At 61.9% G+C, this 55,779-nt stretch carries 55 protein-coding genes, 5 pseudogenes and 1 other annotated feature (2 of these 61 running past the window's edge); of the genes and pseudogenes, 21 read left to right on the top strand and 39 right to left on the bottom strand.

What is annotated here, in order from left to right; translation table 11 throughout:
- Window positions 1-1,244, bottom strand: partial view of an aminotransferase class I/II-fold pyridoxal phosphate-dependent enzyme gene (locus ACQE2J_RS04355; RefSeq protein ID WP_426937151.1) — the 5' portion only. 337 nt of this gene lie to the left of the window's left edge; 1,244 of the gene's 1,581 nt are visible here — the first part of the coding sequence; it begins with the start codon at window positions 1,242-1,244; its stop codon lies beyond the left edge, outside the window.
- Between the two features lie 104 nt (window positions 1,245-1,348).
- On the opposite strand from ACQE2J_RS04355, the gene ACQE2J_RS04350 reads away from it, so the two are divergent.
- The 3 genes from ACQE2J_RS04350 (at window position 1,349) to ACQE2J_RS04340 (ending at window position 3,504) form a co-directional block, all read left to right on the top strand.
- On the top strand, window positions 1,349-2,269 hold the full coding sequence (locus ACQE2J_RS04350; protein ID WP_426937150.1) for a LysR family transcriptional regulator: 921 nt from the start codon (window positions 1,349-1,351) through the stop codon (window positions 2,267-2,269).
- 126 nt (window positions 2,270-2,395) lie between these two features.
- Window positions 2,396-3,058 carry an NAD(P)-dependent oxidoreductase gene (locus ACQE2J_RS04345; RefSeq protein WP_426937149.1) on the top strand — a complete coding sequence of 221 codons (663 nt, stop codon included), beginning with the start codon at window positions 2,396-2,398 and terminating at the stop codon, window positions 3,056-3,058.
- 32 nt (window positions 3,059-3,090) lie between these two features.
- A complete protein-coding gene (locus ACQE2J_RS04340; protein WP_426937148.1) occupies window positions 3,091-3,504 on the top strand; it encodes a MarR family transcriptional regulator in 414 nt (137 codons plus the stop codon).
- A 16-nt stretch (window positions 3,505-3,520) separates the two neighbouring features.
- Here the strand turns inward: ACQE2J_RS04340 and ACQE2J_RS04335 are convergent, their stop codons facing one another.
- The 4 genes and pseudogenes from ACQE2J_RS04335 to ACQE2J_RS04320 form a co-directional block, all read right to left on the bottom strand.
- On the bottom strand, window positions 3,521-3,676 hold the full coding sequence (locus tag ACQE2J_RS04335) for a hypothetical protein (protein WP_426937147.1): 156 nt from the start codon (window positions 3,674-3,676) through the stop codon (window positions 3,521-3,523).
- Window positions 3,677-3,730: 54 nt separating this feature from the next.
- On the bottom strand, window positions 3,731-5,332 hold the full coding sequence (locus ACQE2J_RS04330) for an AMP-binding protein (RefSeq protein WP_426937146.1): 1,602 nt from the start codon (window positions 5,330-5,332) through the stop codon (window positions 3,731-3,733).
- Between the two features lie 189 nt (window positions 5,333-5,521).
- Window positions 5,522-5,629, bottom strand: a pseudogene (locus tag ACQE2J_RS04325) (excalibur calcium-binding domain-containing protein); the annotation flags it as partial.
- Window positions 5,630-5,812: 183 nt separating this feature from the next.
- Window positions 5,813-5,962: pseudogene (locus tag ACQE2J_RS04320) on the bottom strand (GmrSD restriction endonuclease domain-containing protein); the annotation flags it as partial.
- Window positions 5,963-6,112: 150 nt separating this feature from the next.
- Between ACQE2J_RS04320 and ACQE2J_RS04315 the strand changes: the two are divergent.
- Window positions 6,113-7,402, top strand: a complete 1,290-nt coding sequence (locus ACQE2J_RS04315) for an MFS transporter (protein WP_426937145.1) — start codon at window positions 6,113-6,115, stop codon at window positions 7,400-7,402.
- 536 nt (window positions 7,403-7,938) lie between these two features.
- Window positions 7,939-8,379, top strand: a complete 441-nt coding sequence (locus tag ACQE2J_RS04310) for a hypothetical protein (RefSeq protein ID WP_145998005.1) — start codon at window positions 7,939-7,941, stop codon at window positions 8,377-8,379.
- Window positions 8,380-8,383: 4 nt separating this feature from the next.
- Here the strand turns inward: ACQE2J_RS04310 and ACQE2J_RS04305 are convergent, their stop codons facing one another.
- From ACQE2J_RS04305 to ACQE2J_RS04240, 14 genes are all read right to left on the bottom strand, one after another.
- Window positions 8,384-8,527 (bottom strand): hypothetical protein, encoded by a 144-nt coding sequence (locus tag ACQE2J_RS04305; protein WP_170286978.1) that lies wholly within the window; start codon window positions 8,525-8,527, stop codon window positions 8,384-8,386.
- Between the two features lie 66 nt (window positions 8,528-8,593).
- The gene (locus tag ACQE2J_RS04300; RefSeq protein WP_101556170.1) at window positions 8,594-8,917 is read right to left on the bottom strand and encodes a glycoside hydrolase domain-containing protein; all 324 of its coding nucleotides are present in this window, start codon (window positions 8,915-8,917) and stop codon (window positions 8,594-8,596) included.
- Window positions 8,918-8,937: 20 nt separating this feature from the next.
- Window positions 8,938-9,735: a hypothetical protein gene (locus ACQE2J_RS04295; RefSeq protein WP_426937144.1), complete on the bottom strand. Its 798-nt coding sequence runs from the start codon at window positions 9,733-9,735 to the stop codon at window positions 8,938-8,940.
- A gap of 698 nt (window positions 9,736-10,433) precedes the next feature.
- Window positions 10,434-11,063, bottom strand: coding sequence for an ABC transporter ATP-binding protein (locus ACQE2J_RS04290; protein WP_101556166.1), 630 nt, complete (start codon window positions 11,061-11,063; stop codon window positions 10,434-10,436).
- A 120-nt stretch (window positions 11,064-11,183) separates the two neighbouring features.
- Window positions 11,184-11,777 carry a CypD family RiPP peptide-cysteine decarboxylase gene (locus tag ACQE2J_RS04285; RefSeq protein WP_101596871.1) on the bottom strand — a complete coding sequence of 198 codons (594 nt, stop codon included), beginning with the start codon at window positions 11,775-11,777 and terminating at the stop codon, window positions 11,184-11,186.
- On the bottom strand, window positions 11,774-12,199 hold the full coding sequence (locus ACQE2J_RS04280) for a hypothetical protein (protein ID WP_205751081.1): 426 nt from the start codon (window positions 12,197-12,199) through the stop codon (window positions 11,774-11,776). The genes ACQE2J_RS04285 and ACQE2J_RS04280 overlap by 4 nt, the downstream gene beginning before the upstream one ends.
- Window positions 12,200-12,664: 465 nt before the next feature.
- Window positions 12,665-13,390: a response regulator transcription factor gene (locus ACQE2J_RS04275; RefSeq protein WP_101596873.1), complete on the bottom strand. Its 726-nt coding sequence runs from the start codon at window positions 13,388-13,390 to the stop codon at window positions 12,665-12,667.
- Window positions 13,387-14,613 (bottom strand): sensor histidine kinase, encoded by a 1,227-nt coding sequence (locus tag ACQE2J_RS04270; RefSeq protein ID WP_426937143.1) that lies wholly within the window; start codon window positions 14,611-14,613, stop codon window positions 13,387-13,389. The genes ACQE2J_RS04275 and ACQE2J_RS04270 overlap by 4 nt, the downstream gene beginning before the upstream one ends.
- Window positions 14,614-14,691: 78 nt before the next feature.
- The gene (locus ACQE2J_RS04265; protein WP_193078507.1) at window positions 14,692-15,495 is read right to left on the bottom strand and encodes an ABC transporter permease subunit; all 804 of its coding nucleotides are present in this window, start codon (window positions 15,493-15,495) and stop codon (window positions 14,692-14,694) included.
- A gap of 38 nt (window positions 15,496-15,533) precedes the next feature.
- On the bottom strand, window positions 15,534-16,436 hold the full coding sequence (locus ACQE2J_RS04260; RefSeq protein WP_193078508.1) for an ABC transporter ATP-binding protein: 903 nt from the start codon (window positions 16,434-16,436) through the stop codon (window positions 15,534-15,536).
- A 115-nt stretch (window positions 16,437-16,551) separates the two neighbouring features.
- Window positions 16,552-17,940 (bottom strand): FtsX-like permease family protein, encoded by a 1,389-nt coding sequence (locus tag ACQE2J_RS04255; RefSeq protein WP_193078509.1) that lies wholly within the window; start codon window positions 17,938-17,940, stop codon window positions 16,552-16,554.
- A complete protein-coding gene (locus tag ACQE2J_RS04250) occupies window positions 17,937-18,695 on the bottom strand; it encodes an ABC transporter ATP-binding protein (protein WP_426937491.1) in 759 nt (252 codons plus the stop codon). Before ACQE2J_RS04250 ends, ACQE2J_RS04255 begins: the two co-directional genes overlap by 4 nt.
- 309 nt (window positions 18,696-19,004) lie before the next feature.
- Window positions 19,005-19,382 carry an ATP-binding cassette domain-containing protein gene (locus ACQE2J_RS04245; protein WP_101573661.1) on the bottom strand — a complete coding sequence of 126 codons (378 nt, stop codon included), beginning with the start codon at window positions 19,380-19,382 and terminating at the stop codon, window positions 19,005-19,007.
- A 36-nt stretch (window positions 19,383-19,418) separates the two neighbouring features.
- A complete protein-coding gene (locus tag ACQE2J_RS04240) occupies window positions 19,419-20,267 on the bottom strand; it encodes an IS5 family transposase (protein ID WP_426937142.1) in 849 nt (282 codons plus the stop codon).
- 163 nt (window positions 20,268-20,430) lie between these two features.
- On the opposite strand from ACQE2J_RS04240, the pseudogene ACQE2J_RS04235 reads away from it, so the two are divergent.
- From ACQE2J_RS04235 to ACQE2J_RS04215, 5 genes and pseudogenes are all read left to right on the top strand, one after another.
- Window positions 20,431-20,616 (top strand): annotated as a pseudogene (locus ACQE2J_RS04235) (transposase); the annotation flags it as partial.
- Window positions 20,617-20,737: 121 nt separating this feature from the next.
- Entirely contained in the window at window positions 20,738-22,048 is a 1,311-nt protein-coding gene (locus tag ACQE2J_RS04230; RefSeq protein ID WP_101573657.1) for an ISL3 family transposase, read from the top strand.
- Between the two features lie 5 nt (window positions 22,049-22,053).
- Window positions 22,054-22,444 (top strand): annotated as a pseudogene (locus ACQE2J_RS04225) (transposase); the annotation flags it as partial.
- A 47-nt stretch (window positions 22,445-22,491) separates the two neighbouring features.
- Window positions 22,492-22,797 carry a transposase gene (locus tag ACQE2J_RS04220; RefSeq protein WP_164742795.1) on the top strand — a complete coding sequence of 102 codons (306 nt, stop codon included), beginning with the start codon at window positions 22,492-22,494 and terminating at the stop codon, window positions 22,795-22,797.
- Window positions 22,758-22,886: a sequence feature (AL1L pseudoknot), on the top strand. It overlaps the preceding gene by 40 nt.
- Entirely contained in the window at window positions 22,794-23,588 is a 795-nt protein-coding gene (locus tag ACQE2J_RS04215; protein ID WP_426937141.1) for an IS3 family transposase, read from the top strand. It overlaps the preceding feature by 93 nt. Before ACQE2J_RS04220 ends, ACQE2J_RS04215 begins: the two co-directional genes overlap by 4 nt.
- Here the strand turns inward: ACQE2J_RS04215 and ACQE2J_RS04210 are convergent.
- The 3 genes from ACQE2J_RS04210 to ACQE2J_RS04200 are packed head-to-tail and all read right to left on the bottom strand — an operon-like array spanning window position 23,504 to window position 26,678.
- On the bottom strand, window positions 23,504-24,529 hold the full coding sequence (locus tag ACQE2J_RS04210; protein ID WP_135448633.1) for a tyrosine-type recombinase/integrase: 1,026 nt from the start codon (window positions 24,527-24,529) through the stop codon (window positions 23,504-23,506). The two genes, ACQE2J_RS04215 and ACQE2J_RS04210, sit on opposite strands and share 85 nt — an antisense overlap.
- Window positions 24,526-25,476: a tyrosine-type recombinase/integrase gene (locus ACQE2J_RS04205; RefSeq protein ID WP_135448631.1), complete on the bottom strand. Its 951-nt coding sequence runs from the start codon at window positions 25,474-25,476 to the stop codon at window positions 24,526-24,528. Before ACQE2J_RS04205 ends, ACQE2J_RS04210 begins: the two co-directional genes overlap by 4 nt.
- Window positions 25,473-26,678, bottom strand: a complete 1,206-nt coding sequence (locus ACQE2J_RS04200; protein WP_135448629.1) for a tyrosine-type recombinase/integrase — start codon at window positions 26,676-26,678, stop codon at window positions 25,473-25,475. Before ACQE2J_RS04200 ends, ACQE2J_RS04205 begins: the two co-directional genes overlap by 4 nt.
- Window positions 26,679-26,862: 184 nt before the next feature.
- Here ACQE2J_RS04200 and ACQE2J_RS04195 point away from each other — a divergent pair, with 184 nt between their 5' ends.
- Together ACQE2J_RS04195 and ACQE2J_RS04190 are read left to right on the top strand one after the other, a co-directional pair.
- Window positions 26,863-27,162 (top strand): integrase core domain-containing protein, encoded by a 300-nt coding sequence (locus ACQE2J_RS04195; protein WP_426937140.1) that lies wholly within the window; start codon window positions 26,863-26,865, stop codon window positions 27,160-27,162.
- 43 nt (window positions 27,163-27,205) lie between these two features.
- Window positions 27,206-27,562: pseudogene (locus ACQE2J_RS04190) on the top strand (transposase); the annotation flags it as partial.
- Between the two features lie 7 nt (window positions 27,563-27,569).
- Here the strand turns inward: ACQE2J_RS04190 and ACQE2J_RS04185 are convergent.
- From ACQE2J_RS04185 to ACQE2J_RS04170, 4 genes are all read right to left on the bottom strand, one after another.
- On the bottom strand, window positions 27,570-28,424 hold the full coding sequence (locus ACQE2J_RS04185; protein ID WP_101573655.1) for an alpha/beta hydrolase family protein: 855 nt from the start codon (window positions 28,422-28,424) through the stop codon (window positions 27,570-27,572).
- Between the two features lie 222 nt (window positions 28,425-28,646).
- A complete protein-coding gene (locus ACQE2J_RS04180; protein ID WP_101573653.1) occupies window positions 28,647-29,630 on the bottom strand; it encodes a zinc-dependent alcohol dehydrogenase family protein in 984 nt (327 codons plus the stop codon).
- A gap of 287 nt (window positions 29,631-29,917) precedes the next feature.
- Complete coding sequence (locus ACQE2J_RS04175; protein WP_145997453.1) at window positions 29,918-30,772, bottom strand: hypothetical protein; 855 nt, start codon at window positions 30,770-30,772, stop codon at window positions 29,918-29,920.
- A 277-nt stretch (window positions 30,773-31,049) separates the two neighbouring features.
- Window positions 31,050-31,664, bottom strand: coding sequence for a recombinase family protein (locus tag ACQE2J_RS04170; RefSeq protein WP_426937139.1), 615 nt, complete (start codon window positions 31,662-31,664; stop codon window positions 31,050-31,052).
- Window positions 31,665-31,808: 144 nt separating this feature from the next.
- On the opposite strand from ACQE2J_RS04170, the gene ACQE2J_RS04165 reads away from it, so the two are divergent.
- Window positions 31,809-32,726, top strand: coding sequence for a PHP domain-containing protein (locus tag ACQE2J_RS04165; RefSeq protein WP_426937138.1), 918 nt, complete (start codon window positions 31,809-31,811; stop codon window positions 32,724-32,726).
- A 252-nt stretch (window positions 32,727-32,978) separates the two neighbouring features.
- Window positions 32,979-33,704 carry an alpha/beta fold hydrolase gene (locus ACQE2J_RS04160; RefSeq protein WP_426937137.1) on the top strand — a complete coding sequence of 242 codons (726 nt, stop codon included), beginning with the start codon at window positions 32,979-32,981 and terminating at the stop codon, window positions 33,702-33,704.
- Between the two features lie 259 nt (window positions 33,705-33,963).
- Here ACQE2J_RS04160 and ACQE2J_RS04155 read toward each other — a convergent pair.
- The 6 genes from ACQE2J_RS04155 to ACQE2J_RS04130 form a co-directional block, all read right to left on the bottom strand.
- Window positions 33,964-35,204 (bottom strand): IS3 family transposase gene (locus tag ACQE2J_RS04155; RefSeq protein ID WP_374701033.1). Its coding sequence is split into 2 segments (ribosomal slippage): window positions 33,964-34,877 and window positions 34,877-35,204, totalling 1,242 coding nucleotides; the frame shifts between segments, so codons are not numbered across the junction.
- Window positions 35,205-35,319: 115 nt separating this feature from the next.
- A complete protein-coding gene (locus ACQE2J_RS04150; protein WP_226838548.1) occupies window positions 35,320-35,589 on the bottom strand; it encodes a hypothetical protein in 270 nt (89 codons plus the stop codon).
- Between the two features lie 97 nt (window positions 35,590-35,686).
- Window positions 35,687-37,237, bottom strand: coding sequence for a hypothetical protein (locus tag ACQE2J_RS04145; RefSeq protein WP_145998947.1), 1,551 nt, complete (start codon window positions 37,235-37,237; stop codon window positions 35,687-35,689).
- 955 nt (window positions 37,238-38,192) lie between these two features.
- Window positions 38,193-38,543, bottom strand: coding sequence for a helix-turn-helix domain-containing protein (locus ACQE2J_RS04140; protein ID WP_101556009.1), 351 nt, complete (start codon window positions 38,541-38,543; stop codon window positions 38,193-38,195).
- Window positions 38,540-39,670: a tyrosine-type recombinase/integrase gene (locus ACQE2J_RS04135; RefSeq protein ID WP_426937136.1), complete on the bottom strand. Its 1,131-nt coding sequence runs from the start codon at window positions 39,668-39,670 to the stop codon at window positions 38,540-38,542. The genes ACQE2J_RS04140 and ACQE2J_RS04135 overlap by 4 nt, the downstream gene beginning before the upstream one ends.
- Window positions 39,671-39,765: 95 nt before the next feature.
- Window positions 39,766-40,533: a GmrSD restriction endonuclease domain-containing protein gene (locus ACQE2J_RS04130; protein ID WP_426937135.1), complete on the bottom strand. Its 768-nt coding sequence runs from the start codon at window positions 40,531-40,533 to the stop codon at window positions 39,766-39,768.
- 266 nt (window positions 40,534-40,799) lie between these two features.
- Here ACQE2J_RS04130 and ACQE2J_RS04125 point away from each other — a divergent pair, with 266 nt between their 5' ends.
- A complete protein-coding gene (locus tag ACQE2J_RS04125) occupies window positions 40,800-41,471 on the top strand; it encodes a hypothetical protein (protein ID WP_426937134.1) in 672 nt (223 codons plus the stop codon).
- Window positions 41,472-41,662: 191 nt separating this feature from the next.
- On the opposite strand, the gene ACQE2J_RS04120 is transcribed toward ACQE2J_RS04125, so the two are convergent.
- Both ACQE2J_RS04120 and ACQE2J_RS04115 read right to left on the bottom strand, forming a co-directional pair.
- Window positions 41,663-42,454: a sulfite exporter TauE/SafE family protein gene (locus tag ACQE2J_RS04120; RefSeq protein WP_426937133.1), complete on the bottom strand. Its 792-nt coding sequence runs from the start codon at window positions 42,452-42,454 to the stop codon at window positions 41,663-41,665.
- Between the two features lie 15 nt (window positions 42,455-42,469).
- Window positions 42,470-43,276 carry a thioesterase family protein gene (locus tag ACQE2J_RS04115; protein ID WP_426937132.1) on the bottom strand — a complete coding sequence of 269 codons (807 nt, stop codon included), beginning with the start codon at window positions 43,274-43,276 and terminating at the stop codon, window positions 42,470-42,472.
- Window positions 43,277-43,532: 256 nt separating this feature from the next.
- Between ACQE2J_RS04115 and ACQE2J_RS04110 the strand changes: the two genes are divergently transcribed.
- From ACQE2J_RS04110 to ACQE2J_RS04095, 4 genes are all read left to right on the top strand, one after another.
- A complete protein-coding gene (locus ACQE2J_RS04110; protein ID WP_426937131.1) occupies window positions 43,533-44,864 on the top strand; it encodes an MFS transporter in 1,332 nt (443 codons plus the stop codon).
- Window positions 44,861-45,535 (top strand): GntR family transcriptional regulator, encoded by a 675-nt coding sequence (locus ACQE2J_RS04105; protein WP_426937130.1) that lies wholly within the window; start codon window positions 44,861-44,863, stop codon window positions 45,533-45,535. The genes ACQE2J_RS04110 and ACQE2J_RS04105 overlap by 4 nt, the downstream gene beginning before the upstream one ends.
- A 114-nt stretch (window positions 45,536-45,649) precedes the next feature.
- Window positions 45,650-46,876: an MFS transporter gene (locus tag ACQE2J_RS04100; protein ID WP_426937129.1), complete on the top strand. Its 1,227-nt coding sequence runs from the start codon at window positions 45,650-45,652 to the stop codon at window positions 46,874-46,876.
- A 143-nt stretch (window positions 46,877-47,019) separates the two neighbouring features.
- Window positions 47,020-48,027 (top strand): aldo/keto reductase family protein, encoded by a 1,008-nt coding sequence (locus tag ACQE2J_RS04095; RefSeq protein WP_426937128.1) that lies wholly within the window; start codon window positions 47,020-47,022, stop codon window positions 48,025-48,027.
- Here ACQE2J_RS04095 and ACQE2J_RS04090 read toward each other — a convergent pair.
- The 4 genes from ACQE2J_RS04090 to ACQE2J_RS04075 all read right to left on the bottom strand — a co-directional run bounded on the left by ACQE2J_RS04090 (window position 48,004) and on the right by ACQE2J_RS04075 (window position 52,854).
- Window positions 48,004-48,369: a hypothetical protein gene (locus ACQE2J_RS04090; RefSeq protein ID WP_426937127.1), complete on the bottom strand. Its 366-nt coding sequence runs from the start codon at window positions 48,367-48,369 to the stop codon at window positions 48,004-48,006. The two genes, ACQE2J_RS04095 and ACQE2J_RS04090, sit on opposite strands and share 24 nt — an antisense overlap.
- Window positions 48,370-48,776: 407 nt before the next feature.
- Window positions 48,777-49,751: a LacI family DNA-binding transcriptional regulator gene (locus ACQE2J_RS04085; RefSeq protein WP_426937126.1), complete on the bottom strand. Its 975-nt coding sequence runs from the start codon at window positions 49,749-49,751 to the stop codon at window positions 48,777-48,779.
- A 120-nt stretch (window positions 49,752-49,871) separates the two neighbouring features.
- On the bottom strand, window positions 49,872-51,524 hold the full coding sequence (locus tag ACQE2J_RS04080; protein WP_426937125.1) for a TIGR03767 family metallophosphoesterase: 1,653 nt from the start codon (window positions 51,522-51,524) through the stop codon (window positions 49,872-49,874).
- Entirely contained in the window at window positions 51,517-52,854 is a 1,338-nt protein-coding gene (locus ACQE2J_RS04075; protein ID WP_426937124.1) for an MFS transporter, read from the bottom strand. Before ACQE2J_RS04075 ends, ACQE2J_RS04080 begins: the two co-directional genes overlap by 8 nt.
- Window positions 52,855-53,085: 231 nt before the next feature.
- Between ACQE2J_RS04075 and ACQE2J_RS04070 the strand changes: the two genes are divergently transcribed.
- Both ACQE2J_RS04070 and ACQE2J_RS04065 read left to right on the top strand, forming a co-directional pair.
- Complete coding sequence (locus ACQE2J_RS04070; RefSeq protein WP_426937123.1) at window positions 53,086-53,706, top strand: histidine phosphatase family protein; 621 nt, start codon at window positions 53,086-53,088, stop codon at window positions 53,704-53,706.
- Between the two features lie 172 nt (window positions 53,707-53,878).
- Complete coding sequence (locus ACQE2J_RS04065; protein ID WP_426937122.1) at window positions 53,879-55,330, top strand: MDR family MFS transporter; 1,452 nt, start codon at window positions 53,879-53,881, stop codon at window positions 55,328-55,330.
- A gap of 2 nt (window positions 55,331-55,332) precedes the next feature.
- Here the strand turns inward: ACQE2J_RS04065 and ACQE2J_RS04060 are convergent, their stop codons facing one another.
- A protein-coding gene (locus ACQE2J_RS04060) for a TetR/AcrR family transcriptional regulator (RefSeq protein ID WP_426937121.1) crosses the window boundary here: on the bottom strand, window positions 55,333-55,779 show its 3' portion. The gene runs 165 nt beyond the window's last position; only the last 447 of its 612 coding nucleotides appear in the window; its start codon lies beyond the right edge, outside the window — the gene reads right to left on this strand; its stop codon occupies window positions 55,333-55,335.

Raw genomic sequence — 55,779 nt, 5'->3', positions numbered from 1 at the left:
CGACCCTCAGGCGATGCAATGACTTGGACAAGGGTGGCGAAGACGGCGTCGACGTCGGGCGTCTTGCCGGCGCCGATGACGGCGACGAGCGTGGTGTCGGTCGACATCTCGAAGTACATATCGTGCTCGGTCATCAGCCTGTTGCGGACCCAATGGGCGCTGATGCCGGTGCCGGAGAGGTCGATGGGTACACGGAGGAGATCGGTCTCGGCGATGTCGGGGAAGTCGCCGAAGCCCTCGCCGACGTCGGCGAGGCGCTCATCGGTCTCGATCAGCTCGCGGAAGCGGATCGCCGTGTCGATCGACCGGCCGATCCTGTCTTCACCCGTGGCCAGGGCGCGCCGAGCGACGTCGAGCGAGCCCATGAGCAGCGCCGAGGAGGAGGTCGAGGCCGTCATCGTCAGCGCGCGGGCGATGAGAGGTTCGAGCACCTCGGCGAAGGGTCCTTCGCCGAGGTGGAGCATCGCCGATTGAGTGAGCGACCCGGCGAGCTTGTGGGTGCTTGAGACGACGAGGTCGGCGCCGAGGCGGGCCGGGGATTCGGGCAGGCTCGGGTGGAATCCGAAGTGCGGGCCCCAGGCGCCGTCGACGATGAGCGGCGCCCCGTGAGCGTGGGCGACCTCGGACAAACCGTGGACATCGGCGACAGAGCCGAAGTAGCTCGGGGAGACGATGTAGGCCGCCGAGGCGGGACGGCCTTCACACTCGGCCAGACTCATGGCAGCGTCAAGGGAGGCAGCAGAGACACCGTGGGCGATCCCATTGGAGGAGTCGACGGAGGGCAGGACATAGCTGGAGTGGAGGCCGGCGAGCACGACGCCGTCGCTGAAACTCGAATGCGCACTGCGCTGGGCGATGACGTTCTCGCCGAGGCCGGCGATGGCGAGCGCGACGGTGCGGTTGGCCTGGGAGGCGCCGTTGGTGAGGAACCAGGTGCGGCGGGCTCCCCAGGCATCGGCGGCCAGTGCCAGCGAGTCGGCAAAGGGAGAGTCGTCCTCGAGGTCGATGCCCTCGAGCAGCATGGGCACGTCGAGGCTCACGGCCTTCTCGCCGATGAAGTCGGTCAGCAGGTCGCTGGTGCCGGCGTCGGTGCCGCCGTGACCGGGCACCATGAGTTTGATCGAATCGCGTGAGGCCAGCGCTCTCAGGGCATCCGAGTACGGAGCCTGATCCTGGTCGAGACGGTAGCGGTGATCCCCGAGGCGGTGCTGCGGGCGTGAGGTATCCGTGAGCGATTCCAACATAGGGCTATCGTCACGCATCAGATCCGTGGGAGGAATCCCCCAGATCTCTGGCTCGCTCCATATACCGTATGGAGCCAAGAGCTCGAACCGCGTAGTATCGGGGCATGCTCGATCTTCGTCAGATGAAGGCCCTGACCGCGGTGGCTCAGAAGGGCTCGGTCGCCCGCGCGGCCAAGCAGCTGGGCTGGAGTCAGCCTTCGGTCGACTACCATCTGCGCAACCTCGACCGACTCTGCGGCACCCCTTTGGTCGAGCGCTCGACGCAGGGATCGACGCTGACGACGGCCGGGGAGATCATGCTCGACAGGGCACAGCGGATCCTCACCCTGTCGCAACGGGCCCTGCACGATGTCCGCGCACATGCGCAGAGCGGTCTGACGCGGGTGAAGTTCGGCACCTTCCCCACGGCCGCCTCGGCTCTGCTGCCCTCGATCGCCAAGAAGTCGAAGCTCGCCGGTCTGCACATCGACAGCACACTCGAGGAGATCTACCAGCTCGTCGCCCATGTCAATCAGCACGAGTACGATGCTGTGCTGCTCTATTCGGTACCCGGCTATGATCTGCCCTTCACCGAGACGGTGAGGACGACCGAGGTGTTCCGCGAGCCGATGCGGCTGGCGCTGCCGGTCTCGCATCCTCTGGCGGGTCGGGAATCGATCGACGTAGAGACCCTGGTCGGACTGCAGGATGAGAACTGGCTGCTCGGCGCGACCCGGGACGATCCGATCGACACCGTCGTCGTCGACGCTTTCAAGGCCGCCGGCCATCAGCTGGAGGTCGAGTTCCGCACCGACGACTACTCGGTGATGCTCGGCATGATCGCCGCAGAGATGGTCGTCGGCCTCGTCCCACTGCTCGCCTCGATGGGCCCCCATCCGGGAGTGGCCCTGCTGCCGATCGAAGACCCTGCTTTCTCCCGCTCGCTCCTGCTGGCCACTCCGCAGAGTCCGGCCGGCTCCGAGCTCGCGGCGAACACCCGCCGGCTCTCGAGCATCATCACCGAGTGCCTGAGCCTGCTCAGCTAGGGAGCCGGGGCGCGTTCGGCGATCCTGCCACAGTATCCACCGCAGCAGAGTACTATGTTTTTCATACTAAATATAGTATGTTTTCCGTACTATATAGTTCGCCAGCTGAGCTGCCAGGAGGTTCAGATGCACATCAGCGTATTCGGCGCAGCCGGCCCAACAGGCCTCTGGGTATGCAGAGAAGCCAGGAAAGCCGGCCACACAGTCACCGCCGTCAGCCGGCGCACCGACCCGCTCCCGCTGCCTGACGACCCCAGCCTGAATACCGTTTGCGCCGATGCCGTCACCGGCACAGGTGTGGCTGAAGCGGTCGCGGGCTCTGACGCCGTCATCTCCTCACTCGGGTCTGCCTACAGCCGCCGACCGATCAGCGTCTATTCCGAAGGAACCCGACACATCGTCGACGCCATGCGGAGCAGCGGGCGCAGCAGCCGGCTCATCGTTGTCAGTGCCGGACTGACGTATCCGCCTCCGCCCATGAACTGGTTCGCAGATCATCTGGTCTTCCCTCTTCTACGCGGAGTCATCGGGAGAACTCTCTACGCCGACATGCGGGCGATGGAGGAGTATCTCCAGACGGTCCGCGACATCGATTGGACCGTGGTCCGACCCGGAAGACTGATCAACGATGATGCCGTCTCCGACTTTCGTCTCGAGCCCGGCAACCCCACACGCGGATTCACCTCTCGACCCGATCTGGCCGCCGCCATGGTCAGTCTGCTGCCCGGCAATGAATATTCGCGTTCGGTCGTTGCTCCGACAACCGACGTCAGAAGGCGGAAGCGTTGAGCGACGCGGACAGTCTCCGAGAAGCCGTTCGAATGCTGCGCATCGAGCTGCGCATCGTCAACGACAGAGTGGCGATGGCCGCCGGACTCAACCCCCGCGACCTCGATATTCTCGACATTATCGACCGGGATGGTCCGTGCACGCCCTCGTACCTGTCCGACCGGACCGGCTATCACCGCGCCACCCTGACAGGGATCCTGTCGCGGCTGGTCAAAGACGGATGGCTCATTCGCGACAGCCACCCCGAAGACGGGCGCTCGGCTCGGCTTACTCCCTCGACCCGCTTCGCTGAGCTGCGCGAACTCTATGCCCCCGTCGACGAAGCGTCGACCGACCTGATGAAGAGGCTCTCTTCCCACGACCGAAAGAGACTTGCCGAGGTGCTCCACGAGGTCGCCGCCGTCACGCGACAGGCTTCGTCCGACATCACGCCGCCGCTTCTGTAGGCTGACTGAAGAATATTCAGCCAGGACGAATGCGCACCATGAGCACACAGGACACATCACTGGCCGGAGTCTCTTTGGAGGGGTCGAGTCGGTTCGTCGCCGCCATCGGACTCACCGTCGCCGAGGTCACAGCCACCTCGGTGAGGACCACCCCCCATGGGGCGTCGTCCACGGCGGCGTCCACAACACCACCGACTTCCTCCGCCCCAGCACGGGCGGGCCGGACCTATCCCTGCGCCCGCTCCCGCAGGGCGTTCTTGCGGATCTTGCCGGTCGAGGTCGTCGGCAGCTCAGCGACGAGTTCGATGCCGGCCGGTGCCTTATAGGAGGCGATCCGGGTCTTGACGAAGGCGATGAGGTCGTCTTCGGCCACGTCGGCGTCGTCTTTGAGCACGACGTAGGCGAGCGGGCGCTGCCCCCACTTGTCATCGGGCATGCCGACGACGGCCGCCTCGGCGACGGATTCGTGGGCGACGATGGCCTGCTCGACCTCGATCGTGGAGATGTTCTCACCGCCGGAGATCACGATGTCCTTCGCACGGTCGAGGATCTGGACGTAGCCGTCTTCGTGCATGACGGCGAGGTCGCCGGTGTGGAACCAGCCGCCGCGGAACGCCTCGGCGGTGGCTTCAGGGGCGTTGAGGTAGCCCTTCATGACATTGTTTCCGCGCATGATGATCTCACCCATCGTCGTCCCGTCGCGGGGCACATCGGTGAGCACATCATCGTCGCGCAGCTCGACCACGCGCATACGGTCGGCGCTGATCATGCCGATTCCCTGGCGTGATTTCAGAGCTGCACGCTCCTGGACGGGCAGGCCGGTCCATTCGGGCTGAGGTTCGCACGAGGAGTACGGGCCGTAGGATTCGGTGAGTCCGTAGACGTGGATGACCTCGATGCCGAGCTCTTCGAGCAGCGCGATCGTCGTCGGCGACGGCGGTGCACCGGCCGTGGTGATCGACAGGGCGCCGCCGAGGTCGTGGGCTTCACCGGCTCCGGCGATCGTGTTGAGCACGACTGGGGCGCCGGCCATGCGGGTGACGTTCTCCTCGTCGATGAGCCGCCACGCCTCCGGTCCGCGCACGGCCCGGATGCACACGTGTGTGCCCGATACCGCGGTCAGTGCCCAGGTCGTGCACCAGCCGTTGCAGTGGAACATCGGCAGCGTCCACAGGTATCGGGTGAGCGGGGCGAAGTCCTGCGTGATGACCTCTCCGAGCGAGTTCAGATACGCCCCGCGGTGCGAATACATCACGCCCTTCGGCCTGCCCGTTGTGCCCGAGGTGTAGTTGACGGTGATCGTCGTGGTCTCGTCCGCGACTTCATAGGACCGCGGTGATTCCGGCGCCGAGGCGGTCCACTCGGAATACGCCTCCACGCTGAGACCCGCGGCGCTCACTTCGCCAGGGGTTCCGTCCTCGTTCGGGTGGACGACGATGGCTTCGACCGAGTCTGCCGCGCCGGCGTCGATGACCGGTCGGAGGAGTCCGGCATCGCCGAAGAGGAACTTCACCTCGCTGTGGCCGAGGATGTACTCGACCTCGGGCGGGGCCAGGCGCGTGTTGAGCATGACGAGTACACCACCGGCCAGCGGAACCGCGTAGTGGGCGATGAGCGCCTCAGCACTGTTGGGAGCGAGCACGGCCACGGTGTCACCGTCGCTGAGACCGCGACGTCGGAGACCCTCGGCGAGGTTCTGCACGGTCTCAGCCATCTGGCGATAGGTGAAGCGGCGGGGCCCGTCGACGATCGCCTCCCGGTCGGGGTGGGCTTCCAGGGAGCGCTCGAGGAAGCGCAGCGGAGTCAGGGCGGTATCCAGTCCGGACATGGTCGGTCTCCTCATCGTCGGTGATCGTGGCGGCCGTCGACATGAGCAGCTGCGACGGTGTTCGACCTCAGACTACCGAGCGACTGTGATCGCGTGCACACCACCCTCGCCGAGGCGGCCGATCGACAGGCCGATCGACAGCGTGGACGTTGTCCGTGCGTGCTCCGTCCGGTGACTGCGATGTCTCGGCTATTCGCAGCCGACTCCGTCACCGTCCCGGTCGAGGTGCGAGCCGTATCCGGGTTCCCCGCGGTGGACAGGTGCGGCACCGGCTTCGCGCGCGGCCGTGCAGTTCTCGAAGTGGGTCGACGAGTTCGACGAACCGCTCGACGACGGCCCCGAACCGGACGCCCCTGTGCCCGATGACCCCGAACTCGAGGACTTCTGCTTCGCCGGGCGGGTCTCTTCCTTCGTGGTGACATTGTCACCGTCACCGGGACCGGGCCAGTCGACATCCTCGGTGAAGGCGGGCTGGTCGTCGCATCTGCTCAGCACACGCTGCATGGCGTCCTTCTCCGCTTTGACCACCCACAGCCCGTATTTGTGTTTGACGGCGATCTGTCGGGCGACGTATTCGCAGCGGTAGCTCTTGTTCGGCGGCAGCCAGGTTGCGGCGTCGCCGTCGCCCTTCTATCGGGAAGCTCCGATATCAGATGGCTCGGAGTTCCTCACCTGTAGAGATCTCTGATGGCTTACATCGAGAATGCATGAATAGATTGCATAACCGGTTGATCTCGCGGAATCCTGGGCAGGGCGTGGGGTTCGCGGTATAAGGGGCATATGACTCCTGTCGACGCCGCCAGCGAACCAGATGAACATGGCCGAGCGTCACCTCCTGTTTTGAAGAATCCCATTTTTCGACGATTGTGGCTGGCCAATTTTGCCGGCGACATGGGCAACCAGGTCACCACCTTCGCGTTAAGCATCACCGCCGTCGTGTTCCTCAACGCTTCGGCGTTTGAAGTTGGACTCATCGCCGCGTTGTCTCGCAGTGCATATCTCTTCTTCGGCATTCCCGCCGGTGTGTGGATTGATCAATGGTCGCGCAAATGGGTGCTAGTCGGCTTTGCCTCACTGCAGACCATCGTTGTTGCCTCCGTGCCCGTGGCATTCGCATTCCATAATCTGACAGTCATTCAACTGATCATCATGGCCCCACTACTCAGTATTTCTTCGCTCTTCTTCGATGTTGCCCACACCGCAGTGTTGCCGACGTTAGTCGGCCGCGACCGCGTCTCGGAGGCAAACGCGCGCCTAAGTATTTCTGACAACACGGCAGGAATTATCGCTCCCGGTGCCGCTGGCGCACTACTTAAGATCATCTCAGCACCGTTGCTGTATGTGGTCTCTACTGTGGCGAGTCTGATCACAGCCTGCCTCGTGTCCACGATCAAAGCCACCGATCCACCGGCAACCTCACAGAAGCGGGAGAGGTTCTGGTCTTCCATGACTGCTGGGCTTCGTTACGTGGGAACGAACGTTGTGTTGCGTACTTTCATCATCACCGCGGGAACAGTCAATCTCGGTGCTGGATTGATCAACGCAATTTATCCGGTCTTCATTCTGCGCGATCTTGGCCTCACCGCCAGCCAGATGGGGTTGGCAGTGTCGATCGGGGCAGTCGGCGGCATTGCGGGGTCACTAATCGGGCTGAGACTCATGAATCTGTGGGGAGAGATCCGCACGATCGTAGTTGCGGTCTGCTGCCTCGCAATCGCTTTCGTGCTTGCACCGCTAACCCCGATCATCCCACTGCCAGCGTTCGCACTGGTTTGCATCGTGGAGTTCTTGATTGGCTTCATCATCGTCACGTACGGCATCAGCACCAGCGGTATCGTCGCGCGCGTGACCCCGAATTCCATGCTCGGCCGCGTGACCAGTGCCCAACGCTTCGTCATATACGGTTCAGTACCGCTGGGCGCGTTGGCTGGGGGAGCTCTCGCCACGTGGATCGGTAACGGAAATGCGCTGTTCTTCGCCGTGGCGTGCATCTTTCTCGGCGTCGTGTCCTTGTTCCTATCACCGTTGCGTTCTCAACGAACCTTGCCGTCCGAGTGGGAGGTACTTTGATCAGGAGATCCCAGTACGCTTTTTGGTCAACCCTCGGCTGATCACCCATGCCGAGGGCTAAACTGGCTAAGACTTAGATATCGGAAGCTGACTGATCGCGCTCGGCCGGCTTTCGGCTCACTTCGAATCGAAGTGCTCCTGGTAAATCCGTTCGGCGACGAACTGCGGTTTGGACTCAAGATGCTCATCGTCTGGATGTGCAAAATCTGACGACTCTCCTCGGTCCCGGTTGCCCAACAGAATAGAAAGATATGCGGAAACGAAGAACAACAAGTCTTGGATTCGCGGCACTGGCATGTGCGACTGCGCTACTCGCAGGATGCACTCCGCAGACAAATGGCCCGCCCATCGAAGGACCGGAGTCGACAGAGGAGCGGACGTACGCCAAACCCATTCCGGAACAACCAGCTTCAAGCACGCCTGCGAACGCTTGTGCGAACTCCGGTGACGGCTTACGACAGCCAGTGTGGACAGACAGCGGCAGCGTCAACGTCAACATTTCGCGTGTGTTCGCAGGCGACCCAGACATGGATGACGTGAGCTATGACGACAGCAAAGGCGACGGTTGGGAGAACTACTCACACGACTTCGATCCGAAACGCCTCATCATCGTCGCGCTGAAGAGCTCGAATTTGCCGCTAAAAGGAGATGACTTAACCAGCTTCACGTTCCAACGAACAGAACGCAAGAACGGATTCACCACTTGCGAGTCCCCTCTTGACACCGACGTACGTTTCATCGGTGCTCGCGATGCAGGCGACGGATTGTCTGCATCAATTTGGGAGGTCAAGTCCGATGATGATTTCTTCGACAGCGACGGCTTCGGCCGCGCCCTTCTAGACATTCGCCAGGCGCATATCGAAGGGATGGCGGACCGCTACGTGAAGCGTCCCGAACGCGTCGAGAGCGAGAGAGCCACAGCACCAAGGCGGGCTCCCGCTTTCGACGATCTGCAGTTCTATTTCAAGAACCGCTGAGTGTTCAACTGGCCTCCGGGTACCACAGCTGTCCGTTGTAGGGGTTGTGAATGAGCTGGTCGACACCCTTCGTCCCGGCCGAGTTGCCGTCGTCGTGGAACGTGGGCTCGAACTCGAAGAACTGATCGATCGCCCAGTTATCCGGCATCGGCTGTCCGAGGTTCCCCGTCCACCCGTACGACAAGTTGCCGACGTAACTCGCAGACCCCAGGCCCTACTGTTCCATCCGATTGCAGACTGCCCGCGGCCCATAGACGCCGATCGGGTTCCCGCCAAGCGCTGTGGTCTCGGCATCGAGCTCCTGGAAGTAGGGCACGATCAGATCGTCGATCGTGTCACCGAAAGCGCCGAAGTCGACAGCGAAATAGATGTTGACGTTGCCCGGGATGCCGAGAGCCTCTGCCCGCGTGTGGGCAGCCTGCGCGTCGGTTGTTCCGCGGCCTGAAATGAAGTACGCGGCATCGTTCGCAGACGTCTGCCAGATCGGCGCGATTCCGAAGCCGACCTCGCCGCTTTCAAGAAGCCGGCAACCTTTCATGCGACGTTGGATGCGGGGCTTTAGCCGCGATAGCGCCATCGGCGAGCAATAAGGACCAAGGGGATGACTGCGACAACAATCATCAAGACAGGGGCAGTCGAGAGCGCTGATACGGCAACCCCTGCCGCTATAGCTGTAAGCAAACCGTCGAGGGCCCACATGGCTCTCGTCAGCACCATCGGATCCCCCATTGGCGAAGGAACCGATGCGAGGAATTGGACCGGCATCGGACCTTTCAATGCGCTCATGAGAATGGAGGCAACTGTCAGGACTGACAAACTGACCGTGGACACCAATACCTGAAGAATCGATCCGCTAGTCAGCTGCACACCGATCAAACCACCGATCGTGGCGACGACAGCACTGACGAAGATCGGAAAGATCACATGAACACTAATGAGAAACCGATCACTGATACCGTACAGAGGCAGATCTGAGACTTGTGCGGCACCGTGTCGAAGACCATCGGCAAGAGGGCCTACGCCCATATAGCTCAACGCACCGGCGCCTAGCCCGAGAGGCGCTGCCAAGGGCCCCAGGGACGATCCGAACCCCACAAGCAAACCGGTACCAAAGACGCAAACGAGGCTGGTCAATAGTCGGATTGGACTTCTCAATGACGCGTACAAATCACTTCTGGCGATGGTGATCCAGACATGTCGCGACGGCCGCACCGCTTTCATCGTTCGTAGCAGCCGTGGAGGTTCTCGATAGATTGAGGAAGCTTGGCCAAACTCCATGATGAACACCTGCGCTTGTGCTTGCGCCAAGCGAATAGAGCGTTTGAGCAGATCGTCAAATTGCTGAGTTTCCAGCATGCGAGGTATGCAACATACTCCGACCACAACAAACGCTGCCCAAGCTATCAACGCGATGGCCGCCCCTGGGCCACTGGACAAGATCTCTGCCGGCCATGCTTGCCACGCGCCAGGGACGAACAGAACACAACCGCCCACAGCCAGCAATACAGAGGCGGCCACAGCGGAAGCTCGCGGAAAAGTTTGGCTCGTGACCCAAAGACAAAAGACGACGATGGCAGTGCAGAGCCAAGACACCACGACCAGTGCCGCGTCCAGGGCAGAGATGATGCCAGTCGTCCACATACTGGTTGCGACCAAAATGGAGGCCGCTATCAACATCCCCAACACGCACAACGCCGCGATTGATAGCGGGCGCCGATACGTTGTGAGTCGAGGAATCTCACTACCGGCAAGCGCATATGTGAGAAATGGGGGCAGGGTCGCGGGGCCCTGAAACCGGCCACCCCAAAGGGCGGCCACGCAAACAATCACGGCGACTGCGAACGCCGTTCGCTCTGCCACTGGTGAAGCGAGAACTGCACTGGCAGTCGATGAAACCAGGGATAGGAATAGAAGACGAATTATGGGTACTAGACAAATAACAGACAGTAGAATCACAGCGTAGATAATGAACCCCACGTCGCGCCGAGGTTCGGGGTGGTCGCTGTCAACCGTCCTGTTTCTCCAGATCGACATCGCCGCGGAGTACTGCGACCTCACGTCGTTACATCCAGACTGAGGACACGGTCTCCCAGGTCATCAGCCAGACGAGAGCTGTGCGTGGCCACCACAACGGTGACGCCATCGTTTCTCAGTGCCTGAAGAACATGAGACACAATACCCAAGCGCTCATCATCAAGTCGTTGCTCGGGTTCATCGACGATCAGAACGTCGAACGGTCGCGCAAGCACAAGACTCAATCCGAACAATTGGAGTTGTCCGGACGAAAGTTCATGAGGAAAGCGCAAGGATAGTTGTGATAGCCCGAGCTTGTCGAGGACGCTGGATGTGACATCGTCAGCATCTGCAGACCGCGGGAACCACGTGGTTGACACAAGTGCGACATGGTCGCGGACAGTGAGGTCCGAGGACATCGGCGGAAGGCCGATCATGGCAGCGACTGTGCGGCGAAAAGTTCGACTTCTCGTATCCGGCACGCTTCCGTTGATCAAAACCTCACCATCTGTAGGAGGCAGGGCTCCTGCGAGTAAACGAAGCAACGTTGACTTCCCAGAACCGTTGTGACCACGGATCGCCAGAGCTTCTGCCTGTGATAATGAGACTGTGGTGGGTCTCAACAGAGGTACCTCGCCCGCAAACACACTGACGTTATTGAGTTCGATCATAAAGCGACTGTTCCACCATCCTGAATGTTTCGTTGTAACAAAATATGTCCTCTGGGTTGCTAACCAACGTCCTGAAGCAAACCGTGACTATGAAGAGGTGCGAGTTGCCGGACGTGGGCTTCAATCAACGCAGTCACCTTCACGTGTTCCATCAATGAGCTCGTTTGCCATGGCGATGGCACCCGGGAGGTTGAATCCAGTCTCTTGAGAGTCCCGGTCCGTGGCCTTGATCCCGACGACGGGCGGAGCGGTAGTCACGTTTGGCCGTTCAAGTAGAATATTTCGCCAATGCTCGATGACAGAGTTGATCCCGGGTAAAGCTTCGCACAGGATGATCGGCAGATGGGTGACCTGCATCATCGTCAAAGCTGGCGAGTCGCTGCGTCCCTGTGCCAGTCGCATTACAGTGTCTAAGCTGGCGGGGAAGACAATAATGCAATCCGAGTCTCCAGTGCGTCCTTCCCTCCAGTCTTCACTCTTAGCATCGTCCCACTCGTCTTCCCATACCTGTCCGTTGCACAGACCTACGATCGCGTCTTTCGTCACGAAACGCGAGGCACTTCGAGAGATAGAAGCGTTCACCACGACGTCCTTATTGATATGCCTGAACCAGTGAATCCACCAAGGAACGAGCGCGGCTCCGATCGATCCTGTGATGTGCAGATGCACCTCAGAACCGTCGTAGACGCCATATTCTCCGACATCGGTGGTCATCCTGTCACCCCCTCAGCATTGACGGCCAGCCACTGCGAGACGAGGATCGGCTGCATACGTTCGCTTTCGGGCGCCGATGGGACATAATTCATCAGTAGATATTGAAATCGTGGTCCAACAGCGTCCTGTAATAGGCCCCGGCAGGTATCTGCGACCAGTTCATAGGGGAGACTTTTGAAGATCCAGTCGAGTCCCGCGTAATTATCGCGCATCACGGTCAACTGTTGCATCGCATCGAAGAGCGCTTTCGGGCCGCGACTTCGTGGATTGATGAGGACATTAAAAGTACTGTGATGGACGGGTGGGGTGACATCTTTCCAATTGCTGACCAGTGTTCCTTCAGTGTCGCGAGTACGCACTAAAACGTGTACGTTCTGGTTGCCGGGTTGGGTGCGAAAAACCTCCAGCCCGGCACCGTCCATCCTCCCACGTATGGACGCATATCCAGGTTGTAAGAATCTGGTGTATTTTGCAGTGTTGTAGCTGCGACATGGGCCCCAATGGCCCCAATCGCAGCGATGCCAAGGGCAGTGCTGACAATGTTAGATTCCACTGACGACTTCCCTCACGATAGTCGCGACAATCTTCGAATGAGACTGATAGCCGATGATCGACCGATGAGACGACTCTTCGACGAGTTCATAAGGTGCAGAGAGTTTATCCGCAAGACCTCGCTGCTGGTCGGCGTTTTCAGCCGAGACAACGACAACACGCGGTGGCCCACTCACACGACTCCACTGTCGATGTCTCGTGCTTCCAGCAGGCGGCCGACCGCCTTCTGCCAGGGTTGCCGTGGGGAAGGACGTTCTGACCTTTCTGTGAGCGGCGTCACCTCGCAAGCATCAGCAGTTGGGAGTTGTGCAATTCCTGCAGCGCGTCATGGCCCTTTAACTCCGGGGTGTTCTGAGCCGGTAAGCGAGGATCACTGCGTGAACACGGTCGCGCAGGTGCAACTTGGCGAAGACCCGGTTCACATGCGTTTTGACCGTAGCCGGCGAGAGGTGGAACGCCTCACAGATCTCCGAGTTCGACAGGCCGGCTGCCATCGAGTGGAACACTTCCCGTTCGCGCGGGCTGAGCTGGTCCAACGGATTGGATGAGCTGGGCTGGTCATTAGCGGCCCGAGCACGTGGAGGGGCCGGGGTGCGCGAAGTGAAGTGATCGACGAGGTACTTGGTAATCCGTGGCTCGACCACCGCCTCGCCCGCGTTGGCCGTCCGCACCGCTGCTCTGACCTGTTCGGGAGCGCTGCTCTTGAGTAGGAAGGCGCTGGCTCCGGCCTGGAGGCCGTCGAAGGCGTACTCGTCGACATCGAATGTGGTGAAGACGATGATCTTCGTGTTCGGATGAGCGGCGGTAATGATCCGGGTTGCTTCAATCCCGCCGATGCCAGGCATCCTCACGTCCATGAGGACCACGTGAGGTCGAAGCTCCCGGACTCGTCGCACAGCTTCCTCTCCCGAAGCAGCCTCACCGACGACCTTCAGGTCGTCGTCCGCTTCCAGCATAAGTGCGTTTCCCATCCGCGTGAGCTCCTGGTCGTCGACGACGAGAATCGAGATCGCGGTGGCTGAATCCGAGGATGCCGAGCTATATGGTTGTGGAGCGCTCATCGTCTGCTGTTCTCCTCGGTAATGTCGCCGATCTTCAGTGTTGCTGTGGTAGCCCAACCGCCTTCGGGACGAGGACCAGCCGTGCTGGTGCCCCCGTGCGCCGCGGCCCGTTCGGTGATACCGACGAGGCCGCGGTGGGCTCCCTGGCTCGGAACATCAGGGGCCGCGCGGCCGTTATCGTTGACGCGGATCGTCAGCTCGTCCCCGGCAACTTCGAAGTCCACATCGACTTGTGTGGCTCCCTTGGCGTAACGCAGTGCATTGGTCAACGCTTCAGTCACTATCCGGTAGACCGTGGTGGCCAGGATTGGGTCGTCGGAGACGCTCTGTCCTTTCCGGGACAGGCGTACCGGTAGACCTGCGATGCGGTAGACATCAACGAGTTCCTCAAGGTCGGGGACGTTGTGGCCCGATCGATGCAGTTCGTCGTCAAGCACCGGATCGTCTTCGCGTAGGACCTGGAGGATGCGCTGCATCTCCGTCAGTGCGGTCCTTCCGACGTCTCCGAGCTTGACCAGTGCCTGAGTCGAACGCTCAGGATGTTTCTCCCAGCCGCTGCTGGCTCCGTCTGCCAGCGCCACCATGGTCGAGAGCGAGTGGGCGACCACATCGTGCATCTCCGCGGTGATGCGTTGCCGTTCGACGACCCGCGCGGTCGCGAGGCGCTCGTTCATCAGTTCTGCCAGCGCTTCCCTTCGCTGCGCCGCACTGCGCACGGCGATGCCCAGAGCCAGCGCGACGAGTGCGAGCGGTTCGAGCAGCGTCGCCGAGTGCGCGGGGCCGTCCCGTACCAGAGCGGCGACGAATGTTCCTAGGGTGGGGAGGATGACGGCGACGGCATAGCCGGTCAGAGCCCACCCGATAGTGCGTGAGGCGGCCACGGTGTAGACCATGACCGCGGCCGGAATCGTCACCACCGTGGGGGAGGACACAGGCAGCATCGCGTCGACCGTGCTGATCACCGCGATGATGACGAGGACCCCTACCGGGAACCTGCGTCTCCACAGCAGCAGCGCGCTCGAGACGCCGGTGCACGCCAGCAACGGCCACTGAGGCCGCTGCGGAGCGATGACGAGCACGAGGATCTGCACGGCGAGGCAGGCAGCCGCGACGAGCAGGTCGATCGCACCTGGCTGGCGCTGGGCGAGGCCGAGCAGTCTGCCGCCGAGGGCACGGTCGACGTCGGCGGCGTCCATCGCCAGCTGCTCGGTGCGCGTGCTCATCGTCCTCCTCGGGCTGTCATAGTCCTTCCTTCCATTGTCCTCCGTGCGCCTGATCGTGCCATGACACCACCGACGAGGTCAGGCGTCGCGCCGCTTGAAGGTGATCGCTGCGATCGCGAAGAGGACGACCGACCACGCGAGCAGCACCAGGTATCCCGTCCAAGGCCCCAGTCCGCCGGACCCCGGCTGGGCGAACAGTTGCGATCCTGCCTGAATGGGGAAGAAGCCGGTGATCTCGACACCGTGCTCGGTGAACATCTGCGGGATCACGGGCACGATGAGCAGGAGGACGATGACGCCCAGGACGCCGGCGACCACGTTGCGGATGAGCGCACCGACAGCGATGCCGATGATGCTCAGCGTCGCCAGGTACAGCCCGGATCCGAGGATCAGGCGCAAGGCGTCTGCTGGGCTCAGGTCGTAGCTGTACCCGCCGACACCGAGGATCGCGGGGGCCAGTGCGAAGCCGATGGCCGAGCTGACGATGCCGATCGTGAAAGAGATCCCGGCGATGATGGCGGACTTGGCCACCAACACGGGCGTGCGCTGTGGCGCCGAGAGCAGCGTCGTGCCGATCTGGCCGGAGCGGTACTCGTTCGTGATCATCAGCACGGCGAGCACGGCGAGGATGATGCCCACGTAGCCGGTCTTGTCGACGATCATCTCGGGGTAGGCGTCGTAGTCGGCTTTGGGGGAGCTGCGGTCGCGGTAGACGTATGCCCAGGGCATCGCCAGGCCGTTGGCGATGAGCAACAGGAGGGTGAAGGCGGTCAGGACGTGGTTGGACGTGAGGCCGCGGAACTTGATCCATTCGGAGGCGATCGCTCCGCCGAGCCCGACCGGGCTCGGCGCGTCACGTCGTACAGATGCCGTGGTGGTCATCGCAGGGAATCCTTTCGTGATGGGCAGGCCCGGGACGGTCAGGCCGAGGCGAACTCGACGGCGTCGCGAGTGAGCTGGTTGTAGGCCTCTTCGAGGGTCTGGCGCTGCGGGGTTAGCTCGGTGACCAGCGCTCCGACCTCCTGGCCGGCACGGGCGATCTGCTCGGTGCTCAGCCCCTCGACCTCGATCACGTCCTGTTCGCACGAGGTGATCGTGACGTCCGGAGCCGCGAGGCGGGTGTTGAGCTTGCGGACATCCTTCGTGCGCACCCGCACGCGGTCGTCGTCGGGGCCGGTGAGCGCGCTGATGGGGGAGTCGGCGATGATCTCCCCGCGGCCGATGATCACGACGTGGTCGGCGATCAGGGACAGCTCGCTGAGCAGGTGCGAGGAGAGGAACACGGTGCGTCCCTCGGCGGCGAGGGAGCCCAGCAGTTCGCGCACCCAGGTCACGCCTTCGGGATCGAGGCCGTTGACCGGCTCGTCGAGGATGAGCGTGGCCGGGTCACCGAGGAGCGCCGCGGCGATGCCGAGGCGCTGGCCCATGCCCAGGGAGAACCCGCCGACCTTCTTGCCTGCCACTGAGGCCAATCCCGTCGCCTCGAGAACTTCGTCGACCCGCGACCTGGGAATCCTATGGGTCGCAGCGATGGATCGGAGGTAGTTGAGGGCGGTGCGGGATCGATGTGCTGCTCGTGCATCGAGCAGCACCCCCACCGATCCCAGCGGTGCAGGGAAATCCGAGTACGTCATGCCATCGATCCGAGCTCGTCCGGAGGTGGGGCGGTCAAGTCCGACGATCGACCGCATCGTGGTGGATTTTCCAGCACCGTTCGGCCCGAGGAAACCTGTGACCTTGCCCGACTCCACGGTGAAGGAGACGTTCTTCACCGCGAACTTTTCGCGGTATCGCTTCGTGAGTGCTTCGACTTCGATCGTCATCTCAGTTCTCCTGTTCTCTCGCTAGGGGCACCAGCTGTGCGCTGCGTCGTGTTCTCAACGCTACGGATCGTCACGGCACCGACGATGCCAACCACGGGTTGAGGTTCGAGATGTCTCACAGGGCACGCTCTGGCGCTGCCAGCACCCGGCGCAAAACTGGGAAGGTGGCGATCACCCCCAACTGGACTAGCAACATCCCCAGGACAATGCATCCGATAACGGTGAGGAGGAACAGCGGCGCTGTCACCGCCGAGACGCCGACGACCGGGATCACCAAGACGGCTGCGATGACAGCTGGAACCACTGCTGCCACGAGCAGGGGAATACGGATCGCCATCCGACGAGACCGATGCATCACAGGCTGGGACATACCGAGTCGATCGAGGCTGACGTAGAGCGCTCTGCGCTCCATCACAGCGGCAGCTTGGGTCACCCCCACCGAACAGGACACCAACAGGTAGGACACCGCCAGGGCAGCGACCACGACGGTGCGGATGTCGCCGAAGAACTGGATCTGCTCCGGGGTGACGGCATCGGAGACGTTCTGGACCATGTCGAGGAAGCCAAGCACTGAGCCTGCCGGGACCGCGATAAAGCTGGCAAGCGCGACCCCGGAGACCTGCCTCCACGCCGCCTGGGGCGACTCGAGCACCGTCCGCGCCGCAATCAGCGATGCACCATTGTCGGATCGCCGGAGCCGACGCTGAGCGGACCGACCGACCAAGAAGGGGCCGAGGATGTTCAGCACAGCCATCACCGAGACGATGACGAGTACCAGCGCGAGGGTGATGCCCACTGTGCCCCAGCTGGCTGATGTCAGCTGCAGGACCAGGACGGCCCCCGCTACGACGAGCGCGGCGATCACCAGCCGGAGCCAGTGCATCCGCGGGGCGCTCTGGCGCATGCGCACGCCGAGCGGCGAGATCATCACCTGCTTGAGGCTCGCGACCGCGCTGATGAGCGCGACCAGCACGACGCAGCTCGCAAGCACGACGACGAGCGCTGGTGGCAGGATGGCACGATCTATGCCGAGCGTGTTGCCGGCGACCGGTACCAAGGCCAGCGCCGGGGTAATGGGAAGGGCGAGGGCGGCCCCGAGGAGCGCTCCCAGCAATGCGAGCATTCCGGCTTCGACGAGAGCTACTTTTCGGACCCAGCTGGGGGTCGCGCCCAGCAGTCGGAGCGTCGCCAATCGATCTTCGCGCCGGCGAGCTGACAGTCTCGCGGCCGAGCCGCCGAGGGTACTGACCGGGACGACCATGACTGCAAGCATCGCCACCGCCAGGATCCGGTACTGACCGAATCCGCTGGGATCGGGTGCGAACCAGAACGCGTTGGCAAGAGTCGACACCGCAATTGACATTGCAGTGATCACTGCAATGGCGATGACGGGCAGAATGATTTCGGAGGCATCCGTACAAGAGGGACGAATCAACAGCCACAGTGCCGTGCGTTGCCCGGCCCTACGTGCCGAGACCCCGGTCGGTGCCTCATGGGTGCTCATCCGTCGGCCTGCCTGTCCGAGAGCTGCTCGACGATCTGCCCGTCGCGCAGCCGCACCACACGCGAGCACGCCGCAGCGACATCCTTGTCGTGGGTGACCAGGACCAGCGCGCGGCCCTGCTCGGAGGTCGAGCGCAGTAGGAGGGCCAGGACATCGGCCGCGGTTCGGGAGTCGAGAGCGCCCGTGGGCTCGTCGGCGAATACGACCTGGGCCTGCGTGGCTCGCGCCCGGGCGATGGCGACCCTCTGTGCCTGGCCGCCTGACAACTGTCCGATGCGGCGTTGTTCGAGCCCGGTCATTCCCAGCTCCTGGAGCAGTTGGCCGGCTCTGGAGTTCGCTTCGCTCTTCGTCACGCCTGTAAGCAGAAGGGGCATCATCACGTTCTCCATCGCGGTCAGCTCGGGAATGAGCATGCCCTGCTGGAAAACGAACCCGAACTCCTGTAGCCGGAGTTCTGAACGAGCTGGGTCGGAGAGCTCGTCGACCCGAACGATCTGCGATCGGCCCTGCCCGTCCAACGTGCGCAATGCGACGGTGCCGTCGTCGGGCCTGATGATGCCCGCAAGAGCGTGCAGCAACGTGGTCTTGCCGGACCCCGATGGCCCCATGATGGCGACTGATTCCCCGTCGTGGACAGAGAAAGACACCCCGTTCAGGGCGACAGCGTCGCCGTATCGCACCTGCAGGCCGGCCGCCGACAGGCGGGGCACGTGGTTTTGCTGAGAAGGTGCGACGGGGTGCTGGTCATATCGCATAGTTCGCTCGTAGCTCATGATTCGACGCTACGGATCGTTCGCAACCGTCTGATACCAACCACGGGTTGATCCTGGCAGGTCATATCTGTGTGTGCTGTCACGGGAGATACCTGTCACTGGTGCTCTTAGGCGCGGATACAGCGACGACTCCGACATAAGCTGCTCGTGCCGGCCTGCGGCCTCGATCCGTCCGTGGTCCAGGACGTAGATCCGATCTGCGCTCTGAATCGTTTGGAGTCGATGCGCGATGACCACGATCGTGCGAGCACCTGACAGCTGGACGAGGAGCTGCGAGAACTTCAGTTCGTTCTACCCGTCCAGGCTCGAGGTCGGCTCATCGAGGAGGATGATCGGGGTCTGTCGAAGCAAAGCTCGCACCAGTGCAAGGCGCTGGCGTTCGCCGCCAGAGAGGTGCGCTCCCTGTTCGCTGACATCGAGAGCCATTCCCTTGTCCGCGAATCCATTCAGGGCATCGAGACCGAGACCCGTCAGCAGTGCCGGAGCGGCCTTCTCGTCCAACCCGGGATTCCCGATCTCCACGTTCTCTCGGAAAGTCCCGTCGATGATCCCTCCGTTCTGGGGGAGATAGCTGATGTGGGCTCTCACATCCTGCCGGCTCAGTTCCTCAACCAGTCGACCTCCCACGGTGATCTCCCCGGAGCACGGGTCGTAGAAGCAAAGCAACATGGGCGTGTCTCCTTTAGAGATTGCGCGGGTAGGCGGTTATCGCCAGTCATAACCCTTGACGGGCCTGGTAGCCCATCGCAACGCCACCCACGACTCCTTGAGTAGCCTGCGTAAGACGATGATCGCGTTGGCCAAACACACCCATGCCTGCTGGACCCGATCGACTCGATCGAGGACGACCTGCAGGAGCCCGAAGCCCCGAGTATGCCAGGAATTGACGCGCTCGACCTTCCAACGACGGGTGTGGTTGATCTCGATGTAGGTGCCCTTTGGCGAGATCTTCGCCTGGCACCCGAACTCGTCGAGCAACTCACGAGTGACCTGAGAGTCGTAGCCGGAATCGAGATCAACCCGAATGGACTCGGGTAGGAAGAATCCGAACCGGGACAAACACTCCAGAGTCGGACGCAGAAGAGGAGAGTCATGCCGGTTCGCTCCCGCCAGTACCACTCCGATCGGCAGACCGTGGCCCTCGGTGAGCACGGAACGCTTCTGCCCTGATTTGGCGCGGTCTGTGGGGTTAGGTCCGGTGTTGTCGCCACCACTAGGTGCTTTGACACAGCACCCGTCAACGCTGAGGTGGGTGAGGTCGAGACCGATGGCATGGTCAAAGGACTCAAGGACGATGTGCTCGAGGCGGGAGAAGACTCCGGCGGTGATCCATTCGTCACGACGGGCTCGCAGCGTTGTGGCCGAGACCCGATCATCGGCGTGTTTGGTGTAAGCACCGCCGAGAACGAGACGGGTGATGAGCTTGTCGAAGACCACTCGGTCGGGCACTCGAGGTCGGTGACATCCGAGTGGGTGATCATCGCCGATGGTTGGTAGGAGCGTTTCGAATTGGCTCCAGAGAGGGTCGATGACTGAAGATGGAAGTGCTGGCACGGGGAAGCTGTCCTTATGTCTTCGATTGTGATGTTTGCACTTCCATCGAAGCTGACGTTTCCCCGTGTCAGTCTGTTACGACACGCCGGGTGCAGGATACGTACACTTCCCGCCTATCCGCGCAATCGCTTATTGAGGATTTCACTGCTGAGAGCCTGAATGGGTGATTACGCAACGGCGACATCGAGTATTCAGCGACAAACAGCGGGCACGGGTCGAATCTCTACTGCCGTCCAACACAGGCAAGAGAGCCCGCCCATTCGAGAACAATCGCCGTATCGTCGAGGGCATCGTCTACCGATACCGAACAGGTATCGCCTGGCGCGATCTGCCTCGGGAGCACTTTGGTGGCTCTTCGCAAACGAGAGTGTAGGTCAGTGAATTTGAAATAGGGCGAGTCGCTGCCCGGATAGACGTCGAGGTCTTCCGATGATGGAAGTTCTCACACTCGCCATCCGAAAGACCTCGACGTGGACAAGCCTATATTCTCGACCCCTGACCTCACCACATTCGCCCGCCTCGACACCCTCGACCTGACATGCATCGGCCAACACATCACCGCACACAAAGCCGTCTTGAAGTGCCGACCCACCACAGCCGATGACTGGTGCCGGCGGTGTGGCGGCCATGGTGAAGCCAGGGACACTGTTCTACGCCGGCTGGCTCACGAACCCCTCGGACACCGCCCCACGACACTCCACATCCGCCTACGCCGTTACAAATGCTGCGAGTGCGGACACGTCTGGCGCCAGGACACCACAGCCGCAGCACCAGCACGTGCCAAGATCTCCCGTGCCGGACTCGACTGGGCATTGCGCGCCCTCGTCATCGATCACGACACCGTCTCAGTCATCGCTGCGAAACTCGCTGTGTCCTGGCATACCGCGAACTCAGGGGTCCTGGCCGAAGGACACCGGTTGCTGATCAGCGATCCGACTCGCTTCGACGGTGTGTCTGTCATTGGTGTCGACGAACACGTATGGCGCCATACACGACGTGGTGACAAATACGTCACTGTCATCATCGACCTCACCCCGATCAGCCAGGGAACAGGCCCAGCACGCCTACTCGATATGGTGCCCGGACGGTCGAAACAAGTCTTCAAGCAATGGCTGGCCGTCCGACCCAAGGGCTGGCGTGAAGGCATCGAAGTCGTGGCGATGGACGGATTCTCCGGGTTCAAGACCGCAGCCGCGGAGGAACTTCCCGATGTTGTCGAAGTCACGGACCCCTTCCACGTCGTCAAGCTCGCCGGTGACGCCCTCGACGAGGCCCGACGCCGCATCCAGCAAGAAACAACTGGGCATCGGGGACGGGCGAAGGATCCGTTATATCGGGCGCGCAGGACGCTGCATACGGGCACCAGTCTGCTCACGACCAAGCAGCAAGCCAGGATCGTGCGGCTTTTCGCTGACGACAATCTCACTGAAGTCGAAGTCACCTGGAGCGTCTACCAGGACATCGTGGCTGCATGCAGAGCCGAGGACCGCAACGAGGGTAAAAGGCTTCTTCAGGAAGTCATCGATACCCTGGCGTCGGGTCTGCCACCAGGATTGCTCGAGCTGAAGCGGTTAGGACGAACGTTGAAAAGACGAGCAGCCGACGTGTTGGCGTTCTTCACCAGGCCCGGAACGTCGAACGGGCCCACCGAGGCCATCAACGGAAGGCTCGAGCATCTGCGGGGATCGGCACTCGGTTTCCGGAATCTCACTCATTACATCGCCAGGTGCTTACTCGAATCCGGTGGCTTCAGGCCGCTTCTACACTCTTATTTACGATGAGCCACTTTGGTCCCTGGCAGACAGTATGGAAACGCCACCGCCGCTACGCCGCGGATGGCACATGGGATCGAGTACAGGCCCAAATCCTGGCCGACGCCGACGCTGCTGGGAATATCGATTGGAATATCTCTGTTGATGGCACGAATAATCGTGCCCACCAGCACGCGACGAATACCCGTCGTCCTGCGCAGGACACAGGGGGCTACATCGAATTACAAGAATCTGAACGATGATACCTGCGAACCAGCTGGTCACGGGATTGGACGCTCACGTGGTGGACTGACAACGAAGATCCACCACGCTGTCGACGGACACGGCCGACCATTGGCCATCGTAGTCACTGGCGGCCAACGCCACGACGGAGTGATTCTTCCCCAAGTGCTTGAATCGCCCCGGGGATAATAGAGGCAGGGAGATTGGAAGAAGGAGATTCTCTCTTGCCAGTGAAATACACCGACGAACTCAAGGCTCGTGCCGTCGAGCTCGTCATCCATGCCCAGGCCGACCCCGACACCGCGAACGGAGCGATCACCCGTGTTGCGAACGAACTCGGTCTGAGTAAAGAAACCCTGCGAGTCTGGGTGCGAAAGCACAAGGACTCCGGCAAAGCCACACCGGCCGAGTCGGTCGACCTGGAAGCGGAGAACCGTCGGCTACGGGCTGAGCTGGCCGAAGCGAAGCGGGCCAACGAGATTTTGAAGAGAGCGTCGGCTTTCTTCGCGGCGGAGCTCGACCGCCCATCGAAGTGATCGTCGCTTTCATCGACGATCATCGTCACGAGTTCGGAGTCGAGCCAATCGTGCGCGCCCTGTCCGGGACTGCTGCACGGATTGCTGTGAGCTCGTATTACGCCTACAAGAAGCGTCAACCATCAGCCAGGGCCCGTCGGGACCAAGCACTGATGGTGGTCATCCAGGATGTCTATGAGGCGAACTATTCCTGCTATGGAGTGCGGAAGATGTGGAAGGCGATCAACCGCGACTACGCCGACCAGTTCGGTCCGGTGGCCCGCTGCACAGTGGAGCGGTTGATGCGCCAGTTGGGCATTGACGGGATCCGGCGGAAGCGGAAGCGGCCGAAGACGGCCTCAGCACGTGCTGAGGAGTGTCCGGATGATCTCGTCGAACGTGAGTTCGCAGCACCGGCACCCAACTGTTTGTGGGTTGCGGACATCACGTATGTTCCGACGTCTGCTGGGTGGGTGTACACGACGTTCATCCTTGATGTCTTCCACCGGGAGATCGTCGGCTGGCAGGTGACGAACCATATGCGGGAGTCGCTGGCCAGGGACGCACTCACGATGGCTCTCGCTGCGAAGTATCGGGCCGGCGAAGACGTCTCCGGGCTGGTGCATCACTCGGATTATGCCGAGGTTTTCGTTAACCCGAGGAATCCGCGCTTGGCCTGGTCAGAGTACTTGTGGTTCCACTTTCCTCGGGTTAATGTTGTGCCGACTTATCGCAGACTGTACAAGCTGTCGAGTTGTGTGTTGGTCAGATCGGGCACACCTGGGGTCGGTGTAGCGGCATTGATTGCCTGACGCATCATGTCGAGCGTCGCGAACGCGTAGAACGTTTCTGTCGTCGAGGCATTCGTGTGCCCGAGGAGTCGCATAATGATCGGCAGCGGAATTCCGTCTTGGTAGAGGTCCATCGCTTTCGTCTTCCGCAACATGTGTGGGTGCACACGAAGCGGTATCGAGTGGCATTCTGTTCTGGCTTTTGCTGCCGCCTGGTGGACGATCAGTGACACGGAATCCGTGGACATTCCCGAGACTTGACCTTGATGGTGAGTGTAGAACAAAGGACGATCGGTGCTGATCTGTCCGGGGTGGAATTCGGCGAGATACGAAGTCAGATGCTCAACGGTTCGGGTTGTGATCGGCACGATCCGAATTGTGTTGCCCTTCCCGTGGACCCGGACTTGGGCTGGTGAGGTTAGTTGAACATCAGCGCAGGTGAGTCCCGTGAGTTCGCTGACTCGCAGCGCGGTGTCATAGAGCAAGATGAGCATCATGTGGTTGCGACGCGACTTCGTTGTTCTCATGTCGAAGGCACCCAGCAGAGCCCGTGTTTGGGTGGTGTCGAGATATTCGATGGGGCGGTGAGGGGTGCGAGGCGGTTTCACTCCTGCTGCTGCCTGGGCAACGGCTACGAGGGTGAGGTCTTCGTTGGCGGCGAAGTTCAGGAAGGTACGCATTGCAGTCAGTCGCAGAGTCACCGTTGTGGGGGCATATGATTTTTCGGTGTTCATCCATTCCAGCCAGGCCTTCACCGTGTCGCGGTTGCAGTCATCGAACGTGATCTGCCCGCGGTTCTTCTGATTGTGGTTGGTGACGAAAGCCAGAAAGCATTCGAGACTGAGCCGGTAGGCCGTGATCGTTGCCGGCGACGACTTACGCACTTTGGGAAGGTAGGAGTGGAGGAAGTTGCGGGCGAAGACGAAGAAGTCAGGTGCACCAGTGTCGGGGTTGTGTTTCATTCGGCACTGTTTTCCGGGATGACCCTGTTCGCTGAGGTCCTCACGAGGTCGGAGTAGACGCTCATGAAATCTGGGGATGTGTGCACGTAGTAGAGAGTCGAGTCGATTCCGGAGTGTCCCATGTAGGTGCTGAGGTAGGGCAACATGGTGTTGACATCGGTGCCATTTCTCATCCAGCGTTCGATGTTGGCGTAGGCGAAGTGATGTCGGAAATCGTATGGTCGTGGTCTGGGTCCGGTTGCTGGGCGGGCTAGTCCCGCATGGTCCCAGATGCGGTTGAATATGATGCCGATCGACGAGGGATTCACTGCGGTACCGGTAGCGGAGACGAAGAAGGTGCTTCGCTCGGGAAACTGGTGTCTGGTCTGATGGTGGCAGTCGGTGAGGATGCTCATGACTTCGGTGGTGAGTGGGAGTAACCGGTCGCGCCCGGTCTTCGATCCTGTGATTGTGATGGAGCCGTTGGTGAAATCGATGTCAGCTGGTGTCAGCTTTTTCACTTCACGGGTCCGTAGGCCCGCAGAGTGCATGAGGAGGAAGAATGCAGTGGCCTGCCATGACCAAGGGGAGGCAGCGGGAACAGTTGGTGCCGCGGTGAAGAAGGCATCGATATCGTATTGGCTCAGTAGATACGGGGTGGAGTGAACGATCCCGGCTTTCCACTCATCGGTGAGGACATGAGCATTCGGGTCGCGGTGGACGCGCATCCACCGTCCGAAGTCGCGGATGTAGGACATCCACGACCGGTGCGTCGAGCAGCGGGTGAGTTCGTCGAGGACCCATCCTTCGACAGCGGCCCGATCCAGTCGGGTGACCGAGTGGGCTGTTGCCCAGGCATCGAAGTGACGCAGGTAGTGGATTCGTGAGCGCCCGGTCTTGCCGGTTCGGGCTTTGAAATCGATGTAGGCGCGAAGATCTTCGCCGAAGATGCTGGTCAGGGTGCTCATGGCTGGGCTCCTTTGGGAGTTGGGAGAACACAGTCGCGGAGCCGTTGAGTATCTACTGTGTAGTACACGGTCGTCGAGGTTGGGTCGGCGTGTCCGAGGACTGCGGAGATCGTGGGCAAGGCAGTACCGGATCGCAGGAGCCGGGTGGCAGCGGTGTGGCGAAGGAATTGTGATCCGGCCGATATCGGTACCCCCGCCGTGGTCAGGGTTTTCGTGATGATCACATGGATCGCAGCATGGTCAGTGAGCCTGGTGTGTGGAGCTTTCGTTCGCAGGAACACTTCCGGGCTGTCGCTTGGCGGCCGTTGGTGTAGAACATAGTCAGCCAGTCGCTGGCAGAGCAGTCCAGACAACGGCACTGTGAGGGGGTTCCCGGTTTTGTGTTGGCTGATTGCAAGGGTGTGATGGTGCCAATCGATGTCAGCCAGCGTCATGTGGATGATATCGATCGAGCGCAGCCCGGTCGTCAGCGCCAGCAAAGTGATCGCGGCGTTCCTGGATGGTGTCGATGATTGTTGGCATCCGGTGATGATCTGAGCACACTGTTCGTCAGTCAATGCAGGGATCACGGCGTGCTTGCGGGCGACGTTGATCAGGGTCAGTGCGTCGATGAGGTCGAGGCGGTGACAGTATTTGAAGAAGGGACGCAGGTTCGAGGCAACCCAGGGGAAAGATGTTGCCTTCCAACGGTCGAGGAGGGATTCGAAGTATCCGGTGACGGTGTTCCCTGTCGCCGCGTCGAGGCCAGTGATGCGGTGGTCTTCGAGGAAGGCGAGATAGCTGCGAGTCGCACGGCCGTAGTCTTCAATAGTGGCGTCGGCCAGTCCACGCGCACGCATGTGGGTCTCGTAGATGGTGTAAAGGTCGGAAAGTTCGGCACTGGTCGGGTAGCGGCCGCCCCCGCCCAGGGTTCGGCGGGAGAGTTGGATGGTTCCGGTGTCGAGGTAGGTATCGAAGAGGTGGGTGAGTCTGGAGAAGTCGAAGCGTCGTTGAACGCTGAATTTTCCTGTCCGGGGGCTGGTCGTCAGCGCTGCGAACTTTGCTCCCAGTTCCGGGGTGTAGAAGTTGTTGTTTTTGTCGCTGGCGTATTGATTGAGTCGTCTGATTGTTTTTAGGTAGTTGCCGATGGTCGATTCTTGGTAGTCGGCTTCGCGCAGAGCGGTAATGACGATGTTTCCGAGCTCGGTGACTGTGTGTTCCATGACCGTGTCCTTCCTCGTCGTTGAGGTCGATGGATACGGTAGAGCCTAGAGTTCGATGTCGAGATTAACCCGAGGAAAGTGGAACCACAAGTACTCTGACCAGGCCAAGCGCGGATTCCTCGGGTTAACGAAAACCTCGGCATAATCTGAGTTAACCCGAATTCGGGTTAATTCGGATCGCGGGGTGCAATTCCGGTCGATTCGCTATGGCGAGACCCTGGCGGAGTCCGAAATTGTGGCATCTGTGGGGTCGCGTGGGGACTCGTATGACAACGCGATGGCGGAGGCGCTGAACTCGGTATACAAGGCCGAGCTTATCGACCGGAAAGTGTGGTCGGGGTTGATTGAGGTGATGGCGGAGACGTCGAAGTGGGTGGCTTGGTACAACCAGGAACGGCTGCATTCAGCGATCGGGTACCGACCACCGTTCGAGGTCCGTTCCGAATGGATCAACCAGCCCGGGGTGGAGTCCGCGGCTGCTTAGGAAACCAAGAAAAGGAGCCTCTACGAAACCCGGGGCTTGACAGCTGGCTGATATTCGGGTTCCGCGCAACAGTACCGGTCGTGCACGCACACGTCCGAACTCGGTTTTGGGCGACCGAGCCTATGGGTCCAGAGCCAATCGCGAGCACCTACGATCTCGTGGAATCACGGCAGCGATCCCTGAAAAGAAGGACCAGATCGCTGCTCGGAAGAAACGTGGAAACAGGGGAGGACGCCCACCAGCGTTCGACGCCGTTGCGTATAAAAACCGTAACGTCGTCGAGCGATCCTTCGCCTACGTCAAACAGTGGAGAGGATTAGCGACTCGGTACGACAAGCTCGCGATCACCTACCGGGCTGCCGTCGTTCTCAGCGCAATCTTAACCTGGTTGCGCATATAGGAATGGGTCATTCCATAAATACTGTGGTGAAGTACTCGACGGCATCAGCACTTACCACGTCACGCGCACAATACGGATCATCACGGTCACCCAAGAAGTCATAATGGCCTACCTGCGCCCCTACGTTCCGACCGCTAGCCTTTGGGACAGAGTCGAGATAGACAAGTGCGTTGTCCTCTGCCGGAGTAATGTCGTCGGCTCCGCCCCAGCGGATCTCGAACGGAGCGGAGATTGCTCTAAGACTCCTCGGGTCAAGCAAGCGACCGATCGCGGGCGCGATCACAAAACCCGCACGAATTCTCTCATCGGCGACCGACTTACCGCCGTCCGAGATCCTCGCACTAATTTGATCCTCTGTATAGCGAGAGTGAAGCTGCTCGACCACGTTTGGATACTCAGGCAACTGCGGCGCTGGGACCAAGCCGCTTAGCACTGCGTTGAGCGCCTCTGGATTCGTTCTTGCCCCGAGAAGCGCAGCGACCGTGTAGCCTCCGATAGAGAAGCCCGCGGCACCAATCTTCTGCTCGTCGATGTCATGCCTGGAAACAAGGTAGTCGAGAAGGAGCGAGACATCTCGAGCCCGTTCCCAAGTGAATGAGAAACCTTCAGGCAGATATACGTCCTTATAACTATTGCCGTGATGATCAACGCCGGCGACTAGAATGCCAGCGTCAGCCAGGGGCTCGGCCAGCCAGGAAAGATCTTCAACTGCGCCGCCGGTCCCGTGGGACAGGAGAACTACTGGGAGGGGCCTGTCGGAGCAAGCTGGCCTCCACACGCTCACAGAAAGAGGTCTCGCACGGCTATTATCGGACCAATGCTGGCGAGTCTCGTCGGACAACGTCACAGTTTCAGTAAGCATGACCTCAATCTATACCTCAAGTCTGCTGGCATTCAGTTGATAAACGTACTCAATCGACTCATCATGGAAAATTCTCTCAACTACGCCGAGGTGGCTGTAGCTGCTGTCAGTTTCAGAAGTCGTTTGCACAGATTTCAGAAGCCGCCTTCACTGGATGAACTTCAACTCAGAAGTGGCCTGTACACAAGCCCGCGAGACGAAAAGGCCCCACCTAGGAATCGGTCAGGGGCGCAGAAGCACCTTACCCTGGGATCCCTGGCTCAACGACAGGGCTAGCCCTTCGGCTATGTCGCCCAACGGCAGCTCCTCCTGTATCCGTGTTCGGATGACCCCTTCCCGCACGAGATTGAAGACCTGGGTGAAGGCGGAGACCAACTGTGCCCGTTTGGCGCTGTGGACCCATTCGCGCAATCGGAAGTAGTGAATATTGAGGTCGGGCCGGTCCTGCCGCAGTTTGGGCGACAGTGGTTGGCCGGACAGCAAGCCGTAGTGCACAAATGTTCCCCCGCGTCTCAAGGACTGTGCCAGGTCGATGCCTTCACCGCCGCCCACGCAGTCGAACGCGAGGTCGAGGCTTCCTGTCCCTGTAAAAGCATGGAGCTCTTCGCGCCAACTGTCAGTGGAAGTGTCAATCACGTGAGCCCAGCAGCTGCTGGCCTCTTCTTTCCTCGGGTGGCGCATGAGCCCGATGGTACGGGTACCCCGCTGAGTGAGCAGATGCCCGAGGGTGCGGGCGATGGCGGAACCGGCGGCGTTAACGACTGCGGTATGTATTCCGGGCGAGCTGGCGTGGAGGTCGATCATCCTGATGGCTGTCAGTGGATTAATGTAGGCGGTGGCCGCATCCGTATCACTGATGTCGTCGGGGACCGGGATGCACCAGACCAGGGAGCAAGGCTTCACGCTCTGCCAACCGCCAGCTGCTCCGATCGGCAACACCCTTTGACCGAGGAGCGCCGGATCGTTGTCGGAGTGGACGGTCTCGACGGTCCCGACTCCCTCAAAGCCGGGGATGAAGGGAAGTGTCGTCCGGGACGGGTAGGCCCCCGAGACCGGTATGAGGTCTGAGGGGTTGATGGGGGAGGCAATCATCCGCACGGCCGCGGCACCTCGTTCCAGTTCTGCAGGGGCAAGGGACTCTACCTGGAGAACTTCTGGCGGAGGGCCGAAACGGTGGGCGATGACGCCTTGGTTGGAGTGCTGCATATGTAGGTGACCTTTCGACGCAGACTAAGGACGTGCACGGGGACGCGTGAACTAACCGACTGTGGTTGCCCTGTGTCAGTTTCAGGAATCGAATGTACTGATGCCAGAAGTCAGTTGCACACTCGCTGGCTGAATGACTATCACCGGTCGCACCGCGTCAGTGAAAACGGTAGCCGATGTTGATAGCTGTGGCCCCAGTGTGGCCGATCCAGATCCGACGAGGAAGCGCAGTGAAAGACTGCAGAGACGGTTCCGTCGTTTCCCATGGCCGCCACTGCTCTACGAACTTACTCCCACACGTGGTGCTGGAAGTAGAAGCGAATCAGGGACATACCCGGATCAGGAGTCCGTGTCGCTGCACCCTCCTGGGCGATGGAGCTGGGGAGCCTAGCCCGATTGTTCGAAAGCACCGCATGAACGTCTTCCTCGCCCATTGTGATGTTCGCGGTGAACCCAGTGGTGTTTCGATCCTTGGGAAGTGGATTAAAGTCGTCGCCAGACAGCTCCCAAAGAGTCCACTCCTTCGTGTACCAGACGCCATCATGGAGGTACTTGACCTCCGTCTGTCCGACCGGTTCAACTTCCAGATTCGACTCAGGCCCGCACTTGCTCACCAGCTGCCCGTCCTTAATTGCCTCGACGACCTGCGACACCTTGACACCAGTCATCGCCGACTTGGGGACACTCTCCGAATCCTGCGAAACAGCGGCCAAGAGAACCTTACTGGTGGAGTACGGCACGTACGTCTCGCTCGAGTGCTCGTTGTCGAGCTCAGAACTGATATCGCTCTTCGAACCAACGAACACCGGCAGATACGCGAACGACACAGTACCTTCTAACGTACCGGCCCGGGCAGACCCATCGAGGTCATCGGGAGAACAGAATTTGTCCGGGTCCTCCTCGTAAGCAAGCCGCTGATACTCTTCACGACTCGTCCGCGACGGCGACGGGCTGCCGTCATTGGCTTCCTGATCACCGCTAGCATGATCACTCTTATCGCTATCCCCGCCAACGTCATCGTCGCCAGAGGAACAGCCCGACAGTCCCGCGGCCAGCGCAACAATGCACGCCAATACCGTCGTCCGGACCGGGGCATGACAGCGGCAGCCGCTAGACCGCGGCTGAAAGCTCGGGAGCTTCACGTGAACGAACACCTCTAACGTATCGCTTAGACGCGGTGGAATGGGCCTGCAACTTTCAACTCCAGGGCGTCACATGAAGAGGATAGCTCCTAAGCCTAGTGCCGTTAAGTTGGAGTGATGATGGTCGGCTTTGCGGTAGGTAACGGTTCGGGATATCTGTGGTGTTGCTTCTGGGCCCTGCGTTCCTAAAGGTCGATCGCAGGTGGCGTCACCGCGCTCGGCGCGCCAAATATCAATCACAGATCAACGCCACCAAGCTTACGTCCACAGCCGCGTTCTACCGCGCCAGGACCTTGGCCCCATCGGGCCGCAGCTCACCAGTTGGAGAGACATGGCGGTATAACGTCTGGCGAGTCACCCCAATTTCTTCGCACAGGTGACCGACGTTGGTGCCGGGTTGCCCCATCGATGCCATGGCCAATCGAACTTTAGCCGGCGTCATTTTGAACGGCCTACCACCCTTACGCCCCCGAGCCCGGGCCGAAGCCAGGCCGGCTTTGGTGCGCTCGGAAATCAGCTCTCGTTCAAACTCAGCCAGGGCGGCGAAGATCCCGAACACCAGCTTGCCCGACGCGGTGGTTGTGTCAATGGCAGCGCCCTGACCGGTGAGCACCTTGAGTCCCACACCCCGCTCGGTGAGGTCGTGGACGATGTTGACCAGATGCCGAAGATCGCGGCCGAGACGGTCGAGCTTCCAGACGATCAACGTGTCACCGTCCCGGAGTGCTTTGAGGCAGTTGGTCAACTCGGGACGGTCGTCTTTCTTGCCGGAGGCTTTGTCTTCATAGAACTGTTCAGGATCGACTCCGGCGGCGATGAGCGCATCGCGTTGCAGGTCGGTGGTCTGTGACCCGTCGGCTTTCGACACTCTGACATATCCGATCAGTGCCACCGCTACCTCCATCACTTATTCGATCGTTTGTGTGACAGTCCAGCGGACCTTTCACCGCTCATCACATGTTGTGGAGATGCCTTCTACTTTGTACAGATCTCCACGTACATTGGTTACGCACACGATGCGCGGCTCACTTGACAGATGATTCCAATCGCCGTGAGTCATCGGGTAGGTAGGATCGGGGTCATGATGTTGCCTGCAGATTCGCATGTTCATAGCGAGTGGTCCTGGGACACCGGCGGCCCGAGGTCAGGGGCCGCTGGTCGAATGCGAGCTACCTGCGCTCACGCAGTCAAAATCGGTCTCCCTACTATCATTTTCACCGAACACCTCGACATACCCCGCACGTGGAGAACAGCCCCTCAAGACCTGATGCCGCATCAGCAGCACATGCTCAATGATGATGGGCTCGTTGACTTCGCTGAGTTCGATGCTGCTGGCTATTTCGAATCAATCGAGCGTTGCCGCCACCAGTTCCCTGATCTGCGGATACTGACCGGCGTGGAATTTGGTCAACCCCACCTACATAACGTCGATGTTTCGAAGATCATCGATTTAAGCAATGTGGACCGAGTCAATGGTTCACTCCACACGTTGCAATTTGGTTCGGTCAGGGCAGAGCCGCACACACTTTTCCGAGAGCACCCTGTTGAGATGGTCATGTGGGAATACCTCGCAGAAATCCCACGCATGGTCGACGCCTCCGACTCTTTCGAGGTGTTCTCTCACATCGACTATCCGATCCGCATGTGGCCGGTCTCAGATCGCGGCCCCTTTGATCCACGACAGTTTGAAGAAGGCTTCCGGGAAGCGATGCGGGCCATCGCCGTCAGTGAACGAGCTTTGGAGATGAACACGCGCCGCCTCTGGTCCTGGATACCCCAATGGTGGGCGGAGGAAGGTGGAAAAACTATAACCTTCGGCAGTGATGCTCACGAACCTGAGGCAATTGCCTCGCATTTCCCGGAAGCAGTAGCCATGGTCGAGCGGTTTGGATTCAAGCCGGGCCGCTCGCACGAAGCTTTCTGGTCACGAACCCACACACGTGGTGTTTCTTGAGCTAAACCAAACCAGCGTACGCCCCAATTGGGTTCGGGTTACGCCGCGAGACTTGGGCTCCGCCGACCGTTGCCATTGTTGTGCATCGTCGAGTGCTGGATAGGAGGCGTCTCCAGGCGAGTCATGTGGAGACGCCTTGTGAGGTTCAGCGATAGTGTGTCGGGTATGCCGTATGCAGCGAGAGGTGACGAAGCCACACGTGAAGTGAGCGGTCTCGGCGTTGTTCACACGTGGGGTACTGGACCTGAGATCGTGCTCCTCAGCAACCCCCTTGCTGATCCGGTGCAATGGTCTTCAAGTGCGCGCGGAGAACTTCTAATGCGAGGCTACCGTGTCACCACGTTCGAACACCGATCATCAGGAGACTGGGAATCTGTGGTCGCATGCGTCTCGGAATTTCTTGCTCACAGGCGAGATCCTGTTGCGTTAGTGGGCTGGTCGCAAGGTGCGGCGATTGCTCAAGAGGTTGCTCTCTTCGCGGAAGACAGGGTCCGTGCGGCGGTACTGATCGCGACCTATGGCCGTCAGAACGCTATTGACCGTGTCTTGCAGCGTGCGTGGGCAGCTTTGCCTGATAAGGACGACGACCCATTGCGATTGGCTTTGAGTTTCCTCTCTTCGTTTCCTCCCGATCGGCTGGCCGACGATGAGTTTGTCGAGCGCATGGTTGAACTTCAGTCAAAGTGGGCTGGGCAGCCTGATCCTGACGTACGAAGACGATCCGCGACGTTCATCTCGTCGTACCAGGATCGTCTGCCTGCTTTGGCGAGTATCCGTGTTCCGAGTCTCATTATGGGATTCGAACGGGACACTGACACCTTCGTTTCCAGGGCGCATGAAGTGGCCCTGGCGATTCCAGGGTCCGAGTACGTTGAACTACCAGGCTTGGGGCATGCTGCTCCTATCAGTGATCCTTCCGAAGTGTGGCCTGTCGTGATCGACTTCCTCAGAAGAACTTTTCCGCCGGTAAAGGAGTGAAGATGTGGTTCGAAAGGAGACGAGTCCTACCTTGCACAGCTCATCACTGAGAAGGCCGCACGTACAGACTTGGCCTGCGTGTTGTGTGCAAAGCAGGACGGATCTCCACACATGTGAGCTTCAGCGATAAATGGCGGTGTTCTTTCGACTTTTCGTGGCGGTACTGAGTTCACGATCTTTAGGCGATCTCCGCGTTCGTCTACGGACTGCTCGGCAATAGGGCGTGAACCCCTTGAAGTGGACACATCAATGTGTACTATCAGGCAGCAACATCCATCATAGACGTATAATCGACCTCAAAGTCAACCGGTGCTCGATACCCCAAAGCCGAGTGCCGACGCCTCGAGTTATAACGAACTAACCACCGAAACACCTCCCGCCGACACTGGAATTCACAAGACCATCGTTTCGCTCCCTGCAGCGTCTCCCGCTTCAATGCAGCGTTGACCGACTCCGCCAAGGCGTTATCAGCACTCGACCCGATCTTGCCCATCGACTGGACCACCCCGAACCGACGACACATCGCCTGAAACGACGAGTACGTATATTGACGTCCATGATCGCTATGAAAAATCGTACCTTTCAGTGTTTCTCGGTTGTTTGTTACATTCTGCAACGCGTCCTCGACGAGACTGGACCGCATGTGATCGGCGATCGACCAGCCCACGATCCGCCGCGAATACAAGTCGATGACCGTGGCCAAATACAAGAACTTCCCCTCATCACCATAGGGTAAGTAGGTGATGTCGCCGACGTAGGTCGTGCCCAACTCAGCGGCCGAGAAGTCCCTGCCCACCAGGTCGGCAAACACCTGAGCACCTGGGTCCGAGATCGTCGTAGTCTTCGGCTTACGCAAGTGGATACCGACCATGCCGTTGTTCCGCATCAGGCGGGCAACCCGCTTACGGTTGACCGGTTCGTCCACGTGCGGGTCATCGGCGAGTTCGGCCGTGATCCGTCGGTACCCGTACGTGTGGTCCCAGAATTCGAAGTGGTGCTCAATCCGCTCGCACAGAGCATCATCAGCAGCCTGCCTGGCCGCCCGTGCCGTCCGGGAGGCACACCACTTGTAAAAGCTCGAACGCTGGATACCCAGCACGGAACACATCCGCTTCACCTCATAGGTGTTCCGGTGGTCGTCAACGAACTGGAAGCGGATCACCAGGTCGTCTCGGCCGCGAAATACTTCGTGGCCTTCCGCAGGATCGCTCGCTCCTCGGCGAGCTTGTCGTTCTCAGCTCGCAGACGCTTGGCCCGAACGATCAGATCAGCGTTCTCGACCCGCAGACGCGCCAGCTCTTCCTCAGCCGACTCCGGATGGCCTGCCGCGGCTGTCGGGACTGTTCCGGCGACCTTCCGGGCCTGATGCACCCAGGACTTGATCGCGCCACGCGAGACGCCCAGGTCGGTCGCGACTTGGGAATAGGACATATCGGGATGAGTCTCGTAGAGCGCGACGGCGTCGGCTTTGAACTCGTCCGAGTACTTCTTCTTCGGCATGGTTTCTACTCGCATTCTCCGGCCCATTATGGGCCAGTCTCAGCGTGTCCACCACTCAGGGTTCATCCCCATAATTGAGTTTCGAGACCCTCCCACCCCTCGGGATTAGCCAGCATCAGTCGTGAAAGTCTTCAGGCTCCATCGGGATGCGCTTGGCCATGAGACAAAACTTATTGCCTTCCGGATCCGTTAGGACGAACGCCGGCATCGTCGCAGCCAAGCAGAATGGCACCATCCGCCGGCTAGCGGGAGCAGAGATCACGACCACCACACCCATCGCCGCCAGGACGACCCCGAGGAGCAGGGGGCCAATCAGGGCCATCCCCGCCGCCGCTCCGATCAGGAGCCCCACCTGACCGAAGATGTTGAACAGGCCAGATAGCACTGCGAGGACCCTGCCACCTATCTCTGCCACTCACAAACTGGGTCCGACGAGATTTCTTGGCGTACTGCGGTTATGCACCGCAGTTGAGCGCTGGCAACTACAACCCAGGTCGCGTGGATAGACGTGCAGCGGCGTATGAGGCGTTGCTGGACGAAACAGCGGTGGCCCAAGTCGTTGCCGTTGAGATACTCAGGCCGAGAAGCCGTGAGAGAACCGGTGCTGGCAATGAGATAGCCAAAGGCGTCAGTGCTGCCTTCCTGTATTTCGTCGGATTGTGGACGCCGAGTTTGCGGAGGCGAGCCGCTAATGACGTGGATGTGAGGTGTCGTCCGGGGACGCCTCCTGGGAATAGCCAGTCGTCGTCCGTTGCGGGTGTCATCAGCCGGGGAGCTGATCGATCGTGTTGAGCGTGGATTGCCGCGATGTCCAGTGACGAGGGAAGCTCAAGCGGATCCGTTCCGATCAGGATGCTGTATTTGCCGTCGTGTTCGCGAAGATCGGAAAGCCTCAACTCGGCGATACGGCCAAGTCGAATGCCGTAGATCAATAGCAAGCACCCCGCGAGTCTGGTCTGGCCGCTGATCATTTTCGAGGGGTCCAGGAACTGGTCGAGTACCGTCCAAACTTCGGTGCTGGTTATGCCGGCAACCGTGAGTGCTGTCGCACGAGCGGCCGGGATGGTGACCTTTGCCGAGGCGAGATTGTTCTCATAACACCATGTCAAAAAGTGTTTGACCCGTATTCGTGTTCCCGGCCCACGGGAGAGCCAGTTGTCGACCAACGATTGATTGACACCTTCGATCGAACTGCCGCGCGAGCGTAGCCAGCCAATGACCTCAATGATGTGTCCCAGCTCGGTGCGGATCCCGCTCACCTGGCCGTCTCCGGCGGGATCCGTCTGCCGCCGCAACCTACTCAAGTGTCTCCACCGGCCAAATTGTAGAAAGGCACGCCGCTCCGATGGATCAGCTACCTCATCGGCAGTGGCAGCAATCCACGCTTCAAGCCTCGCCAAGTTCTCATCCCGCCAGGCCAGCACACCGTGCTCGACGAGGAACGCACGAACAACGACTTCCGAGCTGCCACTGGCAACCTGGGACAAAGAGTCGTGGGAAATTCCCCCAGGATGAGCGATCAACGATCGAAGCACTGCGACCGATTTGCGCCGCTGGAATAGTGTAAAAACTGCTTGTGGCGGGGCCGCACGTAATGCCTCACGCAGCAAATCTCGCCCGTTTGCAACGGGTGACGGGCCGCCTTCGAACAGCGAGTCGACGAGGTCCGCGGCTTTGCAAAACGGGCAGAGTCCGAGCTGGGACAGGTATTCGAAGCGGCAGCATCGGAGGCAGTTCTGGTGGAACAGCGGATTCCGTTCACCGCATTCCCAGCAGTAGGGCGCCCCGTCGATCCGGGCACGGACCTGGCGGTCCTTCCCGCAATCGGCGCAGGCTTCGATGACTTTCGGCGAGCATGTCGCACACAGCGAACCACCATCGGCGAGGCGGTTCGCTGGAACTTTGTTACGCCGGCACTGGCTGCAGGGTTCTTTCGACAGGGCGCAGTTCTCGCAGATGGCTCGTGCGGTGCCCGCGAAGCGGCAGGGACGAACGTGGCCGCAACTGGTGCAAGTGCCGCTACGTTCCTTCATTCGGCACGTGCGACAGAGAAGTCCCTCAGGTCGTTCTGAGCCGATTTGTTTTGTTCGGCCACATCGTGAGCATGTGCCGAAGTTCTGTGGGAGACGGTTCACACAGCTGATGCAGAGACGCGTGCCGTCGACCATGATCCGGGATGTGATTGACGGTTGCGAACACGAATCACATGGAGCCATGTTTGCGCGCCTCCTGCATCTGTCGCAGGTGCGAAGTCCATCCAACTTCTCGGTGAGAGGCACTTGGCGAGAACAGTGGCCACATGCTCGAACTGGGAGGATCGCGCCGACGGACCTCACGAGGTCATACATAGTTCCGAAATTCGCGCTCCCAAACTGAGGGTCTGCGAACAAGTCGCGGGAAGATAGCTCGATTTCTAAACGGGTGCGCAAACAGATGCTGGCCGACATCCCGTTGGTTGCCTGTCGTAGCCGAGCCTCGAACTCTGTACGGCTGCCCGCTGATCGAGTTCTGAACAACACCGCAGTGACGAAGTCCTCGGCCCCGGTTATCGAGCCGAGGCGCCAACAGCTCTGACAGATTTGCGTGTTGAGGACTTGACCCCGGCGTTGACGGATCCTGTGGCAGAGTCCGCATTCAACATCGGTTCGCCTCAGACTGTAATCACAGCGAGCACAGACTTTGCCCACACTGGCAGTCCGAACTAAGGGCCGCACATCGGCACATTTGGCGCACCGCGGTAATTGGACGACTCTGGCGCCGGAATCGCGCAGGTCCCTGATCAGTCGCGTCACCGTGGCAGGTGTGGAGTCGAGCCCCCGCGTCAAAACCAGCGGATCGCTGATGATATGGGCGTGCAATCGCGCCAGCGCAGGAGCAGACAGCTTCAGTCTGCGGACAACTTCGGCGATGAGGACAGTGGGCAGGGACGACTCCATCTCACCGATAATGTGCGAGAGCTCGCCGGTGCAGAATGAGACTGTTTGCGACTCACGCATCGGGGGCGCCCGGGACTTCCATCCGAACCGGACGCAGTCCACCGAGTTTCACGGCCGCGGAACGGTCCCGAGCGGTCGAGCTTTCCGTTCCTGTCGCGGCTACGGCACTGCCGAGATCCACACCCTTAATGAGGTCATCCGAGCTGCACTCGAGAATGTCGAGCAACGCGACGAGAACGTGGAGATTGAGTCGTTCCGGCTTCTCTGCTGCGAGCCGATAGACCTGGCTCGACGACAGATTGATGCCTCGTTCTTGAAGGAGTGGAATAAGGTCCGTGGTACTGAACAACCCCTTGGTCGCCATTACTTCGCGCAGTTTCCACTCGTAGCCAACGATCTTCATTTGCCCGGTCCTTTAGTCGGTCGTGCCTGCTGGTTCTTCTCCAAGGCTTGTCTCATCATTGTGTTCATGAAGTTGCCCGTGACGTGTGTGTAAATCCCGGTCGTCGTGCCCCACTGGTGGCCCATCTGCTCCTGAATAAAGCGCGGGTCGAATCCTTCTTCGGCGAGGTGAGTGGCATAGCTGTGTCGTAGACAATGTGGTGAGAGCACACTGTCGAGGCGGATCTCATCACGGTAGACGGCGAATCGCTCGGTGATTTCTTTGGCCTGAAGCCGGTTACCTCGTTCGGTGACCCACAGCAAGTTCGACCCCGACATTCGAACGGTCGGCCAAACCTCGTCGACGTATGCCTTCAATGCTGCGACGGCTCCGGCACGAAGCGTCAGTACGGAGCGACGCTTCTTCCCGCTGCCGTGGGAGCCTTTCCCGAACTGGACCTGCAAAATCCCGTAGTCGCCAAATTCCGGTGCATGGGGATTGCGGTAGAAGTCGGTGACTTCCAGGTTCGCAACTTCATCGGCTCGAAGCCCCCAACCGTAGATGACCTTCATGATCGTCGCGTCGCGATAGACCTGCAGGGCACCCTTCTTGTGCTGGTCGAGGCGCGAATCGACACTCGAGTCGATGTGGTCAAACAGACGCTGAACCTCGTCGCGTGCCAGCGGTCGGCGCCCCGGCCTCCCTTCGTAATCGAGGATGTGTCTGGCCGAGTTCCACTCATGCACGATCTGTGTTGGATGTGTGCCAAAGCGCTGTTCGCACTGCTGCGCCCACGTGTAATGATCAGAGATCAGATAATTGCAGAAGGCCCGGATCGAGGCTTGGTAGACCCGTAAAGTCGAGCGCATCAGCTTCCGCTCTGAGATGAGGTGCATCATCCACTCGTCGAACATGCCTGCGGTCCAGTTCCACGGGAATTCGTTGGTGAACTCCTGCAGAGCCACCGCTCGTGCGACGTTGGAGTCGGCAGACTGTCGTTTATTCAGCCGTCCGCCGACTTGGGCGTCTGTCCACCCCTCGACCATTGCCGCGAATACGGCTTCTTCCTCGTTGATGAACGCCACTCCCGGCGCAAGGTACAGCGAGGATTCGCCATAAGGGACACCTTGTTTCACCATGACCACCATTCGCCTGAGGGGATAATCATGCATCGGATGCAGATATAATGTCAACAGACACGGAATCAAGCGGGAGCAGGACCATCCAGTGATGCCTTCGCGACTCAGATCACGCTTGTATTCCTGCATTTGATGCAATACCCGCAAGTTTGCCGATTGAGGCTCGAGCTCACGGCGAGCAGGTTGAGCGGATCGTTGCCGAATTCTCTGAGGGTCTCCTCGTCGAATTTCAGCGCGCCCGTCTGCCATGCGTTGGAGCGGGCGACGATGTGGTCGATGTCGACGCTGTTCGCGCTCCGGTCGAAGTCGTAGGTCTCACCGGCGTAGGGGTCGGACAGTGTTCCCGCGAGGACGATGCAGCCGCGGGTAAGGGCCTTGAGTGTGATGGTCGTCAGGTCGCGGCGGAGCACGTCATTGCGGGTGTCGCAGCCGTTGTGGTCGGTGTCCGAGCGCCATTTGAACAGGTCACCGTCATAGCCGGTCTTCGGTGCCCGCCCCTTGACCGTGAGTTCGTCCAACATCGCCGAGGCGGTCCCCGCAGCCGAGCTGCCCGCCTTGCCTTCGTCTTCCCCGGCTCTGCTGTCGGTTCCCTCTGTTGACGTCGGCGCGGCAGTGTCGTCGGTCGGGGCCGCGTTGTCGGTCGGGGCTGCAGTGCTCTGAACCGGGGTCGGGTCGGCCGTGCTCGACGCGGCGGTGTCGACGGTCGGTTCGGCCGCCTCGGCGCACCCGGTGAGCAGGCCGAGGGTGAGGATGGCGGCGAGCGCCGGCAGAGTGCGTGGCCTCGACGGGCTCTTCGACCGCCCGTTGAGACGGTCGGTCGAGGAGGGGTTCGCGCTTGACGCGGGGCGGATGTGGTGCGGGGAAGGAGGCATGGGAAGACTTTCGGATGGTGCGTTCTCGAGCGCGACGGTTCAGACGTGGTCGTGGACCGAGCCGACGATGCCGTCGCTGCTCGGTCCACCAGACCAAGCGTAGATCGGCTCGCGCGGCAGCGGTACGGCACGGGCATCAAAGTGTCCCATTCGTTACAGGCCGGGGCCGCGATGAGTGTGCGATCGGGGTCGTCTGCCTGCCGTCGCCGGTGTGAAGGTGCATGATGGAAGGAGACGGTGAGCAGCCTCGGTGAGGAGGAGTTTCGATGCGACATGACGAGGAGCGTCCGCGGACCAGCGGTTTCCTGTCCGATGGGGTCGTGCCCGGTCATTGGACGCAGGTGCTCGCGGGAATGCGGACGAATGCGTTGACGTATCTCACCCTCGATGAGGTGCGTGCCGAGGCATCTCACCTGCTCATCCTCGCGCCGTCTCCCGAGGTGGCGCAGGCTTGCTTCGGAGAGCTGCTCGCTGAGTTTGCGGACGGCGCGGATGTGCCGACCGCCGAGGTGATCAAGCCGGGCGACCTCGTGCCGGATCGCGTCCCCGCGCGGACGTGGGTATTCTTGCCGCATCGACAGGATGGGTGGACCGAACTCGAGGAGACCTCGACGAAGGTGCGCCACGACTTGGTCACGGAGAACTCTGCACGCCGGCCCGAGGACAAGCTCATCCTCATGGAATACGGGATCAACCTGTGGATGTGGACCGAACCGCCCTCGAGCGGCGGCGACCCCGTCTGCCACGCCGGCGAGCTCATCAGCTGGGAGAGCGCCTGGGCGCTGGACGGTTCGTCGGTCACCACCGGCTTCGGTGTCGAAGGAGCAGGCGCCAGGGACGACATCTCCGACGCACCAGCTGCCGCGGGCGCGTCGGCCCGCCCGCCCATCTACTTCGGCCTGCCGTCCCTGCTGCGCCGCCGCCGCTGGGCCAACTAAACCCCCTACGCGTCGCCGAGCGGCGGGTCGCTAGACCCCCTGCGTCGCCGGCCGGTGGGCCAACTAGACCCCCTGCCTCGCCGAGCGGACCACTTAGCGCCGAGCGGACCGCTTGCAACTGGTTCGCTCGACGCTAAGTGGTCCGCTCGGCGCAGGGATTGGGCGAACGGGGAATCAGCGCGAGCACGCCCTCACGCCACTGCGACGACCGCTCCGGCGGCGATGAGCAGGATGAAGTAACCCCAGGCGTGGAGCATCTCCGGGATCTTCGGCACGCGGCGACGCAGCACCACGATGACCGGGATCGCCCCGATGAGCAGGGCCGCGGCCGAATAGAGGTCGAGCGACCCGACGATACCCGGGGCGCCGATGTTCGCATGGGCGGTGATCGTCACGAGCACGGCCGGGCTCATGATCACCAGGGTCAGGGGGTTGGCCAGCGTCGTCGCCACGGTCATCGTCGCCCCCGACCGCCGCATCATCGGCACTGTCATGACCGACCCGCCGACTCCGAGGAATGAGGCCAGACCGCCGATGGGCACGCCCCACACCGAAGAGATGCCGCGGCCACCCTCGCCGGTTTCCTTCCGAATACGGGTTCCCTGACGGAAGAATCCGGGGCGCAGCAGCAGGTCGATCGCGGTGATCGCGATATAGGCGACGAATCCCCATTGCAGCAGCGCTTCCGGAGCGAACCTGCCGCCGAAGGCCCCGAGCGCCCCACCGAGGGCGAGCAGGATGAGCAGCCACCACCGCCCCTGCAGGTGGGCGAGCGTCTCCCGCTTCGTCGAGACCGTGGCGACGATTGCGTTGATGAGCATCACCAGCGCCGAGGTGGCCGCCGCGACCCGTGCGGTGTCGCTTCCGAGGTCGGCATCGACGATGGTGATGATCGGCACCGCGACGAACCCTCCGCCGAAACCGAAGAGCACCGTCGTCAGCCCCACAAGGATGCCGATGAGTATGAGTCCGAGGAACTCCATGCCAGCCCGAGAGCCTCAGAGCCTGGCGACGAGCAGCGGCTGAGTCACTGACCCGACATATCCGAATTCGTCGGCGAGGTCACCGTCCGCGACACCGCGCCCATCCGGGCCGATATGAGTGCGAGCGTTCATATTCAGCCACTCCGATCGTGGTTCCCGCGCGAATGTCAGCGACAGCGAAGGCGGGATGAACGTCCACTCACCGTAGGGCACAGCGGAAGAGACTCCGTTCGCCGAATCGGCCGCGATGACGAAGCGCTGGATCGGGCTCGTCTCCTCTCCGGCGACGAGCGGAATGCGCGGCCGGACCCAGACGTCGGCGGGCCCGAGCTTCTGCAGCCCTCCGGAGGCGAAACGCCATTCGATGGCCCGCCCGTAACCCCAGTCGGAGCCGATGCCCGGGAAGTACCGCTGTTCCTGCTCACCCGGCACCGAGGAGGTCGTGAAGTCCGTGGCCACCTCGGCGCTGGATTCCGGGGTCGAGCGCATCCGCCACGCGGTCGCGGTGACCGCCAGTCGATCGTCGGCCCAGAGCTTCGCTTCGACGAGTTCGATGCGTTTGCCCGGACGCACGATGGCCGCCTCGGTGCGGATGCGTCCTTGGGGAATCGGGCCGAGCATGTCGATCGTCAGCCGCCCGATGCTCATCGACTCGTCTTCTCTGACCCGTTCGACGGCGCGAGCGAGCAGGGCGGCGGGCGGTCCCCCGTGCTGCATCGCCGGATCCCACGGGCTCGTCGTCGCCACGGTCGAGTCGAACTCGTCGCTGCCGCGCGGAATGTAGAAGGCCTCGGGCAGAGGCGCGACCTCGTTGTCTGTCATGCAATCTCCTCAGTCGTCGAGAGTTACCGCCATTGTCTCCGAACTCAGTCGGCCTGCCGGGACGGGTGTCGACGGCGTCGTGCTTCGACCGGGAACGCCCTGCCCCACCTGACGATCTTACGTCCGCGGCAGTGAAGCGGCTGTTGGTGTGGATGACTTCGTGCGTCTTCGTCCATCCTGCGATCACCTGTTGTATCCAAGATGCATGCAAGATAGCGTGAACGGATCCGACCCGCCACGACGACGTGAGACAACTATGACCAGCCACATTCGCGAACAGGCCAAACTCATCACCGCCCAGCTCCTCTCCGGAGCCGGGATCGCCTCGGGCTACGCAGTCGGCGGGCTCCTCGCCGAGGAGATCACCGGGCAGACCTCGATGGCGGGGTTTGCGCAGATGAGCGTCATCCTCGGCGCCGGACTCATCGCCTATCCCCTCGCCGTCCTCGCGGGTCGCTCCGGCCGTCGCACGGCCCTGACCTTGGGCTTCGGCGTCGGCACGCTCGGCGCCGTGGTCGTCCTCATCGGCGTCGGACTGCAGTTCCTGCCGCTGTTCATGCTCGGGATGATGATGTGCGGGTCCTCGACCGCCTCGGGTCTGCAGGCCCGCTACGCCGCCGTCGACCTCGCCGATCCCGCGGCCGCCGGCCGGGCGATGTCACTGGTGGTGTGGGCGACGACCGTCGGGTCCGTGCTCGGCCCGAGCTTCACCGCTCCCGGCGCCCACCTCGGGCAGACGCTTGGCATGAACGGCCTGGCCGGGCCCTATCTCATCTCGATGGTCGCCTTCGCACTGGCCACCCTTGCCGCATCGACACTGACGAAGACCGTCACCTCCGGTGCTCCCACGGGGACGTCGACCGACACCGAGGCGGCCGCTGTCCGGCAGCCGATGAAGCTCGGCGAGGCGCTGCGCTTCGCTCTGGCCCGCCCGGTTCCGCTGTTTGCGATGGTCACGATCATCGCCGGGCAGATGATGATGACCAACGTCATGGTCATGACGCCGGTGCACATGGACCATCAGGAATTCAGCCTCGGCGCGATCGGCATCGTGGTGAGCATCCACATCGCCGGCATGTACGCCCTTTCACCCGTCTTCGGCTGGATGGCCGACCGGTGGGGTTCCGGCATCGTCATCGCCGGCGGGGCGGGCATCTTCACGCTCACGATCGTCCTCGGTGTCATCGACGCCATCGCTCCGGAGTCGTCGATGGTCCTCCTCAGCACAGCACTGTCGCTGCTCGGCATCGGCTGGTCGATGTTCCTCATCGGCGGATCGTCGCTGCTGACCGCCTCGGTGCCGGCACACGCGAAGGTGCCGCTGCAGGGCGCCTCGGATTCGGCGATGAATCTCGGCGGGGCGCTCATGGCTGCCCTCGCCGGGTCCGTGCTCGGCGCCGGCGGGTTCCTCTGGATCAATCTCATGGCCACGTTCGTGCTGCTCATCGCCGTCGGATTCTCGATCCGCGCGATCCCGCTGATGAGCTGGCCCGGACGCCGACCTCTCGCCGAGGCGGCCGACCGTTCGTCGGCAGCACCGACCCAGCCGGGACAGGTTGCGCCCGATCAGGCAGGAGGCGAGGAATGAGCGCGCAGACGGGACCGCTGAGCGCGGCCGAGCGCACCTATCAGGTCATCCGCAGGCAGATCCTCGACGGCGGGCACGCACCGGGGACGATGCTCGGCGAGGCGGCCCTGGCCACCGAGATCGGGGTCAGTCGCACCCCGGTGCGCGTGGCCCTGGCCCGGCTGCAGGACGAAGGATGGATCCGCATCTACCCCAAACGCGGGGCCGTCGTCCAAGGTATCGATGAGCGCACCATTGCCGAACTCGCCGACGCCCGCTATCTTCTCGAAACGACCGCGGTCGAGCGCGCTCCCGAGGCTCTGCGACAGCGCTTGGCCAGCTCGTTCGATGAGCTCATCACCCAGCAGCGAGCCGCCTTCGCCGAGGCGGACGTCGCCCGATTCATCGAACTGACCTTGGAGTTCCACCGCGGATTCGTCGAGGCCGGTGACAGTCAGGTGATGCTGGAGATGTATTCGCTGCTCTCCGACCGGCACCGGTTCGCCCTGTTCATGAACAGTTCTCACCTGCTCGCGCGCTGCGATGAGATCATCGCCGAGCAGGAAAAACTGGTCGAACATCTTCGCAGCGGTGATGCCGCGGCATTCGCAGACACGCTGCGAGGACACATCGCAGAGAATTCCTCGCCTTCGCAGGGCGCCCGGGAGGCCGGGCCCGGATTCGGGCCATAGTTTCGGACAGCGGTGCGCGGCGCTGACCTCACCCGGGTCCGGCTTCCGCGTGGGCCCGGCTCTTACAGCAGGCGCCGTCCGAACACGATCATAACAGAGCTAAGATGACGAGCAATGTCTGACGATCCTCCATCATTCGGCACTCAGCCGCCCCCTCCCCGGCCTGTCTCTCTGATCATCGCCGTTGCGACGGTCCTCATCGTCGGCCTGACTCTGCGGATCCCGACCATCTCCCTGGCCCCGCTCGTGCCGACCATGATGGAGGACACCGGTCATGGGGAGACGTTCCTGTCGCTGCTGACGAGCATCCCCCTGGTGCTCACTCTGCTTGCCGCTCCCGTCGCCCCACCATTGGCGAATCGCTTCGGACGCGGTCGTGTCGTGAGCATCGCACTCGTGGCGATCGCGGCGGGCATGGCGCTCCGGTCGACTCCCGGTGACGCGCCCCTGCTCCTCGGCACGGGACTTCTGGGGTTCTCGATCGCCATCCTCACCGTCCTCGTTCCCTCGATCATCAACGCCGAACGCACCGAGATCCGGTCGCGACTGACCGGAACCTACTCGATGTCGCTGAGCCTCGGTCCCGCACTGGCACTCGGTCTGACTATCCCACTCCGGGAGGCCACAGGCCTCAGCTGGCGCGGCACGCTACTGGCGTGGGCCCTGTGCACGGTGATCGCCGCGGCACTCTGGCTCGTCTACATCCGCATCCCTCATGTCGCGGCCGCCTCGGGCGCACACCGAGGACGGGCCGCCTCGGCGAGTGGGGGCGAGCGACGCGCCGAGGCTGTTCTCTCCGATGCCAACGTATGGTTCCTGGCGCTCTTCCTGGGTGTCACCTCGCTGACGTTCTACACCACCTCTGCGTGGCTGCCAGCCGTCTTCGTCCTCGACGGGATGCCCGCTCAGGCAGCAGGCGGCTTCACCTCACTCATCAGCATCGTCGCCATCCCCTTCGGTCTCATCGCCCCGATCGCCATCCGGCGCGGACTCTCGCGGTTCATCGCGCCCGCGGCCCCGCTGCTCGCCGTCCTCGGCCTGGTCCTGCTGCTGATGATGGGCGCGGCCGGAGCGCTGCCCATCACCATCCTGCTCGGCATCTCCCAGGGGCTGTGCCTCGGCGCATCCTACGACCAGATCGTGAAGTTCGGCCGCTCGCCGGCTCACACAGCCTCGGTCTCAGCCGTGACATCGGCCGTCGGAGTGGCGCTGGCGGCCATCGGTCCTTTCGCCTTCGGGCTCGGGCTCGAAACCGCCGGCTCATCCGTGGTCTCGGTGATCGGCCTGGCCGTCATCGTCGTCGTGCAGTCCCTCATCGGGCTGCGCACCTCTAAGCTGTGACGCGGTCCCCGGCACTGGACATCGAACCGAACGCGGGGCAAGTGCTGTCCAACATACCGAACGCAGGTCGCAGACCCTCCGCGACGAAACCGAACGGGGCATGACCACTGACACAGGTGGACTCGCCGCAGTAGGGTGAGGACATGGAGCACAGATATCTGGGAAACAGCGGCCTGAAGATCTCCGAGATCACCTACGGAAACTGGCTGACGCACGGATCGCAGGTGGAGAACGACACGGCCACGAAATGCGTGCACGCCGCCCTCGACGCAGGGATCTCGACCTTCGACACCGCCGACGTCTATGCGAACACCGTGGCCGAACAGGTCCTCGGCGACGCACTGGCCGGCCAGCGGCGCGAATCGCTCGAGATCTTCACCAAGGTCTACTTCCCCACCGGTCCGAAGGGGCACAACGACACCGGCCTGTCGCGCAAACACATGATGGAGTCGATCAACGCCTCGCTGCGCCGGCTCGGCACCGATTATGTCGACCTCTACCAGGCCCACCGCTACGACTATGAGACCCCGCTGGAAGAGACGATGCAGGCCTTCGCCGATATCGTCCGCGCCGGCAAGGCGCTCTATATCGGGGTCAGCGAATGGAACGCCGATCAGCTGCGCGCCGCCCACCACATGGCGAAGGATCTGGGCATCCAACTCGTGTCGAACCAGCCGCAGTACAACATGCTCTGGCGCGTCATCGAGGAGCGCGTGATCCCGACGTCGAAGGAACTCGGCATCTCGCAGGTCGTGTGGTCGCCGATCGCCCAAGGTGCGCTGACCGGCAAATACAAGCCCGGCCAGCCGGTTCCCGCCGGCTCGCGAGCCACGGACGAGAAGGGAGGCTCCGACTTCATCAAGAGCCGCTACCTCCACGACGACATGCTCACAGCGATCGAAGACCTCGAACCCATCGCCGCCGATCTGGGTCTGACGATGGCGCAGCTCGCCGTCGCCTGGGTGCTCGCCAACGACAACGTCGCCACCGCACTCGTCGGCGCTTCACGCCCCGAACAGATCGCCTCGAACGCTGAAGCCGCCGGGGTCACGCTCACTCCCGAGGTCCTCGCCCGCATCGACGAAGTCCTCGGCGACCTGCCGGAGACGGACCCGACGAAAACGCAGTCACCGCCGACGAGGCTGACCTGAGTCCGCAAGGATTCGTGCCACGAACTCTTCGTCCGACTGGGGATTTTGACCGGTGTAGAAGTCCCCGTTGATGGCGTACGGCCGCAGGGGAACGCGGCATTTCTCGTACCTGGTCCCTGCAGCGACCGGTGCGTGGCACAGCAGCGCCAGCGGTAGTCCTGCTCTCAGGTGGCGCTTGAGGAGCTCACCGGAGACCTCGTCGAACGCGAGATCTTCCATGGACCCGTGCCTGCCTAGATAGAAGACGACGTCGTAGTCCGCCTCGTCAACGGCGGCGTTGCCGAGGCTGAGCTCGTCGAGCGTGGGACGAGCGCTCCGCGAACTCGCGGCCGGCGGGTGCATGTCCGCCATGTTCACGCAGATGAATAAGGGCCGCGGCGGACTCGACATCGCCGGCCAGGTGCTGCTTGCTCTACCCGGTGACGAATGCTGACTTCTCAACACCGTCCTACGAGCATTTCACTGAAGGCTTCCATCTCACCCAGGTTGGGACGAAAAGGTTCTGGGATCAGTACACGACCGACCCCGATCAGCATCGAGAGAGGTACGCCTCACGCTTCAGACACCCGATAAGGATCTGGTTGGCCTGCCCACGACACGCGTCATCATCGACGAGACGAATGTACTCCGTATCGAAGGCGAGCAGTATGCGAAGTCGACGCTGGTCGCGCGCAGACCCGCCATCGGTGCCCTCCGGAAGGCGCTCGGCACCGTTCCCTGACCTCACTCCTCGCGTGGAGCCGACGATCTCAGACCCGCCGAGGAGGCCCCGTCGATCCGCGGACGACGAGCGCCACAGGTTCGCGATGGTTGCCCAAGGTCGAGTCGGTGAGTCGGAGGTATGTCTGCCGTCCCATTTCGCGCAGATCCGCCTTGATCGTCGTCAGCCCCGGCTGGAGCAGGGCCGATGTCGACAGATCGTCATGGCCGACCACGGAGACATCGGCTCCGACTGACAGTCCCTGCTGTCTGACTGCGTGGTAGACATAGGCGGCAGTGTGGTCCGAGTTCGTGATGATGGCGGTGGGCCGTTGTCCCGGCGCAGCAGCGAACACGCCTCTCAGGTGGTCGGTCAGTCCGTCACCGCGGAGAGACGCATGAATCGGCATCGGCTCCAGGCCCCGAACCGAACACAGACGCAGGTACTCATCGAAGCGATCGCGATCGGGCATGAGATCGGCCGGCGCCGACAGCAGGGCGATGCGACGGTGTCCCAGGTTCTGGAGATGGTCGAAGGCCAGACGTACCGCGGAGACGTCATCCGGAGTGACGTGGGGAACTTCCGGTGCGGCGGCCAGGGTGGCATTGACGATGACCAGGGGCGTGTCCGGCTGCAGACTCTGCCAGAGCTTCACCGCAACGGCGTCGCCGACCGGCACGATCGCCAGACCGGCAGGTCTCCGGGACGCCAGCGAACGGACATGTGCATCCTCTCGCGCCGGGTCGAACTGCGTGTCAGTGGCGAGAATGGAGACGCCGTCCGGTTCGGCGTTCTCCTGCATCCCCATGAGCAGTTCGTTGAAGAACGGATTGGCGACGTTGCGGACGACCAGCCCCATCGTCATCGCCTTGCCGGTGCGCAGCTCGCGTGCCCGCGGATCGGGCTGATAGCCGAGTTCTGCTGCCACTTCGAGGATGTGCGATCTCGTCGCTTCGGACACCCCAGGTCGTTTGTTGAACACGAAGCTGACGAGAGATGGTGAGACGCCTGCGGCCTCGGCCACCGTTCGCACTGTGGGCCGTCGCCCCGCGTGTGCTCCAGAGCGCCCTGATGCCACCCCGTCCTCCTCGTCTCGACGGCTCATCGTCTCATCACCGCTGCGCAGGCGGAAAGCGCTCTCACATTACCGCGGATCCCGAGCCAGGGACTTCAGCAGCTCGGGCGACACCGGGACAAGGAGATCCTGGTTACGGTCGGCCGGCGACCCCTGCGCGTGGAGACCGCCGACGGAGCCAGGATCGTTTGCGCCGATCTCCCGATGCAACGACGCCAGATCGGCCAGATCGAGAGAACCGTCCGGCGCGGCCGGAACCTGCGAATCCACCATCGTGGTCCGCACCCTGAGCGCCTCGGCACCCGCGAAGATCTCGATGCTTCGAAACTGCACCGGCCATTCTGCGATGGATGCAGTCGACACTTCCCAGAAGCCGCCGCTCGCTCCCGGACGCGGAGTGATCTTGTTGATGTGAGTGTGGCCCGAGAGCCACAGGGCGACATTGCCGAACCGGTGGAGCAGCGCCTCGACGTCGGCGGCGAGGTGGCGCTTTCCCTTCTCCTCACCGTCATCGTAAGTTTCGCCTCCGAAGTCATTCGTCATCGTCGACAGGCCGTGGTGGGAGGCGATGACGACGATGCGATCCTCACCATCCGCCTGCACAGTGCTCCCGTCGACCGCGCGATAGCGGCTGTGCACTTCGGCTAGCCTCTCTTCCAGCCAGACGAATTGGGCATCATCGACGCAGCCGTCGACGTGACCGGCGATATTGGTGGTGTCCAAGACGATCATCCTGATCCCGGGAAGCCCGTCGTAGACATAGTAGGCATGCCCTGTGGTGAAGTTGTCCGCCGTGAATCCGTGGCCGCTCGGCGCCCCGGGTGCCGCGAGGTGCTGTTCGATGTACTCCCGCTTCGACACCATTCGGCGATCGTCCCGCGCTTCTATCTCGTCAGCGCGGCCCGTCGACACCCATGTGGGGTCCTCGACATAGGCGGAGAGCTTGTCACCGCTCGGAGCATCTGCGGGACGGTCGACCGGCTTCGACGAGCCGGTGAGGATGTCGTTGTAGCCCTCCGGCCGTGCGGCACGCCCCTGCACTAGGCAGTCGTGATTGCCGAAGCAGCTCAACCAGGGAATCCTCAGGCCGACGGCGTCGAACGGCTGCACCGAGGCGGCTACGGCGCCGGGATAGGTAGGCAGACCGAGGCTCGACTTCCAGACGTCCTCCGACCACGGCTCCGGGTTGTAGTAATGGTCGTCGCCTAGGCCCACGGGGGCATCGGAGAATCCGCGGGTGCCGGCGGCGGGTTCGATCCGCCCTCCCTCGAGACAGTTGAGGAACGTGGTGAGTTCATTGTGCTGCGCTGAGTCAGTGTTATCGCCGGTCGTGAGGGCGAGAGTCCACCTCTCGGGGTCCTCTGCGGCGAAAGCATTCATGCTGCGCACGATGAGTTCGATCGCCTGGGCCAGCATGAATTCCTGTGGGCGGTACGCAGGGAGCATCCGCTCCCAGCCCTTCTCCCCGACAAGCCGCTGAAGGAACTCCACTCTGCTCGGAGAGGCGAGATCTGCGATCTGGAAGTCCGTGAAATGGATGAGTCCGGCCATCGACCTCTCATCGGCTCTCGGACCTCCGCCCGAGCTCTGCGACATCAGGTCTCGGCGCTCGAGGTGGGGTTCGCCCGGGCCACGGTGCAGCCGACGGTAAGGTCGCTCTTCGCCGGGAACCAGCGTCGATTCGACCGAGGACACCACCGGGATACGGTTCTGCTCAAACACGAGCGGCCTCCTCGAAGTTGATCTCCTCCAGGCTGCGGTTCTTCGTCTCCGGAGCCATGAACACGCAGATCAGCAGACCGGCCGCGCCGACAGCGGCGAAGACCCAGAGAGCTGCGTTGTTCCCCCACGCGGCCACGAGGTTCGGAAACGCCAGCACGCCCAGAATTGATCCAATGCGGCTCACCGAGGTCGCGAGGCCCGATCCCGTTGCCCGCAGGGATGTCGGGAAGAGCTCGGTCGGATAGACGAAGTTGAGGATGCCGCCGCCGGAGTTCGCGAAAAGGACGGCGATGCTGAACAGAACGACGAGGAAGCCGAAGCTCGGTCCGACGACGGCGGCCAGCACGATGAGGGCAGCTGTGAGACCGGCGAAGGATGTGATGATGAGCGGACGCCGTCCCCAGGAGTCGACGAGGTTCATGCCGATGACGGAACCGACCAGCCCGAGAAGCGCGATGACTCCGGACCCGATGATCACACTGACGTGGGAGCCGCTGGTGAACGGCTCCAGAATGGTCGGTGTATACATAGAGATTCCGTAGTAGGCGGTGGCATAGCAGAACCAGAATCCGCAGACGAAAAGGGTGCGTCGGCGCTGTATACCTACGAAAAGCTTCGACGACTCGCCCGGCTTGGGGCGATCGTCGCCCGCGATCTCCGTCGCGGTCGGGCGCACGCCGGTGACCTTTTCGACGACGTTCTTAGCGTCTTCGGCTCGCCCGTGAGCGAGCAGCCAGCGCGGCGATTCGGGGAGCTGAACGCGGAAGATGAAGACGATGAGCGCGAAAGCCGCTCCCACCAGCAACAGCGCGCGCCAAGCGAAGTCTCCCAGCGGCAAGACTACGAGCCCGACGAGATAGGCGGCGACGGCTCCGACGAACCACATGGCGCCGAGGGAGGTGGAGAGCTTCCCTCGTCCCTTCTTGGAGGCGAATTCGGACACGATGGTCGCCGAGATCGGATAGTCGGCCCCGATCCCGATGCCGAGCAGGAACCGGAAGATGATGAGCTGCCAGACGTCTTGGGAGAACGCGGTCAGCGCCGCGAAAATCACGAAGGCGAGCAGGTCGATGACGTACATCGCTTTGCGGCCGAACCGGTCGGTGAGATTGCCGAGCACGGCGGCGCCGATGAATGAGCCGATGATCGCCGAGCTGGTGATCAGCGACTTCTCCCAGGCACCGACGTCCCATTCGTTGGCGATCATCGGGAGGGCGACCGCGATGACAGTCAGGTCGAACCCGTCGAGGAAGGTCCCACCTGCCGACAGGAGCGTCACCTTCCGTTGGAATCGTTTGGTCTTGGGGCTGTCGAAGCCGTCGAAATTCATGTCCTGCCACCTCGTCGTCTCTGAGCGCACGAATCGAGACGGACGCCGCCCCGAAATCCAGGTTGCTAAATCGATTTAAACGCTACACTGGCAAAAGTGTGCCGCACAAGCAATCGCCGGATGGAATCCGGTGGCGGCACGAGAATTCATCTCCACGCCACACTCACGCAAGACACTGCCGAGCATCGAATCGTCGAAAGCAGAACCGACACTTCAAGGAGCTGACCAGTATTGTCGAATGAACGCAACGGCGCTTCGAGACTCTGGGCGCTGCGACACGGTGAGAGTCGCGCCAACCGGGAGGGCGTCATCGTCAGCCGCCCGGGCACCGAGGCGTTCTTCTGGGCGAAGCTGACCGAATTGGGCCGAGAACAGGCCGCCGCAGGCGCGCGGGCCAATCCCCTCGCAGCCGATGCGCTCGTCATCACGAGCGACTTCGCACGCGCCCGGGAGACCGCTGAGATCGCTGCAGAGATCTGGGGCACGGGCGAGCCCCGCGTAGACACCCGCCTGCGAGAGCGGGACTTCGGATCGCTCGAGGGAGGCTCCTCCGCTCTTTACGACGGCGTGTGGGCCGCGGATACGCATGGCAGCCCCCTTCCGCCCGGAGTCGAAACGCCGGCCGAGGTCGCACTCCGCACGCGTAGCCTCGTGGAAGAGCTGCTACGTGCGCATGCGCCCTCGGACATCGTCCTCGTGGCGCACGGGGATGTCCTGCAGATCGCCGAGGCGTGGCTGCGCGGAATGACCCCGACCGCACACCGCACCCTGCCCCATCTGCGCAATGCCGAGCTCCGGCTCCTCACCTCGATGCCCGCCCGTTCGTCCAGCTTCACCCAGCACCCACGTTGATGAAATCACACTGACCCGGGGCTGCCTCGGCGAGAGCCGTGCGCTAAACTGCATGAGACCATTATATAACTTGGGAATTTATTCTCTGGGCGCGATGAGGGGCCGAATCGGCACGCATTCTCAGCAGGAGGCGTGTCGAGAGAAGAGACGCAGCGGACTATGAAGTGAAGGGATGCCATTGACGAACGGAGACAGCAACCAGCAGGACCCGGCAGACCGCACCCCGATCAACCGGAACCTCGTCCTCGCGGTCCTCGTCTCCGGCGCATTCGTCATCATCCTCAACCAGACCCTGCTCAACACCGCCCTGCCGGCGTTCATGGACTACTTCGACATCACCTCGGGCGCTGCCCAGTGGGTGACGACGAGCTTCATGCTCGTCAACGGCATCATGATCCCGGTGACCGCCTTCCTCATCCAGAAGTTCACCACCCGCGGACTGTTCTTCACTGCGATGGGCCTATTCATCGTCGGCACCCTCGTGTGCGCCATAGCGCCGGTCTACCCCGTGATGCTCATCGGCCGTGTCATCCAGGCCTCGGCCGGCGGCATCATCATGCCGCTGATGCAGACGATCCTCTTCGCGATCTTCCCTGTCGAGAAGCGCGGCTCGGCGATGGGCACCTTCGGCCTCGTCATCGCCTTCGCCCCGGCGATCGGACCGAGCCTCTCCGGCTGGATCGTCGACCACCTGCCCTGGCAGGTGCTGTTCTACATGATGCTGCCGATCGCCATCATCGATCTCGCCGTCGCCTACTTCCTGCTCAAGAACGTCACCGAACGCACCTTCCCCCGCCTCGACATCCTCTCGATCATCCTCTCCACCTTCGGCTTCGGCGGTCTGCTCTTCGGCTTCGGCACCGCCGGTGACGCGGGGTGGATCAGCGCCGAGGTGCTCGTCCCGCTGGCCATCGGCGCGGTGACGCTGACGCTGTTCATCCTGCGCCAGTCCAAGCTCGAGCAGCCGATCCTCGAGTTCCGCATCCTCCGCTACCGGATGTTCACCCTCAATACGCTGCTGGGCATGTGCGTGTTCATCGTCATGGTCGGCGGCATGATGGTGCTGCCGCTGTACATGCAGAACATGAACACCTTCTCGGCCATGGAGTCGGGCCTGGCCCTGTTGCCGGGAGCTGCCGTGATGGGGCTGATGTCGCCGGTGACCGGCCGCATCTTCGATGCGATCGGCGCGAAGTGGCTGGCCGTCGCCGGTTTCACTCTGCTCACGGGCACGACGTTCATGTTCGCCCGCCTCGAACCGGACACGTCGTTCGTCTACCTCGCCGTCGTCAACACCGTTCGGATGTTCGGCGTGGCCATGGTGATGATGCCGGTGACCACGGCGGCACTCAATCAGCTGCCCTCACACCTCATCCCGCACGGCACCGCGCTGAACAACACCATGCGTCAGATCGCGGCGTCCGTCGGCACCGCGGCCCTGGTGACGATCATGGTCTCGGCGGCCCGGAACCCGGAGGCCTACGGCGCGGCCGGACTGGTCCACGGCGCGAATGTCGCCTTCTTCGTCGCCGCCTGCGTCGGCGTCCTGGGCATTCTCGGATCGTTCTTCATCAGGAACTCCCACGGGCTCGAGGCGGGGCAGAAGAAGACGACGAAGAAGTAGCCTCAGGCTGTCCCTCCACCATCTGCCACGAGGTGCGCGGCCACGGCTCGGGCCTGCTTGAGCGCGTCCTCCGGCTCCACTGCGCCACTGAGGACAAGCGTGGCGTAGCCGTGGACGAGAGACCAGGCGGCCACCCCGAAATCGGCGTCCGGACCCGACCGGGTCTCGGCCACGCTGACCGAGAGAGCGGCTCCGGCTCGCTGACGCGCAGCCGCGAGATCCGCATCATCTTCGCGCAGCAGCCGAGGCTGGAACATCACGGTGAAGTGTGAGGGGCAGGCCAACGCGAACTCCACATAGGCGACACCGCGGGCGACGAGCCCGTGTTCGTCGCCGCCGGCATCTGCCGCGCCGTCGCGGCGATCACCGACGGAGTGGGCCCCGCCTCCGTCTCCGAACCCGCTCATCGCCTCCGCGAGCAGGTCGAACCCTTCGGCCGCGAGCGCCGT

The sequence above is a fragment of the Brevibacterium sp. LE-L genome (assembly GCF_050214925.1).
In the GTDB taxonomy this organism is placed as follows: domain Bacteria; phylum Actinomycetota; class Actinomycetes; order Actinomycetales; family Brevibacteriaceae; genus Brevibacterium.
This window is presented reverse-complemented; position numbering and strand designations above follow the sequence as displayed.

What these genes read in the sequence shown, in the direction of transcription:
- ACQE2J_RS04350 (WP_426937150.1), top strand. Translation starts at nt 1,349, where the DNA reads ATGCTCGATCTTCGTCAGATGAAGGCCCTGACCGCGGTGGCTCAGAAG.
- ACQE2J_RS04345 (WP_426937149.1), top strand. Translation starts at nt 2,396, where the DNA reads ATGCACATCAGCGTATTCGGCGCAGCCGGCCCAACAGGCCTCTGGGTA.
- ACQE2J_RS04340 (WP_426937148.1), top strand. Translation starts at nt 3,091, where the DNA reads ATGCTGCGCATCGAGCTGCGCATCGTCAACGACAGAGTGGCGATGGCC.
- ACQE2J_RS04330 (WP_426937146.1), bottom strand. Translation starts at nt 5,332, where the DNA reads ATGTCCGGACTGGATACCGCCCTGACTCCGCTGCGCTTCCTCGAGCGC.
- ACQE2J_RS04315 (WP_426937145.1), top strand. Translation starts at nt 6,113, where the DNA reads ATGACTCCTGTCGACGCCGCCAGCGAACCAGATGAACATGGCCGAGCG.
- ACQE2J_RS04305 (WP_170286978.1), bottom strand. Translation starts at nt 8,527, where the DNA reads ATGCCGGATAACTGGGCGATCGATCAGTTCTTCGAGTTCGAGCCCACG.
- ACQE2J_RS04300 (WP_101556170.1), bottom strand. Translation starts at nt 8,917, where the DNA reads ATGAAAGGTTGCCGGCTTCTTGAAAGCGGCGAGGTCGGCTTCGGAATC.
- ACQE2J_RS04295 (WP_426937144.1), bottom strand. Translation starts at nt 9,735, where the DNA reads ATGCTGGAAACTCAGCAATTTGACGATCTGCTCAAACGCTCTATTCGC.
- ACQE2J_RS04290 (WP_101556166.1), bottom strand. Translation starts at nt 11,063, where the DNA reads ATGATCGAACTCAATAACGTCAGTGTGTTTGCGGGCGAGGTACCTCTG.
- ACQE2J_RS04285 (WP_101596871.1), bottom strand. Translation starts at nt 11,777, where the DNA reads ATGACCACCGATGTCGGAGAATATGGCGTCTACGACGGTTCTGAGGTG.
- ACQE2J_RS04280 (WP_205751081.1), bottom strand. Translation starts at nt 12,199, where the DNA reads ATGGACGGTGCCGGGCTGGAGGTTTTTCGCACCCAACCCGGCAACCAG.
- ACQE2J_RS04275 (WP_101596873.1), bottom strand. Translation starts at nt 13,390, where the DNA reads ATGAGCGCTCCACAACCATATAGCTCGGCATCCTCGGATTCAGCCACC.
- ACQE2J_RS04270 (WP_426937143.1), bottom strand. Translation starts at nt 14,613, where the DNA reads ATGAGCACGCGCACCGAGCAGCTGGCGATGGACGCCGCCGACGTCGAC.
- ACQE2J_RS04265 (WP_193078507.1), bottom strand. Translation starts at nt 15,495, where the DNA reads ATGACCACCACGGCATCTGTACGACGTGACGCGCCGAGCCCGGTCGGG.
- ACQE2J_RS04260 (WP_193078508.1), bottom strand. Translation starts at nt 16,436, where the DNA reads ATGACGATCGAAGTCGAAGCACTCACGAAGCGATACCGCGAAAAGTTC.
- ACQE2J_RS04255 (WP_193078509.1), bottom strand. Translation starts at nt 17,940, where the DNA reads ATGAGCACCCATGAGGCACCGACCGGGGTCTCGGCACGTAGGGCCGGG.
- ACQE2J_RS04250 (WP_426937491.1), bottom strand. Translation starts at nt 18,695, where the DNA reads ATGCGATATGACCAGCACCCCGTCGCACCTTCTCAGCAAAACCACGTG.
- ACQE2J_RS04245 (WP_101573661.1), bottom strand. Translation starts at nt 19,382, where the DNA reads ATGTTGCTTTGCTTCTACGACCCGTGCTCCGGGGAGATCACCGTGGGA.
- ACQE2J_RS04210 (WP_135448633.1), bottom strand. Translation starts at nt 24,529, where the DNA reads ATGAAACACAACCCCGACACTGGTGCACCTGACTTCTTCGTCTTCGCC.
- ACQE2J_RS04205 (WP_135448631.1), bottom strand. Translation starts at nt 25,476, where the DNA reads ATGAGCACCCTGACCAGCATCTTCGGCGAAGATCTTCGCGCCTACATC.
- ACQE2J_RS04200 (WP_135448629.1), bottom strand. Translation starts at nt 26,678, where the DNA reads ATGGAACACACAGTCACCGAGCTCGGAAACATCGTCATTACCGCTCTG.
- ACQE2J_RS04185 (WP_101573655.1), bottom strand. Translation starts at nt 28,424, where the DNA reads ATGCTTACTGAAACTGTGACGTTGTCCGACGAGACTCGCCAGCATTGG.
- ACQE2J_RS04180 (WP_101573653.1), bottom strand. Translation starts at nt 29,630, where the DNA reads ATGCAGCACTCCAACCAAGGCGTCATCGCCCACCGTTTCGGCCCTCCG.
- ACQE2J_RS04165 (WP_426937138.1), top strand. Translation starts at nt 31,809, where the DNA reads ATGATTCCAATCGCCGTGAGTCATCGGGTAGGTAGGATCGGGGTCATG.
- ACQE2J_RS04145 (WP_145998947.1), bottom strand. Translation starts at nt 37,237, where the DNA reads ATGAAGGAACGTAGCGGCACTTGCACCAGTTGCGGCCACGTTCGTCCC.
- ACQE2J_RS04140 (WP_101556009.1), bottom strand. Translation starts at nt 38,543, where the DNA reads ATGAAGATCGTTGGCTACGAGTGGAAACTGCGCGAAGTAATGGCGACC.
- ACQE2J_RS04135 (WP_426937136.1), bottom strand. Translation starts at nt 39,670, where the DNA reads ATGGTGGTCATGGTGAAACAAGGTGTCCCTTATGGCGAATCCTCGCTG.
- ACQE2J_RS04130 (WP_426937135.1), bottom strand. Translation starts at nt 40,533, where the DNA reads ATGCCTCCTTCCCCGCACCACATCCGCCCCGCGTCAAGCGCGAACCCC.
- ACQE2J_RS04125 (WP_426937134.1), top strand. Translation starts at nt 40,800, where the DNA reads ATGCGACATGACGAGGAGCGTCCGCGGACCAGCGGTTTCCTGTCCGAT.
- ACQE2J_RS04120 (WP_426937133.1), bottom strand. Translation starts at nt 42,454, where the DNA reads ATGGAGTTCCTCGGACTCATACTCATCGGCATCCTTGTGGGGCTGACG.
- ACQE2J_RS04115 (WP_426937132.1), bottom strand. Translation starts at nt 43,276, where the DNA reads ATGACAGACAACGAGGTCGCGCCTCTGCCCGAGGCCTTCTACATTCCG.
- ACQE2J_RS04110 (WP_426937131.1), top strand. Translation starts at nt 43,533, where the DNA reads ATGACCAGCCACATTCGCGAACAGGCCAAACTCATCACCGCCCAGCTC.
- ACQE2J_RS04105 (WP_426937130.1), top strand. Translation starts at nt 44,861, where the DNA reads ATGAGCGCGCAGACGGGACCGCTGAGCGCGGCCGAGCGCACCTATCAG.
- ACQE2J_RS04100 (WP_426937129.1), top strand. Translation starts at nt 45,650, where the DNA reads ATGTCTGACGATCCTCCATCATTCGGCACTCAGCCGCCCCCTCCCCGG.
- ACQE2J_RS04095 (WP_426937128.1), top strand. Translation starts at nt 47,020, where the DNA reads ATGGAGCACAGATATCTGGGAAACAGCGGCCTGAAGATCTCCGAGATC.
- ACQE2J_RS04090 (WP_426937127.1), bottom strand. Translation starts at nt 48,369, where the DNA reads ATGCACCCGCCGGCCGCGAGTTCGCGGAGCGCTCGTCCCACGCTCGAC.
- ACQE2J_RS04075 (WP_426937124.1), bottom strand. Translation starts at nt 52,854, where the DNA reads ATGAATTTCGACGGCTTCGACAGCCCCAAGACCAAACGATTCCAACGG.
- ACQE2J_RS04065 (WP_426937122.1), top strand. Translation starts at nt 53,879, where the DNA reads ATGCCATTGACGAACGGAGACAGCAACCAGCAGGACCCGGCAGACCGC.